This window comes from Actinomycetospora termitidis, assembly GCF_030286555.1.
Lineage (GTDB): Bacteria > Actinomycetota > Actinomycetes > Mycobacteriales > Pseudonocardiaceae > Actinomycetospora > Actinomycetospora termitidis.
The window spans coordinates 566507-623217 of sequence record NZ_JASVWF010000003.1; the positions used below are offsets into that span (position 1 = coordinate 566507).

Here is a 56711-nt window from a genome sequence, read left to right on the forward strand (position 1 = left end):
GCAGACCCGACCTGTCGTCGGGCAGGGGCGGGGGTGTGCGGTCGTCCGGGGTGAGGTGCCGTGCGGCCCACAGTTCTCCGGTCCGCGGGTCGACGGCCGACCCCGCCGCGTTCACGACGACGAGCGCGGTCACCTCGCCGGCCTCCGTCGCCACGCGCGCCGTCCCGACCCCGCCCTTGAGGCCCCCGACGACGGCGCCCGTGCCGGCTCCGACGACGCCCATCGGGGACGGCCCCTCGACCGCGGCCGCGTACGCCGCGGCCCCGAGCGCCGCGTCGGGCCGGCGCCGGAAGTCGCCGCCGCGTCCGAGGTCGAACACCACCGCGGCGGGCACGATCGGCACGACCTCCCCGGGGCCGCCCACCGGGAACCCGATCCCGGCCTCCCCCAGCGCGTCCATCACCCCGGTCGCGGCCGCCAGCCCGTACGCCGAGCCGCCGGACAGCACGACGGCGTGCACCCGGTCGACGAGCGTGCGCGGGTCGAGCGCGTCGGTCTCCCGGGTACCGGGCCCGCCGCCGCGCACGTCGACGCCGGCGACGGCACCGTCGGGACCCGGCAGCAGCACCGTCGTGCCGCTGAGCGCGCCGGGTCCGGAGAGGGCCGCGTGACCGATGCGCACCATCAGATCGTGCCCTGCGTCGCGAGCTCCGCGATCTCGTCCTCGGAGAGCCCCAGCTCGCCGTAGACCTCGTGGTTGTCCGCCCCGAGCCGCGGGCCGGCGCGGCGGACGCGGGCGGGCGTCCCGGCGAAGGTGGGGACGACGCCGGGTCCGAGGACGTCCTCGTCCAGCCGCTCGTCGTGGTGCGCGACGATCATGTCGCGGGCGAGGAACTGCTCGTCGGTGACGACCTCCGCGATCGTGTTCACCGGCCCGACGATCACCCCGGCCGCGTCGAGCAGCTCGCGCACCTCGTCGGCGGGCTTCGAGGCCACCCAGTCGGCGACGATGCCGTCGATCTCGTCCTGGTTCCGGCCGCGGGCACCGTGGTCGACGAACTTCTCGTCGGTCGCGAGCTCCGGGCGACCCATCGCCGCGCAGAGCCGCGTGAACACCGTGTCCTGGTTCGCGGCGACGACCATCCACAGCCCGTCGGCACTCCGGTAGATGTTCGACGGCGCGATCCCGTCCAGCCGGGTGCCGCCGGGCCGGCGGACGCGGCCGAGCTTGTCGTACTCCGGGATGCAGGACTCGAGCACCGACAGGCAGGCCTCGGTGATCGCGATGTCGACGACCTGCCCCTTCCCGGTGACCGAGCGGGAGTACAGCGCCGCCAGCACGCCCTGGACCGCGACCATCCCGGCCAGCGAGTCCCCGAGCGAGACCGCGGTGCGGGGCGGCGGCTGGTCGGGGTAGCCGTTGATCCCGCGCAGTCCGCTCATCGCCTCGGCGACGGAGGCGTAGCCGGGCTTGGACGCGTACGGCCCGGTCTGGCCGTAGCCGGAGACCCGCCCGAGGATGAGTCCGGGGTTGGCCTCGGCGAGCACGTCGAAGCCGAGCCCCCAGCGTTCCAGGGTGCCGGGGCGGAAGTTCTCGACGATGACGTCGGTGCGCTCCACGAGCTGCAGGAAGAGCTCCCGGCCGCGCCCGCTGCGGGGGTCGAGGGTGATGCAGCGCTTGTTCCGGCCGATCACCGTCCACATGAAGTGCTCGCCCCGGTACTCGCCCTGCCCCCAGTCGCGCAGCGGGTCGGGCCGGCCCGGCGGCTCGATCTTGACGACGTCGGCGCCGTAGTCGCCGAGGATCCGGGCCGCGAACGGTCCGGCGATGATCGTGCCCATCTCGAGCACGCGCAGCCCTGCGAGGGGTCCGGAGTCCATGGTCGACATCCTGCCCCTCCCGCGGGCCGACGGAACGAGCGAAGGGCCCCCTCGGTCGGTCTGCTCGACCGAAGGGGCCCTTCGCTCAGAACACGATCAGCGGCGGGCGAGCCGGATGATCAGCAGGATCAGCGCCAGGACGCCGACGCCGGCGGCGACCGGCACCAGGCGCTTGGTCAGCGCGTCCGACGAGGCGTCGAGCAGGTCGATCGCCTCGGCCTGCTGGCGCTTCGGCTTCGGGGCCGACTGCACCGGGCGCGGGCCGGCGCCCGACGCGGGCGACCCGCCGGGGACCGCCGCGGCCTCGTCGGCCTTGCGGGCCTCGGCGACCGTGGAGGCCATCGGGGCCGCCTCGGGCGCTCCGGAACCGGCGGCGACCGGCGCCGGCGACGCGGGCTGCGAGACCGGGGTGGCCGCGCCGGAGACCGGCTCGGTGCCGGACGAGACCGGGGCGGCGGACCCGTTGGACTGCGCCGACGCGGGCGCCGCCTCCGGGGCCGGGGCGTCCGCGAACTCGTCCGCGAGGCACGACGCGAACTGGCCGAGGATCTTGTCACCGACGTCCGACATCACGCCGCGGCCGAACTGGGCCGGCTTGCCGGTCACCTGCATCTCGGTGAGGACGGTGACCTTGGTGGACTCCGGGCCCTCCGAGGACATCGTCAGGGTGGCCTTCGCCGAGGCGGTGCCGTTGCCGCGGGAGTCGCGGCCCTGGGCGTCGACGACGATCTTGTGCGCGGACTTGTCGCGCTCGACGAACGTCCCCTTGCCCTTGTAGGTCATGGAGATCGGGCCGAGCTTGACCTTCACGGTGCCGGTGAAGTCGTCACCGTCGGCGGAGGTCAGCGTGGCGCCCGGGAAGCACGGCGTGATCTTCTCGGGGTCGTTCATGGCGTCGTACACGGTGTCGATCGCGACCGGCACGGTGAAGGTGTTCTCGAGCTGCATCTACGCCTCCTGGCGAGTGGGTGGACGCACGTGAGGCCCGCCCCGGACTGGGACGGGCCTCACGGTAGGGCGCTGGGCCGGGAGTGTCAGCCGGCCGCGGCGAGCACCGCGCGACCGGTGAGGACCTTCGCGAGGTGCTCGCGGTAGTCCGAGCCGGCGTCGGCGTCCGACGTGGGGCTGGTGCCCTCGGCGGCGGCCTGCGCGGCGGCGCGGACCGTCTCCTCGCTCATCGTCTGCCCCACCAGGGCCGACTCCACACCCCGCGCCCGGACGGGCGTGCCTGCCATGTTGGTCAGGCCGATGCGTGCGTCGGTGATGGTGCCGCCCTCGACCTTGACCGTCGCCGCGACCGCGACGATCGACCAGGCCTGCGCGACACGGTTGAACTTCTCGTACCGCGCGCCCCAGCCCGTGTACTTCGGGAAGCGGATCGCGGTGAGGATCTCCTGCGGGCCGATGGCCGTCGTGAAGTAGTCCTCGAAGAAGTCGGCGGAGGCGACGGTGCGCTCGCCGTCCGGGCCGGCGATGACGAACTCGGCGTCCAGCGCGAGCGTGGGCGCCGCGAGGTCACCGGCCGGGTCGGCGTGCGCCAGGGCGCCGCCGAGGGTCCCGCGGTGGCGGACCTGGAAGTCCGCCACCGTCTTCGTCGCCTCGCTGATCAGCTTCACGTGCTGGTTCAGCAGGTCGTCCCGGGTGACGTCGTGGTGGGTCGTCATGGCCCCGACGACGATCTTGTCGCCCTCCTCGCGGACGCCGCGGAGCTCGGCGATGCCGCCGAGGTCGACGACGAGCGAGGGGTCACCCATGCGCAGCCGCAGGACGGGGATGAAGCTCTGGCCGCCGGCCAGGATCTTCGCGTCGTCCCCGCCGTCGGCCAGCGCCTGCACGGCCTCCGCGACCGACGTCGGCCGGACGTAGTCGAACGATGCCGGGATCACAGCGCGCCTCCCTGGTTCTTCACCGAGTCACTCTTGGCCATGCTGCCCAGGCCGGCGCCGGGCGAGGCGACGTTCGCCTCGTCGGACTGCGCGCCGGTGCCCTTGGCGGAGTTGAGCGCCGTCCACACCCGGTACGGGGTCGTCGGCATCTCGATGTCCTTGACCCCGTACTGCCGCACGGCGTCCAGGACGGCGTTCACGACGGCGGGGGTGGAGGCGATCGTGCCCGCCTCGCCGACGCCCTTGACACCCAGCGGGTTGGTCGTCGACGGGGTCGACGTGTTCGCGGTGTCGAAGCTGATCAGGTCCGCCGCCGAGGGCAGCGTGTAGTCGACCAGCGTGCCCGAGAGCAGCGTCCCGGACTCGTCGTACGGCGCGTCCTCGTAGAGCGCCTGGGCGATGCCCTGGGCGAGCCCGCCGTGGACCTGGCCCTCGACGATCAGCGGGTTGATCACCGTGCCGATGTCGTCCACGCAGACGTACTTGTACAGCGAGACGAAGCCGGTCTCGGTGTCGACCTCGACCGCGCACAGGTGGGTGCCGTGCGGGTAGGAGAAGTTCTCCGGGTCGAACGTCGCGTGGGCGTCGATGTCGGGCTCGATGCCCTCCGGGTAGTCGTGGGCGGCGAACACGGCCAGCGCCACGTCCTGGATGCCCACGCCCTTGTCGGTGCCCTTGACCGAGAACTTGCCCGCGGTGAACTCGAGGTCGTCCTCGGAGGCCTCGAGCATGTACGCCGCGATCGGCTTGGCCTTCTCGACGACCTTCTCGGCCGCCTTGACCATCGCGATGCCGCCGACGGCGAGCGAGCGCGACCCGTAGGTGTCCAGCCCGCGGTAGGACGACTGGGTGTCGCCGTGGAGGATCTCGACGTCCTCGAACGGGATGCCCAGCTTGTCCGCGATGATCTGCGAGAACGCGGTCTCGTGACCCTGCCCGTGCGGGCTGACGCCGACGACGACCTCGGCCTTGCCGGTCGGGAGCATGCGGATGGCCGCGGTCTCCCAGCCGCCGGCGCCGTAGTCCAGCGAGCCGAGCACGCGGGACGGCGCGAGGCCGCACATCTCGGTGAAGGTCGAGATGCCGAGGCCGAGCTGCTTGACGTCACCGCGGTCGCGGCGCTCCTGCTGCTCACGCCGCAGGCCGTCGTAGTCGAACATGGACATGGCCTGCTCGGTGGCGGCCTCGTAGTTGCCCGTGTCGTAGGTCAGCGTGCTGACCGTGGTGAACGGGAACTCCTCGTGCTTGATCCAGTTCTTCTTGCGCAGCTCCATCGGCTCGATCCCGAGCTCGACGGCGACCTCGTCCATCATCCGCTCGATGCCGAAGGTGGCCTCCGGGCGCCCGGCGCCGCGATAGGCGTCGGTGAGCGTCTTGGTGGTGAAGACGTTGGTGCAGTCGAACCGGTAGGCCGGGATCTTGTAGATCGCGTTGAACATGAACGCGCCCAGGATCGGCACGCCCGGCCCGACCAGGCCGAGGTAGGCACCCATGTCCGCGATCAGCTTGACGTCCAGGCCCTTGATGACGCCGTCCTTGGTGACGGCGACCGTGAGGTCCTGGATCTGGTCGCGGCCGTGGTGGGCGGTGAGCAGGGACTCCGAGCGGGTCTCGGTCCACTTCACCGGCTTGCCCAGCTTCTGGGCCACCAGGAGGGTGACGACCTCCTCCGGCGCCACGGCGATCTTGCCGCCGAAGCCGCCGCCCACGTCCGGCGCGATGACGCGGATCTTGTGCTCGGGCAGCCCGAGGGTCAGCGCGAGCATCGTCTTGAGGATGTGCGGCACCTGGGTCGAGGACCACATGACCAGCTGCTCGCCGGTCGGGTCCACGACGGTGGAGCGCGGCTCCATGAAGACCGGTACGAGGCGCTGCTGGCGGAAGCGGCGCGTGATGACGACCTGGTCGTCCGCCTTCTCCGCCGCGGCGATCGCCTCGGACGCGGACCCGCCCGAGCCGGCCTCGCCCGAGTCGAACACCCACTGGGCGTTCTCGTTCGTGCCCAGCTCCGGGTGGACGAGGGTCGCGCCCTCCTTGAGGGCCTCCTCCATGTCGAGCACGGGCTCGAGCTCGGAGTAGTCGACCTCGACCAGCTCGGCGGCGTCCTTCGCGGCGGCCGCGGTGCGGGCCACGACGACGGCGACGCCCTCACCGGCGAAGTTCACCCGGCTCCCCGCCAGGGCGGGACGCTGCGGGGACTTCATGTCCTTGGTGATCGGCCACGCGCAGGGCAGCTGCACCGCGTCGGCCCCGATGTCGGCCGCGGTGTAGACCGCGACGACGCCCGGGACCTGCTTGGCGGCGCTCGTGTCGATGCTGCCGATCTCCGCGTGCGCGAAGGGGCTGCGCACGATGGAGAGGTGGAGCAGGCCGGTGATGGCCTGGTTGTCGGTCCACCGGGTGCGCCCGGTGATGAGCCGACGGTCCTCCTTGCGGCGGCGGTCGCGCCCGATCTCCTGCGCCGGGGCGCTGTTCTCGACCGTGGTCATCAGGCACCGCCCCCGGCGACGGAGGACGTCGCGGGCTGGGAGGCCGACGCGCCCGGCTTCATCTTCTGGGCCGCGTCCTGCACCGCGCGCACGATGTTCTGGTAGCCGGTGCAGCGGCAGAGGTTGCCCTCGATGCCCTCCCGGACCTCCTGCTCGGTCGGGTCCGGGTTGTCCCCGAGCAGGTCGATCGACTGCATGATCATGCCGGGCGTGCAGTAACCGCACTGCAGCGCGTGGTTGTCGTGGAACGCCTGCTGGACCGGGTGCAGCTGACCGTCGCGCTCGAGCCCCTCGACGGTGAGGACCTCGCTGCCGTTGGCCTGGACGGCCAGCACGGAGCAGGACTTCACCGACAGGCCGTCGAGGTGGACGGTGCAGGCACCGCAGTTGCTGGTGTCGCAGCCGATCACCGTGCCGGTCTTGCCCAGTCGTTCCCGCAGGTACTGCACGAGCAGCATGCGGGGCTCGACGTCGTCCTCGTAGACGAGGCCGTCGACGGTGGTCCGGATGCGTGCCATGGATTCACTCCTCACACACGCCCCCGTCCGCGTCCCGCGGGTCGAGGAGGCGAGCACGTCGTCGTGGTGGTGGGCCGTCGGGACGCGGCCGGTGTGGGCCGGTCGCGCGCGACGACGCCATCACGCCCGTCAGCGTGGTGGCGGCCACATCACACCCCCGTGATCGCCACGGCGCAACGCCCGGCCGGGGTGGGTCGGATGTGATCTCCGGTGCAGGTCAGGCACATGTCCGGTCCTTGATCCGAAGATGCGGGGGATCGACGGCTCTCGACTCCGCACCTGCGTTCCATACATGTTCTGAGACCACGGGACGGCACGGCGAGGATGGGGAAATCGGGCGGTCCGGACAGCAGGGCGACCTGTCCGATCGGAGAGGGTGGGGTTTCGCGCCGACCTCACACCCGCGCACGGGCCCAGCGGTGGTACATCGAGGCGAGCTGCGGCACGTCCAGCAGGGTCGCGGCCCGGGTCCGCTCGTGGTGGTAGATCGTGAACACCTCGCCGAGGGTGACGCCGTGGGCGGGCCGGTCGACCACCTCGATGCGGTCGTCCGCCGCCACGTGGCCCGTCGTCACGACCCGGAGGTAGGCGCCAGGACGCACCGCGGCGACGAAGCGACGCGGCATCGTCGGGTCGCCGGAGTGCAGGCCCAGCTTGAAGCACGGGATGCGCGGCTGGGCCACCTCGAACTCGGCCGACCCGACCCGCCAGCGCTCGCCGACCACGACGTCACGCAGGTCCAGACCCGCCGTCGTGAGGTTCTGCCCGAAGGTCTGCGGGTCGACGTCGCGCCCGAGCTCGGTGCTCCACCACGCGACGTCCTCGGAGGCGTACGCGTACACCGCCTTGTCCGGGCCGCCGTGGTTCTCGAGGTCGGCCTGCTCGTCGCCGTCGAGATGCTCGCGGTGCACCGCGACCGGCCCGTCGACGGGGTGCTTCGCGCTCGCCGTCAGCGTCCGGCGGTCCTGCGGGCCGTCGATCTCGACGGCCCGGCCGACGGCCACGGTCACGACGCGGGGTTCAGCCATCGGGTCCCTTCCCGGAGAGGTCCGGCAGCAGTGGCGCGACGGTGCGGTGTCGCCACGCGCCCCACCACAGTCCGGCGCCGTAGGCCAGGTCGTCCGCGCGGTGCGCGGCGACGTGCAGGACGGCGTCCACCGGTCCGGCGCCGGTGTCGCGGAACCGGACCCAGTCGGCCAGGCCCTCGGCGACGGCCGCGACCGCGACCGCCCGGCGCACCCGTCTGCTCACCAGCGCACCGAGCGCCGCCGCCGGCCACCAGTGCCGCGTCAGTGCGCCCGCCGCCTGCCACAGGGCGCCCCCGAGGCCCCACGGCGCCAGCACGAGGGCCAGGGGCACGGGTCCCCCGACGGTGTCAGCACTGCGGCCATGCTGACGCCGGACGTCAGATTCGTGGGGGGTATGACCACGGCGGAGCACGATCCACGGCTCTCCCGGCTTGCGGAGGCCCCGGGCCAGGCGGGCGGTCGCGACGAGCGTGACCACGCCCGCCGCGGCCGTCGACCACCGACGTTGGACCCCCAGCAGCGTCACGGCCGCCGCGGTCCATGGAGCCAGAGCGACCGGCGGGACGCGCCGCGGGTGCTGCCGGGCCAGCGGCGCCGCCCCGGTGCCGTAGAAGGCCTTGCGGGCGAGCCAGGCGCGGACGGCGGCGCGGTGCTCGTGGGCGACCCGCGCGGCCGGTTCGTAGCGCAGCCGCCACCCGGCCGCGGCGATCCGCCACACCAGGTCGACGTCCTCGGCGACCGGCATGTCCTCGCGGAACCCGTCGCCGAACGCCTCCCGCCGCACCACGAGCGCCGCACTGGGCACGTAGGCCACCCGCGAGCGCGCGGTCACGGGGGCCGGGCGCGCCCCGAGGTCCAGGGACGACCGCCGCCGCTCGTAGCGGGTCACCGGGTTCTCCGGCCCGCCGTCCGCCCAGGCGACGATCCGCGGGGCGACCGCGCCGACGGCCGGGTCGCCGAGGTGCGCGAGCAGGGTGTGCAGCCACCTCGGCTCCGGGACGACGTCGGAGTCGAGGAACGCGATCACGGGGGTCGTCGAGGCCCGGGCGCCGGTGTTGCGGCCCGCCGACGGGCCGCGCGACGACGGGTGCCGCACCACCCGTCCCCCGTGCCGCCCGGCGACCTCCTCGGTCCGCCCCGGATCGTCCGAGCCGTCGTCGACGACCACGATGCCGCCCAGTCCCGGCGCGGTCGCGACGACGGCGGCGAGCAGGCGCTCCAGCTCGCCGGGACGGTCGCGCACCGGCACGACGACCGTCACCTCGTCCGGCCCCGGACCGTCGCCGCCCACCGGGTGCGCGACCCCGGCGTCCGAGAGCAGCCGGGCGAGCGCCGCCGTCGTCGGGGTCCCGACGACGAGCTCCGGCGCGGCCAGGAGCCCGCGGGCGGCCGCGGACAGGCGCAGCACCCGCGGTGGCGACCCGCCGATCCAGGTGGCGCCGCCGTCGACGCGCCACGTGCGGGGATCGGGGCGGACGGTCCAGCCGTCCGGCAGGCGCGGGGTGCTCATGGCGGAGCGCGAGTCTAGGCGGGCCGGCGGCCGGGACCCCGGTGTCCGCCGTCACCGACCCGGCGTCTCCGAATCCGGCACGGGGGACGTTCCCCACTAGGGTGGGCGCATGGCCGACGAGCCGGACCACCGGGACATGCGGGCGGGCGACCGCGACCGCGAGGCCGTCGCCCAGCTCCTGCACGAGGCCCACGGCGAGGGCCGGCTGGACCTCGCCGAGGTCGACGAACGGCTCGCGACCGTCTACGCGTCGCGCACCTACGGCGAGCTGGAGACCGTGGTCGGCGACCTCCCGGGCGTCCACCTGCCGTGGACGGCCACCATGGCCGCACCCGTCCCCACGGCGCAGATCCCGGTGCTGACCCTGACCGCGAACATGGCCTCGGAGAAGCGGGTCGGGGTGTGGGAGGTGCCGCCGCACATCGTCGCGGTCCCGTCGGCCTCGGACGTGAAACTGGACTTCCGCGAGGCCGTCTGCCGCCACGACCGGGTGCACATCGAGGTCCACGGCAGCATGGGTTCGCTGGTGCTCATCGTTCCCGACGACTGGTCGGTCGACACCGACGGCGTCTCCTCCGGCTGGGGCAGCGTGAAGAACCGGCACCGCGGGCCGGCGGGCCCGGGCAAGCCGACGATCGTCGTGACCGGGAAGGCGGGCATGGGCACCGTCAAGACCCGCGGCCCGTACTTCTACGAGTAGAGCGCACCGACCACCGTCAGGCGCAGCTGTTCGCGGAGCTCGCCGTCGCGGGCCGTCGGGTCGACCACGTGCGCGGTGCACACCCGGCGCAGCGCGCGCTCCAGGTCGGCCGCGCGGTCGTCGGGGAGGTCCGGGCGCATCCGCCGCACCGAGCGGACCATCCCGACGAGCTCCGTCGTCATCGCGTCCTCCAGCGCGCCGTGCAGGACGTCGATCCCGAGCTGCCCGGCCGCATCCACCGAGGGCCGGACCCACCGGTCGACCGCCTCCGAGAACCCGTCCAGGGCGCGCGAGACGAGCTCGACCGGCTCCACGTGGCCCCACCGCGCCTGGAAGTCCGCACAGGCCCGCCCGAGGTTCTCCGGGGCCAGGCCGTAGAGCAGCAGGGAGCGCTTCGAGTCGAAGCGGTGGTACAGCCCGCCGACCGACAGGCCGGCGGCGCGGGCCGCGCGCGCCATCGTCAGCCGCCGCGCCCCGCCGTCGGGAATCAGCGGGACGACCGCGGAGAAGATCTCCCGCCGCCGCAGCACGACGTCGTCCGCCGGGCGCCCGCGGGCTTTCCCGAACGACGGCGCCCCTTCCTCTCCGGAAGTCGCCGTGGGCTCGCTCGCGAGCAGCGGGACGACCGACGCTGGGCGGGACACGCGACGAGCGTTCAGGACGGAGGGGACGGATGTCCAGCAGGGACGACGTGGAGGTCGCCCGGGAGCTCTACGCGGGCTTCGCGGCGCGGGACATGGCCGCGGTGGGGGCGCTGCTGCACCCCGAGGTGCGGGTGGAGCAGGCGGGCGGGCTGCCGTGGTCGGGCACGTACACGGGCCCGACCGGGGTGCAGGCCTTCCTCGGCGCGCTGCTCGCGCACGTCGACTCGCGGGTCGAGATCGGCGAGCTGTTCGCGGTGGGCGACGCGGTCGTGCAGGTCGGCCGGACCCGCGGCACGGCACGGGCGACCGGGCGGTCGTTCGACGCCGCCGAGGTGCACGTGCTGCGCGTGCGCGGCGGGTCGATCGCGTCCTTCGAGGCGTTCGTCGACGAGGCGGAGTTCGCACGGGCCCTCAGCTGAGGCGGCCGTGCTCGGAGACCCGCCAGTCGGCGATCGCGTCGCGCAGGGCGGCCGCCAGCACCGCGACCGTCTCGGCGCCCTCGGCGGCACTCGCGCCGGTCGGGTCGCCGAGCACCCCGTTCGGGCTGACGTCCCGGACCGACCCGGCACGCATCGCGGGCATCAGCTCGGCCAGCGGCGCGGTGTTGCCGGGTGCGGCGAGGTCGGCGCGCACGTGGTCGGGAGCGAGCGCCAGCATCAGCGACGTCTCGTAGCGCCCGGCGTGCGCGTCGGCTCCCGGGACGCCGCACGAGTGCCAGGCGACGTCGCGGCCCTCGTACCGCAGCAGCGTCGTCGCCGTGGCCAGCGCCGGGACGTTGCCGCCGTGCCCGTTGACGAAACACAGCCGCCGGGCCCACCGGCACGCGGAGCGGCCGGTCTCGACGAGGACCGCAGCCAGCGTCTCGGTGCCGATCGAGATCGTGCCGTCGAAGCCCTCGTGCTCCCCGGAGGCCCCGAAGGCGATCGGCGCGGTGACCGGCAGCCCGAGCCGCGCGGCCACCGTCGTCGCGACCGTCGTGTCGGTGCCGAGCGGCAGGTGCGGTCCGTGCTGCTCGGTTGCCCCGACGGGGACGAGCAGCAGGTCCGTCCCGGCGCACTCGGCGGACCGGGCGTTGCTGATCTCCACGCGCCCCAGGGTGTCAGGCCACGACGATGTCGCCGGTCTCGAGGAGCGACTTGAGGTTCGACAGGATGCCCGGCCACCCACCGGACACGCCGCGGAGCATCTCGCTGCCCGCGACGAACCCGTCGTGGACGACCGTGAGCTTCACGGCGTCGTCTCCGGCCGGCTCGATGTCGAAGGACACCCGGCTGACCGGTTCCTGCCGCATCCGGGCGAGGTCGTCGTCGGACCAGTCGAAGAACTCCTGCATCTCGGGCTGGTAGTTGTGCCAGGTGTAGGCCAGCCGCCGGGGCGGGTCGGCCTCGAGCACGTGCTGGTCCCAGTCGTGGGCGGGTTCGCCGGTCATCGACCAGCGCACCGGCGACCCCACCGCCCAGTCGGACTCCGGCCCGCCCCCGCCGTAGTAGCGACGGACGAACTCGGGGTTCGTCAGCGCCTCCCACAGGCGCTCCGGGGTGGTGCGGATGTAGGTCACGTAGACGAACTCGGTCGTCGTGTCGGTCGTCATCTGCGGTTCCTCCAGGGCTCGCTTGAGGTCGGTCAGCGCATCGACGCGCCCTCGGTCGAAGGTGCGGATCCACCGGTCGGCGAGGTCGCCGAGCGGGGCCGGGTTGAGGTGGTGGTGCTTCTCGCGGCCGACGCGGCGCACGACCACCAGCCCGGCCTCCTCCAGCACCGCGACGTGCTTGGCCACGGCCTGACGGGTCATGGCGAGTCCCGCCACCAGGTCGGAGAGCGTCCGTCCGTCGCGGGCGTTCAGGGCGTCGAGCACGTGACGGCGGCTCGGGTCGGCCAGGGCCCGGAACACCGCGTCGTCGTCACGCATGACAGGGAACCTATCGGTTCCCTGTTTTGATAGGCAACCCCTCGGTTACCTGATGGCGCGCGCGGCGTCGGTCCCCTCCCGGATCGCGGCCGCGGCGTCGCGGGGGGCGAGGACGTCGCCGACCCGGGTCCCGGCCAGGTCGATCTCCGCCGGCACGCGCGGGCCGGCGTGGACGACCGCGTCGGCGTCGAGGGGCTCGAGGGTGTCCGTGGGGTGGTGGAGGATGCCGTCGCCGAGCAGCACGCGGTCGGTGAGCAGCTCGATCCCGAGCGCCGCGGCCCGGCGTCGCCACCGCTCGCGTTCGAGCAACGGCCCGAGGCCCTCCGCGGCGACCATCCCGCTCGTCACCAGCCGCACCCGCGCCCCGCGCTGCGCGAGCAGTTCCGCGACGGACGGCGCGGCGGGGCCGCCCAGGTCGTCGACGACGAGCACCCGTCCCGACGGCGAGGCGGTGCCGGTGAGCACCTCGGAGACGTCGATCGTTCCCGACGGCGGGTCCGGGCGGGCTCCGGTGGCGACGATGATGTGCTCCGCACGTGAGCAGTTGTGGTCGCTATGGCGACAACAAGTGCTCACGTGGCGCAGCCACATCCGCACCCCGGCGTCGCGGCACCGGTGGGCCAGGTCGGCGACCGCGAACGCGAGTTCCCGGCGTTCCGGAGCCGCCGAGGCCACGGCGAGCTGCCCGCCCAGGCGGTCGGAGCGCTCGACCAGGTGCACGTCGTGGCCGCGTTCCGCCGCCTCGGCCGCGGCGGCGAGACCGGCTGGCCCGCCGCCGACCACGAGCACCCGCCGCCGGGTCCCGGGAGGTGGGACCGGCACGGACTCGCGGCCCGCATCCGGGTTCACGACGCACCCGAGCCGCCGGTTCAGCCCGACCGCGGCGATGCACTCCTGATTGCACCCGATGCAGCGCCGGACACGGCGCCCCGTGAGGACCCGGGAGGCGAACGCCGGGTCCGCGATCTGCCCGCGGACCACCCCGACGAGGTCGCACGCTCCGCTCGTCAACGCCCGTTCGGCCTGCTCGGAGGTGGTGTAGCGCCCGACCCCGATCACCGGCACGCCGGTGCCCGCCAGCGCTGCGCGGACGGCCGACGGCACCGGCTCGGCGTACCCCGCGGGCACGCCCATGGGCGGTTCGATCAGCGGCAGCGTCGCGGTGGCGACCCCGACCGCGGTGTTCACGACGTCCACCAGGTCCGCCACCCGACGCGCGACCCGTGCGGCGTCGGCCGCGGTCAACCCGCCGTCGAGACCCTCGTCGCCCTGCAGCCGCACGCCGAGGATGCGGTCGCCGATCTCCGCGCGGACCGCCGTCAGCACCTCACGCAGGACGAGCACGCCGTCGGCGTGGGCGTCGTCGCGCCGGTTCGTGAGCGGCGAGAGGAATTGCCTCAGGAGGGAGGCCTGCGAGGCCTGGATCTCCACCCCGTCGAACCCGCCGGCGATGCAGTGCCGCGCGACGGTCGCGAAGCCCTCGACGACGCGCGCGATCCCGGCGGCGTCCAGGGCCACCGGGACCTCGCGGAACATCGGGTCGGGGATCGCGCTCGGGGCCTCCACGACGGTCCGTGAGTACAGCGACGACGACTGCGCGCCGTTGTGCCCCACCTGCGCCAGCACCACCGCGCCGTGCGCTTGCACCGCGTCGGTGATCGCGCGGTAGCCGGGGACGACGGCGGGGTCGGTGCCGAGGACGGCCTTCTCGTAGGGCCGGTCGAGGGCCTGCTCCTCGACGATGACCAGCCCGGCCCCCCCGGCCGCCCGGGCCGCGTAGTACGCCGCGTGCTGCGCGCTCGGACGGTTGGCGACGGCGGCATTGGTGAGGTGCGCGGGGAAGACGATCCGGTTCCGGACGATCTGGTTCCCGATCCGGATCGGCTCACCCAGCACGGAGGATCTCCTCGGCCGCCCGACGCCCCTCGCGGACGGCCGCGGTGACGGTGCGCGGGGCGAGGGCGTCGCCGATCGCACTCGGGTGCGCGCCCGGCCGGCGGGGCCCGGCGTCGACGAGCATCCCCGCGATCGTGTGCCGGTGGCCCGTGACGACGTCCGCGACGACGACGTGGTCCGGGTGCCGCTCGACGACCCGGTGCTCGAGGACCCGGTCGACGCCGGCCCGCTGGAGGCGGACGTTCGCCGCCACCACGTCGGCGAGCTGCTTCCCGGCGACCTGGTCGGGCGTCACGAGCGCGACGGCGTGGCGCGGTGCGAGGTGTTCGGCGAGCGCGACCGCAGCGCCGTCACCGAGGGGGTCGTCGACGACGACGGGTCCCTCCACCGGCGTCCCGCGGAGGACGGCGAGGACCGACACCCCGGGGCGATCGGCGTCGAGCGCACCGGTCGCCACGACGTCCGCCCGGTCCGGGCCGACCGCTCCGAGCTGCATCGACACGCCGAGCCGGGCGAGTTCGTCGACGTACCAGTCGGCGAGGCGCGCGAACCGGTGCCGCCCGGGGAGCCCCGCGATCACGCGCAGCAGCCCGCCCGGCTCGTCGTCCCGCTCCACGAGCCGCACCGCCCGGCCCCCGAGCGCCAGCGTGCGCGCCGCCTCCAGTCCCGCCGGCCCCGCGCCGACGACGACCACCTCGTCGTCCCCTGCCGTCCGCAGTGCGGCCATGCTGACGTCGGACGGCACAATCGGGCCCGGTACGACGCCCGGCTCGACGGTGCACCCGATCCGCGGGTTCCGGACGTCCCTGACCCGGCACTCCTGGTTCGTCAGCACGCACGGCCGCGGGGTCCGACCGGCCCGCAGCGTCGACACCAACGACGGGTCCGCGAGCTGCGCGCGGGTCATCTCCACGAGGTCGGCGACGCCGTCGTCCAGCGCAGCCTGCGCGTCCGCCGGGTCGACGATGCTCCCCGCGAGCACCACGGCGCACCGCCCGGCGACCACGCCCCGCACCGCCCGGCACGCCTCCGTCATGAACCCCGACGGCGTGTGCGCGTCCGGCCGCGTCGCCCCGACCGACATCGCCGAGCCCCGGACCGGCACGACGTGATCGACGAGGTCGGCCACGCGGTCGACCGTTCCCAGGGACGGAGCGAGGGTGATCCCGGCCCACGGCGCGAGCTCGTCCACGCACAGCCGGACTCCCACCCACGCCTCCGGGACGGCCTCCCGCACGGCACGCAGCACGTCGACCAGCACCCGGTCGTCCGGCGTCGGAGTACTGAGCGCCGACCGGAACTGCCGCAGCAGGGAGTACTGACCGGCGGCGATCTCGACCCCGCCGCAGCCGGCCTCGACGGCCGCGCGGGCCGCCGTCGCGAAGGCCTGGACGACCAGATCGATCTCGGCGAGCGACAACGGCCGCGGCACCGCCCGGGTCGCCGGGTCCGCTACGGACGACGGCGCCCGCAGCACCCCCCGCGCCGCGGACTGCGATCCCGCGTGCCCCAGTCCGGCCAGCACCAGCGCGGATGCGCACGCGGTCGCCACCGCCGCCCACCCGTCGACGCAGGTCGCAGCCAGCGGCGCGTACTCGTAGGGGTGGTCGTCCGGAGTCACCGACGCGATCTCGGTGACGATCACGCCCGCTCCCCCGGCCGCCCGGGCGCGGTAGTGCTCGACGTCGCCCAGCCCGCGGTCGGCCGAGGAGTTCGTCGCGTGCGGGCCGAACAGCACGCGCGACGGCAGCGTCCGGGGCCCGATCCGGACGGGGTCGACGAGCCTCACCGGCACCGGACCGAGTACCCGTGGCCGGGAACCGAGTAGTGACTGCTCGGTCCGGACGGTCCTGACGTCGACCGGCTCCCGCACGCCACGATCCGACCATGACCACGACGACCCGTGACCGTCTCCTGCTCGCCGCCGCCCTCGCCCTGGAGGTCCTCGCCCTCCTCGGCCTCGTCACCGCCGTGCTGACCGGGCCCGAACCCCGCACCCTGCTGCCCGCGGTGCTCGGGGTCGTGATCGCGTCGGTCCTGACCGGCCTCGTCGTCATCGGGATGGTCCGACGACGGATCACCGCGGCGTTCTCGCACGTCATGAGCCGAGCCGTGGTGCCCGGCGGCTGGGCGTACGGCGGTGCGCCCGGCTACGGCGGACCGCCCGGTCACGTCCCCTCCGACGCCCACGCGCACCACGCCTCCCGGTCCCACCACCACGACTCCGGAGGGTGGCACGACGCCGGGTGGTGGTCCGACGGCGGCAGCTCCGGGTCGGACTGGTCGAGCTGCTCGAGCAGCGACTCCGGCAGCTCGGGCAGCGACTCGGGCAGCTCGAGCAGCTGCGACTGACCCGGCCGGCACCGGGTCGAGTAGTCGGCTACTCGGGTCCCCGGCCCCGCCCTCTCCCCAGACTTCCCGACGGCGGGTCCCACCGCCGTTCCACGACGATCACCAGGAGCACCCGATGACCACCGTCACGCACCACCCCACCGAGCGCCTCGTCCCGGCCGGTCCCGCCGGCCCGCCCCGGTCCGGCCCACCGGGACGGCGACGGCGCGCTGCCCGCACCCGCCTCGTCGCCCTGGTGGTCGCCGGGGGCGTGAGCCTCGGCGGCCTCGCCGGTGGCGTGGCCCTGCTCGCGGGTGCGGCGTCCGCCCCGACTCCCGCCGTCGTCGCCCCGGGCGCGCCGAGCGTGCCCGGCGCCCCGGTCGCGCCCGCCCCGGTCGACGCGGCCGGCGTCGCGGGGGTGCCGGGAGCCGTGCCACCGGTCGGTCCGCCGGCGGCGGTCGAGGCACCCGCCGACGCCCCCGCCCCGGCCGCACCCGCGCCGAGAGGTGGCGGTAGCGGCTCGTCGTCGGGAACGGATGGCGGGGGCTCGTCGTCCGGGTCCGGCGGACCGGGCAGCGGCTCGACGCCGCCGCCCATCAGCATCCCGAACAAGCCGAAGCCGCCGCTCACGATCCCGAACAAGCCGCCGAAGATCACGATTCCCGGCCGGAGCGACGACTGAGGGGTCACCCCGGCGCCGCGGTTCGGGGCCGCGGCACCGGGGGAGCTCAGTGGGCGCGGATGCCGGCCGGCAGCCGACGCCCCTCGCCGGCGAGCGGGTCGGTGTCGCACGCCTTGTCCGGGCGCCGCACGGACAACGTCAACGGCACCGGCCCGCCGTCCTTGCGCGGCCCGCGGGTCGTCTTGTGCGAGTGGTCCAGCGAGGGCTTGGGGATGACGGTGTCCATCTCCAGCTTCGCCAGCGCGATCTCGCCGTTGCCCAGGACGCACTCCGGGTCGGGCCCGTCGAGGGGCAGGCCGGTGAAGAACTTGGCCGCCATGCAGCCGCCCTGGCAGGCGTCGTAGTGCGAGCACTTCGTGCACGCGCCACCCGACTGCGGCCCGCGGAGCTCGGCGAACAGCTCCGAGTCCTGCCACACCCCCTGGAACCCGCCCTCGGACCGGACGTTGCCCGCGAGGAACTGGTCGTGGATCGCGAACGGGCAGGCGTAGACGTCGCCGACCGGGTCGATCAGGCACACCACGCGGCCGGCGCCGCAGAGGTTGAGCCCCGGCAGCTCCTCGCCGAACGCCGACAGGTGGAAGAACGAGTCGCCGGTGAGGACGTCCTCGCCGCGAGCGACGAGCCAGTCGTAGAGCTGGCGCTGCTGCTCGCGGGTCGGGTGCAGCTCGTCCCACGAGTCCGCACCGCGACCCGAGGGGCGGAAGCGGGTGATCCGCAGCTGGGCGCCGTAGCGGTCGGCGATCGCCTTGAAGTCGTCGAGCTGGTCGACGTTCTGCCGGGTGACGACGACCGAGATCTTGAACTCGCCGAAGCCCGCCTCGTACAGGTTCTCCATCGCGCGGATCGCGGTGTCGTACGAGCCGGGACCGCGGACGTGGTCGTTGACCTCGGCCGTCGCACCGTCGAGGGAGATCTGGACGTCGACGTAGTCGGTCCTCGCCAGCTGCGCGGCGCGCGCCTTGTCGAGCTTGACGCCGTTGGTCGAGAACTTGACGCCCACGTCGTGGGCGATCGCGTAGTCGAGCAGCTCCCAGAAGTCGCTGCGCACGGTCGGCTCGCCGCCGCCGATGTTGACGTAGAAGACCTGCATCCGCTGCAGCTCGTCGATGACCGCCTTGCACTCCTCGGTGGAGAGCTCGTTGGGATCACGACGGCCGGAGGACGACAGGCAGTGCACGCACGAGAGGTTGCAGGCGTAGGTGAGCTCCCAGGTCAGGCAGATCGGGGAGTTCAGGCCTTCGACGAAGTGCTCGACGAGCTTCATGTGGTGGTCTCCCGCGGCTGGATCGTGCCCGCCTTCGCGAGGCCGGCGAGCGCCTTGAGGTACTGCTCCCGCTGGTGTGCGGGAACCTCGGCCGCCTCGAGGGCGCCGTGGACGTCGGGGTGGTCGGCGAGCGCCTCCACGACCCGGACCAGCGCCCGGGTCTTGAGGAAGGACAGCCGTCGGGTGTGGAAGTCGTAGACGAGGGCACCGAACGACTCCGGCCGCACCGAGACCGAGCCGGAGATCCGGTACGGGCCGTCGGCGTCGAAGTCGTCGACGCCGGCGGGGGCTGCCTGCGGGCCGGCCCCCGCCGCCGTCGTCGGCATCAGTAGACGCCGCACATGCCGTCGATCGAGACCTCCTCGACGAGGGTCTCCTCGACGAGCGGGGTCTCCTCGTGCGTGGGCTCAGCCATACCGACCTCCTGCGTTCGACCTCCGGACAGCGACGGACGCTAACTGGCACTCGGTGCCATTCACACTGTCCGATCGGGCGGCCCGTGATCGCGGTCTCGTTTGCTACGCGCGAGGAGAGCGGCGTCACGAGTGGGGGACACTGTCGTCGTGACCTCTGCCACTCGGACCCTCCGGGCCCGCCGCCTCGAAGCGGCGGCGCTGGAGCTGTTCACCGTGCGTGGCTTCGACGCGGTCACCGTGGACGACCTCGCCGCGGCGGGCGGGGTCGGCCGCCGCACGTTCTTCCGGTACTTCCCGACGAAGCTCGACGTCGTCCTCGGCCAGCTCGACGACGCCCTCGCCGGCCTCGTCTCCGCGCTCGCCGCGGTGCCCGACACGGTCGACCCGACCTCGGCCGCCCGTCGGGCGTTCCTGCAGGTCAACGCCTACTCCCCCGACGACGAGCCGGTGCTGCGGCGCCGCCTGACGCTGATCGAGACCGTGCCGGAGGTGGGCGCCCGCGCCTCCGTGCGCTACGAGGGCTGGGAGCGGGCCCTGGCGGCGGACGCGGCCGCCCGGTGGGGCTGCGCGCCCGGCGAGCTGCGGCCCCAGGTGTTCGCGCGCGTCGTGGTCGCGGCGATGCGCGGGGCGTTCACGGTGTGGCTCGCCGCGCCCGACGCGGAGCTGGAGCCCCTGGTCGTGGCGGCCTTCGACGACCTGGCCCGGGGGTTCGGGTGAATCATGACCCCACTGCCCTGATCGACGTCGACCCGTCGTCGTCGGTGGCGCCGTACGAGCAGGTGCGGGCGTCGGTGACGGAGCTGGTGCGGACCGGTGTGCTGCCCGCCCACACGCGGCTGCCGGCGGTGCGCCGGCTCGCGGTGGACCTCGGGCTGGCCGCGAACACCGTCGCCCGGGCCTACCGGGAGCTCGAGGCGGCCGGCGTCGTGGAGACCCGCGGGCGCCTCGGGACGTTCGTCGTCGAAGCGTCGGAGGGTCCCGACGAGGCCCGGGAGGCCGCCCGGGCCTTCGCCGGCCGGATGCGTGAGCTCGGGGTCTCGCCGGAGCGCGCGCTCGACCTGGCGCGGGCGGCCCTCGCCGACGGCTGACGACCGCGCCGACCCTGCCCCACCCGCCGTCGGGAACGGCCTACCAGGGCACCTCGACGCGGTCCTCCCAGAGGCGGCCGGTGGGCGGCGGGTCGGAGAGCGTGGCGGCGCGCCCGGCGAGCCAGATCGCCGTGTCCGCCCCCTCCTCGACCGACCGCGGGGCGTCCGGGCCGCCCATGTCGGTGCGGCAGTGGCCCGGGCAGGTGGCGTCGACCAGCACCCCCTTGCGCCCGTTCCCGAGCTCGTGGGCGAGGTTGCGGGTGAGCGCGTTCAGCCCCGCCTTCGCGACGCGGTAGGGCGCGAGTCCGCCGGCGTTCCCCGGCCCGCTCATCCGTCCGAGGCAGGCCGTCACGTTGACGACCCGGCCCCACCTCCGCCGCGCCATCCCCGGCACGAGCGCGGAGACCAGTGCGAACGGGGCGTCGAGGTCGACGTCCCGCACCGACCGCCAGTCGTCGAGCGTGATCTCCAGCGTCTTCGACCGCCGCGCGCTCATCACCGCCGCCGCGTTGACCAGCACGTCCACGTCGCCCACGTCCGCGACACCCGCCGCGATCGTGTCCACGGACGCCAGGTCGAGCGGCTGCGCCTCGACCCCGTCCGGCACCGGCGAGCCGGGCCGGGCGATCCCCACGACCCGCGCACCCGCCGTCACCAACCCGAGGGCGATCTCCCGCCCGAGCCCCCGGCTGGCGCCGGTCACCACCGCCGTCCGTCCGGAGAGGTCCGCACCGTCCACATCGCCGAGTTCCCGCGGACCCCTGGACGAACCCTGCCCGTCTGTCGCAATATGCTGGCAACTGCATCGGCCGACGAGCGCCGCACGAAGGGCAGCACCCGAAACCCTCCGAAGGTGCAGGTGATCTCCCGCCTCCGTGAACGGGATCACGCTTCGGCTCTCGCCCGTGACCTGGCGCACGCCTAGCGTCCGCCCGGAACGAGAGACCGGTCCGCGAGGCAGGTCTTCCCGACGACGAGAGGATCGCGATGCAGGTCGACGAGCTGCTCAAGCCGTTCCCGATCAAGGAGTTCCACCCGTTCCCGCGGGCGCTCCTGGGGCCGGGTTCGCACGAGCTGATCGGCCCGGAGGCCCTCAAGCTCGGCTTCAAGAAGACCCTGATCATGACGTCGGGTCTTCGCGGCACGGACATCGTGCACAAGATCAGCGAGTCGATGAAGTGGCACGGGATCGAGACGGTCATCTACGACCAGGTCGAGTCCAACCCCAAGGACTACAACGTCATGGACGCCGTGAAGCTGTACCAGGAGAACTCCTGTGACAGCTTCGTGTCCATCGGCGGCGGCTCCTCGCACGACGCCTGCAAGGGCGCGCGCGTCTCGGTCGCGCACGACGGTCGCAACGTCAACGAGTTCGAGGGCTTCAACCAGTCCGAGAACCCGAAGAACCCGCCGCACATCGCGGTCTCCACCACGGCCGGCACCGGCTCGGAGACCTCGTGGGCCTACGTCATCACCGACACCACGACCGACCCGAACAACCCGCACAAGTACGTCGCGTTCGACGACGCCTCGGTGACCACCCTGGCGATCGACGACCCGGTGCTCTACTACGACTGCCCGATCGACTTCACCGCGCAGTGCGGCTTCGACGTGCTCGCGCACGCCTCCGAGCCCTACGTCTCGCGCCTGAACTTCGAGCCGAGCCTCGGCAACGCGATCCGCGCCATCGAGCTCACCTCCCAGAACCTCCGCGAGGCGGTCTGGAACGGGCAGGACCTCCCCGGCCGCCAGGGCATGATGTACGCGCAGTACATCGCCGCCCAGGCGTTCAACTCCGGTGGCCTCGGGATCATCCACTCGATCTCGCACGCGGTGTCGGCCTTCTACGACACCCACCACGGCCTGAACAACGCCGTCGCGCTCCCCCGCGTGTGGGCGTTCAACATGCCGGTCGCCTACAAGCGCTTCGCGCGCATCGCCGAGGCCATGGGCGTGGACACCACGCACATGACCGACGTGCAGGCCGCGGAGGCCGCGCTCGCCGCCTCCATCCGGCTGCTCCGCGACGTGGGCATCCCGGAGAAGTTCACCGACGTCACCCAGGACTCCTACTCGAAGAACCGTCTGGGCCAGGGCCCGACGAAGTTCTACGAGAACGAGAAGACCATCACGGGCAACGACGCCGACGTGGACCGCATCACCAACCACGTCCTCGGTGACGCCTGCACCCCGGGCAACCCGAAGGAGTGCACCTTCACGACGGTGCGCCCCGTGGTCGACCACTGCCTCAACGGCGACCTGGACGACCTGCTCAGCTGATGTCCCACCTCGGTGCCCGGTGGGTCGGCCTGCGGCTGGCCCACCGGGCACCGGCGTGTTTACCTTCGATCGACCCGTAGGAAGGACCCCGCGTGACCAGCACGTCCGAGCAGCCCGTCACCGACCCGAGCACCGTCTTCGAGTCGGTGGACGACGTCGTGGAGGCACTCTCCGCCCAGGGCTACATCGCCGACCGGCGGCTGGCCACGACCGTCTTCCTGCTCACGCGGCTGGAGAAGCCGCTGCTGCTCGAGGGACCGGCCGGCGTCGGGAAGACCGAGCTGGCGAAGATGCTCGCCGCCGCCACCGGCCGGCGCTTCCTGCGCCTGCAGTGCTACGAGGGCCAGGACGAGACCAAGGCCCTCTACGAGTGGGACTACGGCAAGCAGCTGCTCTACACCCAGATCCTGCGGGAGAAGATCGGGCAGGTCGTCGAGGACGCCCCCGACATCCCCACCGCCGTCGACCGCATCGGCGCGCAGGACTCCGTCTTCTTCTCCGAGCGCTTCCTCGCACCCCGCCCGCTGCTCGAGGCCATCCGGTCCGACGAGCCCGTCGTGCTGCTGATCGACGAGGTCGACCGCGCCGACGAGGCCCTCGAGGCGGTGCTGCTCGAGACGCTCGGCGAGTTCCAGATCTCCGTGCCCGAGGTGGGCACCTTCGCCGCGAAGAACGCGCCGTACGTGATCCTGACCAGCAACAACACGCGTGACCTGGCCGCCGCCCTGAAGCGCCGCTGCCTGCACCTGTTCCTGGACTACCCGACGGCGGAGCGCGAGCTGGAGATCGTGCGCTCCAAGGACACCGGGCTGCCCGAGGCCGCCGCCCGGGAGCTGGTCGAGGTCGTCCGCGGGCTGCGCGAGCTCGAACTGCGCAAGGCGCCGTCGATCTCGGAGACGATCGACTGGGCCCGCACGCTGGCCGTGCTCGGCGTCGACGAGCTGAACTCGCAGATCCTCTCCGACACCGTCTCCGTCGTCGTGAAGTACGACAAGGACGTGCAGAAGGCGCTCGGCGCGCTGCCGAACCTCGTCGACCCGAACGCGGTGGTCGAGGACGCGCACGGGCACGGCCACGGTCATGGCCACGGGCACGGCCACGACGACCACGGCACCAACGGGCACTCCCGCGGCCCGGCCGCCGTGCCCGACGACGAGAACGACGGTCCCGACGGTCGCGCGGTCCGGGCCGCCAAGGACGAGCCCGGGCGGCACGCCGGGGTGTACGGCGCGCCCGGTCGGGAGGCCCAGGAGGCCGCGCGGTCCGGGGACAACCCGACCAGGCCGCGCAGCGTGAGCTCCTCGCAGGGCAACCGGTCGTTCGGGCTCGGCAAGAAGCGGGCCCTGTAAGCCACGCCGAGCACGAGAGGAGGCCCCGGTCGTGGAGGCCACCATCCACCGCTTCGTCCGGCTCCTGCGCATCCGCAACGTCCGGATCTCCACGTCGGAGGTCCTGGACGCGATGCACTGCGCGAGCGAGCCCGGCGTCCTCGCCGACCGCCCCACCCTCAAGGCGGCGCTGCAGGTCTCGCTCGTCAAGGACATCCGCGACGAGGCCACCTTCGACGAGATCTTCGACGCCTTCTTCGCGCTGGTGCGGATCGGGACGGAGGACACCGGGCACGGCCACGGGCACGGCCACGAGGACCTCTCCGACGGCGGCGAGCTGGAGGACTTCACCCTCTCCGACGAGCCGGCGGAGACGCCCGAGCAGGGCCACGACCACGGCAAGCCGGTCGACATCAAGGAGTTCTTCGACCCCGAGGACATGGCCCAGCAGTTCAACCTGCACCAGGAGGCCAACAAGATCGACCTGGCGTCGATGACCGACGAGATCGTCTTCTCCAAGGACGGCGCCACCGACCAGACCAACACCACGGAGAAGGTCCAGATCGAGACCGACCGCCTGCACGGCGGCGGTCTGCCCGGCGACATCGCGACGTCGTCGGGGACGAAGGTCGACGCGGACCTCAACGTGGCGCAGCAGGAGGCCCTGCTGGGCTGGCTGCAGGGCGTCGAGGACGGGATCGACGACGAGGGTGACGAGACCGACGCGATGGCGCTGCGGCGTCGTCTCGCGGGGATGCTGGAGAACCTCCCCGAGGCGATCAAACGGCACCTCGAGCGGCTCATGGAGCTCGAGCAGCGCATCGTCGACGGCGGGCACGCCGACGAGGAGGCGCACAAGGCGGAGGTCGACCGCGCGCAGGAGCACGAGCGCCAGCAGCTCGAGGACTCGCTGCGCCGGCTGGCGAAGACGCTGCACGGCGCGCTGACGCACCGGCGACGTCAGTCCCCCCGGGGTCGCATCGACGCCGGCCGCACCATGCGGCGCAACATGCGCTTCGACGGCGTGCCGTTCACCCCGGTGACGGTCAGCCGGGCCGAGGACAAGCCGCGGCTGGTGATCCTGGCCGACGTGTCGCTGTCGGTGCGGGCGACCGCACGGTTCACCCTGCACCTGGTGCACGGCCTGCAGGACATGTTCGGCCAGGTCCGGTCCTTCGCCTTCGTCGGGGATCTCATCGAGGTCACCGACCTGTTCAGCGACCACACCGTGGAGGACGCCCTCGGCCTCATCTTCGGCGGCGACCTGCTGGACGTGGACGCCAACTCGAACTACGGCCAGGCGTTCGGCGACTTCCTCGAGGACCACGCGTCGGCGGTCAACCGGCGCTCGACCGTCATCGTGCTCGGGGACGGCCGGGGCAACGGCAACGACCCGAACATCGAGGCGTTCGCCGAGATCGCCCGGCGGGCCCGGGAGACCATCTGGCTCACGCCGGAACCGCGCTACTCGTGGGGCCTGGGGGCCTGCGACCTGCCGCAGTACGCCGAGTTCGTCGACCGGATCCGTGTCGTCCGCGACCTCACCGGGCTCTCCGAGGTCAGCCACGACATGGTCGCCGAGATGATCGGCCGGTGACCCTCACTCCCGCGGCGGGCTCGCTGCGGATCGATCCGCTGGCCCCGGCGCACCCGGGGCGCTGGGAGAACGGCCCGGTGGTGGTGTGCCACCTCGACCGCGCCGCGGTCCCGGTGCGCCTCGCGGAGGGTCGCGCGCCCGAGCTGGTCACCGACCGGTTCGAGCTCCACCGGCTCGGTGACCGCATCCTCGTGCTCCACCGCTTCCGGCCCGACGAGCTGGACGACGACGTCTCCACGGTCGTCGCCGACGAGCTCGGCGACGTCATCGACTCGGCGCCGCTGTTCGAGCGGGTGGTCACGGGAATCGTGCGCTCGACCGTGCTCGACCCGCTGACGGCGTGGTCGACGTTCTACGCGAACTCCCTCGCGGTGCTGCGCCATCCCGGCGCGGGACCGTGGTCCGGCGGCCTGCCCGAGGCGTCGCTCGCCGGCTTCGCCCCGGTCCACGCGCGGGCCCTCGACGAGGTGCTGGGCACGACGGTGGCCGACCTCGGCTCGTGCTTCGGGTTCCTGCCGCTGCTGATGGCCGAGCGCGGGCTCGACGTGGTCGCCACCGACCACACCGTCGGCACCATGACGCTGCTCTCCGCCGTCGCGCGGGCCGGGGTGGTCCCGGAGGCGGCCGACCGGGTGCGCACGCTGGCCTGCGACGCCCGGGCGGTCCCGCTGGCCGACTCCTCGGTCGACACGGTCACCGCGATCCACCTGCTCGAGCACCTGCCCGAGGACGCGGCGGCGGTCGTCGTCGACGAGATGGTGCGGGTCGCCCGGCGCCGGATCGTCGTGGCCGTGCCCTACGAGGAGTCCCCCGACCCGGTCTACGGCCACCTGCGCCGCTTCACCCCGGACGACCTGGTCGCCCTCGGCGAGCGCACCGGCCTGCGGTTCCGGGTGGACGAGCACCACGGGGGCTGGATGTGCGCGGAGCGCAGGTGAGCACTTGTTGTCGCCATGGCGACAACAAGTGCTCACCTGAGCGAAGCTCACATCGGACAGCCCTGGCCCCGCGCCGCCTGCTGCGGGTCCATGCGGAACATGGGACCGGTGTCGGTGGGCTCGTCGTAGTAGCGGTGGAAGACCGGGGTGAGTCCGCCGGAGATCGGCGGGACGATCCAGCTCCAGTCGACGGGGCACGTCCGACCGGCCTGCTCCTCGCGCTCGAGGTGGCGCAGGAAGCGCTGTGACTCGCCGTGGTGGTCGGCCATCGACACGCCGGCGGTGTCGAACGAGTGCTGCACCGCGAGGGTGGTCTCCACGGCCGCCCGGTCGCGCCACATCGTGCGGTCGGACGAGGTGTCGAGGCCCATCTTCTCGGCGACCTCGCGCAGCATGTCGTAGCGGTCGGCGTCGGCGAAGTTGCGCGCGCCGATCTCGGTGGCCATGTACCAGCCGTTGAACGGTGCCGCGGGGTAGGAGATCCCGCCGATGTCCAGGCGCATGTTGCTGATGACCGGCAGCGCGTGCCAGCGCAGGCCCAGGTCGGCGAACCACGCGTGGTCGGGATGGGTGATGTCGACCTCGAGGACCGAGGCCTCGGGGACGTCGACGAACTGCGGCCCCTTCTCGGCCCACTCCCCGCCGCCGGACACGACGAGCGGGAGCACGTCGAACCGACCCATCGGCGAGGGCGGCACCCAGCCGAGCGAGCGGGCATGGTCGGTGAACCCGACGTAGCGCGGGTCGCCGAGGACACGGCCCCCGGTGCGGTAGCCCGCGTAGCGGATGAGCTGCTCGTTCCAGATCCGCGGCCCGGGTGCGGTCGGCGTGTCCGGCGCGAAGATCGTGATCGTGGAGCGGATCCGCCCGCGCCGCGTCGCCTCGTCGAGGTGACCGACGCACTCCGCGGCGACCTCGTCGGGCGCGGTCACGTGCCGGCGGTCCCGCAGGTGCAGGCTGCGCCAGTACAACCGACCGATGCAGCGGGCGGAGCTCCGCCAGGCGACCCGGGCGCCGAACGCCAGCTCGGCGGCGGTGTGCACGTACGTGCCCGTCCGCTCGATCTCGTCGCGCACGGCCGCGATCCGCTCGGCCAGGGGAACGGCCGGCGCGTCACCGCCCTTGACCGTCGTGGCTCCCGGTTCCTCGGACTCGGCGTGGAAGAGCCGCAGGAACTCCTCGGCCTCGTCCGGGTCGACCGGCGCGACGCCGACGTCCCGGGAGGCGGGAGCGCCCCAGGCCGTCGCCGGGGGTGGCGTCGGGGCGTCCGCGGCCTGCGCCGGCCGGGGGCGCGGGCGGGGCCGGTCGTCGACGGTCGCCGGGGCGGGGACGGGAGCCGGGCCGGGGACCGGGGCCGACACCGTGGCGGCGGAGACCGTGGCCGGAGCAGCCACCGAGGCCGTGGCCGCGGACACCGTCTCCGGGTCGGGCGGGGTCGCCGGAGCCGGCGCGACGGCGGCCGCCAACGGTGCCGTGGCGGCCCCGGGGTCGGCGGTCCGCGCAGCCGGGACCGGGCCGGGCGGCTCGGTGGCCGGGGCCGCGGGTGGCACCACCGGCGATCCGCTCGAGGGTGTGCTCACCGGTCCGGCGTCGGTCGTGGTCCCGACGACGGCCATCGTGGCCATCCCGCGCGCCATGCCACCTCCGTGTGTGCTCCGAGGTCCTGCATCCCGCCGCCGTGTGCTCCAGCGACGTCGACACCTCTGGTTGCGCCGCCGCCTCCGACGGCGTCCGAGCCGGACCCCCGCGCGCCCGGACACCATCCTCACCGAGCTCCCCGCCGAGGGGATCTAGCCGTTCGGACTCACATGACCGGCGATCCGGGCCCGAACGATCGGCCGACCGGCGCAACGACCACCCGCACGTTGCATCACCCGTCCTGCTCGTCAGGAGAACGCCCTCCTGATGACGAACCACGACGGATCGGACGCGGGCGCGTCGAGACCCCACCGTGACCTGTCACACCGGCCCACTGTAGGGGGTCGCCCGTCGCTCCTCGGAGGGTGGGAGCACCTCACCGAGCGTCACTCGTTGGTGCGCTCCGTGTCGGCCCACCGCGACTGCGACCCCGATGCTCTGGCACCCTGACCGACGACCGGCAGTAATCGTCGCGAGAACCCAGCGTGACGAGACCGACGGTGGGAGGCACGAGTGAGCCGAGCCGGACGGGGCCGCACCGGTGGTGCGGGCCCCAGGGGAGGCATGCGTGGCGGTCGCGTGCGCGCGAGCGACCTGCGCGAGCGCGCGGACGAGATGGCCGCGCTGCTCGACGAGGCCGCCCCCCGCGCCCGTCGCCGTCGTCGCCGCAGCTCCACCGCCCTGCCCGCCGCGATCGCCGCCTTCGGCGCCCTGAGCGTCGGTGGCGTGGGCCTGGCGCTGGGCCTGACCCCCACGGGCACGGAGGGCCAGCTGCCCGCCGCGCCCTCGCCCGTGCTCGCCGACCCGGGAACCGACCTGCCCGCGACGACCGCCGACGGCGCGGCGCCCGCGACCGCGGACCTCGACCCCGCCGTCGCGGGCGCCGACCTGATCCGACCCGACGACGGCCGGGCCGACCGCCGCGACGGAGGCCGGCCGGCCCCGTCGCCCACCCCGCGGTCCACGGCCTCGACCACGACCTCCGCGCCGGCGACGACGACCACCCGCTCCCGCCCGACGACGACCCGGACGACGAAGCCCCGGCCCACCAAGCCGCGCCCGACGGTGACCCGGTCGGCCACCCCGCGGTCGACGACGACCCCGACCTCGGCGGCCTCCACCCGTCCGATCGCGGAGCGCTCGGCCCTGCTGACGAGCACGTCGGACGACGAGGAGCCGACCACGGCCACGTCCGCGACCCCGGTCCCGTCCGGGGACGACGACCTCGACGCCGACCGCTAGACCCCGTCCGAGGGGGAGAGCGGTCGGCTCTCCACGACCAGTGACGACCGCCCGGTGACGGATCGCACGACCGTGGCGGGCCCGTCGCCGTTCACCGGCCGTGGCCGTACGCTGACCGCACGGTAGGCCACCCTCCACGATCGGGGGCGGACGCGGAGTAGCGTCGCGGCCTAGTGCCCACCGCAGGGGTGGCCCGGGCGGGGGGCGAGCAAGTCATCGCGAGATGAGGAGTCGACCGGACGTGACCGCAGCGAGGAACAACGGTCCTGACGCAGGGCGTCACGGCCCTGCCGGGCCGGCGGGTCCTCCCCGCGACCGCGATTCCGGGGACTTCCCCGGCAACTGGGGCGCCTCGGCACTCGATCGCTCAGCGGTCTCCGGCCGGGAACCGTTCGGCGCCGGAGCGTCCGGTTTCGGATCGTCGGGGCGGACGCCTCCACCAGGTGGGGCGTACGACCCTGACGACGCCGTGTTCGACATCGCCGACGACCGGCGCGACGACGGGACGACGATGAGCCATCCCTCCAGCCGTGGGGCCGTTCCCCCGCCCCCGCCCCGGACCACCGCCTTCCCGCCGCCGTCGCTGCCGACGGCACGCTCGGAGTCGGGCCATCGCGCCGAGGACCGGCACTCCGGTGGGCAGCTCGGCGACGGCTACGAGACCGGCGGCTACGAGACCGGCGGGTACCAGAGCGGGGGTCACGGCTCCTCCGGCTACGAGACCGGCGGCTACGGCTCCGCCGGGTACGACACCGGCTACGGCTCGGCCGGGTACGGCACCGGGAGCCACTCCGGCGGCTACTCCTCCGGGGGCTACTCCTCCCCGGGCCACGACTCGCCCGGCTACGGCTCCTCCGGGTACGGCTCGGCCGGCTATGGCTCGGCCGGCTACGACTCGCCCGGGTACGGCTCGGCCGGCTACGGCTCCTCCGGCGGCTACGACTCGACCGGGTACGCGCCGTCGAACGGCTCCTACCTCGACGAGCCCGCCCGCACGTCGGCGATGCCGTCGAGCCCGTCGCACCACGTCCCCGAGGGCGTGGGGCTGCCGACGCCGCGCGACGCGTCGGCACGCTCGAACGACGCCTCGGACATGGTCGCGATCATCCGGGACAGCTTCGAGGCGGTCTCCTCGCGGACCGACGAGCTGACCCAGCTGTTCTACGGCTGGTTGTTCCGGATCGCGCCGGAGACCCGCGAGCTGTTCCCGGTCACGATGGAGCTGCAGCGCACGCGCCTGCTGCGCGCGCTCATCCACGTCGTGCAGATGGTCGACCGGCCCGACGAGCTCAACGTCTTCCTGCGCCAGCTCGGCCGGGACCACCGCAAGTTCGGGGTCATCGGCGAGCACTACGACAAGGTCGGCGAGGCCCTCCTCGGTGCCCTGGCGGAGATCGCCGGGCCCGCGTGGACCCGTGACGTGGAGCAGGCCTGGGTCGGCGCGTACGGCGTCGTCTCGAAGTCGATGCGCGACGCCGCGGACGCCGAGCGCGGTCCCGCCGTCTGGATGGCCCGGGTGATGGAGCACCGCCGGGTCGCCCCGGACCTCGCGATCGTGCGGGTGCAGACCAGCCAGCCCGTGCCCTACCTCGCCGGGCAGTACGTCTCGGTGGAGACCCCGCAGCGCCCACGGATGTGGCGCTCGCTCACGCCGGCGAACGCCCCGGGCCCGGACTGCGTGATGGAGTTCCACGTCCACACGGTCCCCGGCGGCTGGGTGAGCCGGGCGATCGTGTCGCACGCCCGCGTCGGCGACGTGTGGCGCATCGGTCCGCCGATGGGCCAGATGACCCTCGACCCGCGCTCGCAGGCCGACCTGCTCATGGTCGCCGGCGGCACCGGGCTCGCTCCCGCCCGTGCGCTGATCGAGCAGCTGATGGTGGACGGGTCGGACCGCAAGGTCGCGCTGTTCGTCGGCGGCCGCACGTGGAGCTCGCTCTACGACATCGACACGCTCCGCCGCATGGCGCAGGACAACCCGTGGCTGACGGTCGTGCCCGTCGTCGAGGAGGACGGGCGGCGCTACGGCGCGGAGACCGGCACCCTCGGCGAGGTCGTGGCCCGCTACGGCGCCTGGGCCGACCGCCAGATCGTCGTGGCCGGGTCGCCCCCGATGGTCCGCTCCACGGTGTCCGCGATGCTCGACGCCGGGACACCGTTCATGCAGATCCACTACGACCCGTACCACACCGACTAGGGGTCTCCCGCAACGAACGAACGGCACCCTCGCAGCGTCTATGTGCGCGAGAGTGCCGTTCGTTCCGGTCGGGTCGCGGCTCCTCAGGCCTGCGCGGCCGCGCGCTTGTCCAGGGTCAACGACACCTCGGGCGAGCGGACGAGGGTCTGGTAGACGACGCAGTAGCGCTCGGTCAGCTTGTGCAGCGTCGCGAGGGTGTCGTCGTCGGCGTCGGTGTCGAGGTCGAACGACAGCCGGATGTCCTTGAAGCCCACCGGCGCGTCCTTGGCGACGCCCAGCGTGCCGCGGAAGTCGAGGTCGCCCTCGGCGTGGATCGTGCCCCCACGCACCTCGACGCCCATCGAGGTGGCGACCGCCCGCAGGGTCACCCCGGAGCAGGCCACGAGCGCCTCGAGCAGCATGTCACCGGAGCACAGGAGCTCGCCGGTGCCGCCGGTCGCCGGGTGCAGGCCCGCCTCGACCATGGCCTGCGCGGTCTGCACGCGGCAGGCGATGCCGGAACCGTCGAGGTCGCCGTCCGCCTTCAGGACGACGACGGCCGACTCCGGGTCGTCACGGTACTGCTGCTTGAGAGGGCCCTGGGTCTCGGCGAGCGCTGCCTTGTCCATGATTCGAGTCTGCCTTCCCGGACGCGCCCCCGCGAGGGCGGCAGGCGAACACCGCGATCGCCCCGAGCACCGAGAACGCGCCCGCGACGAGCACCGCGTCGTCGAACCCACCGAGCAGGCCGGCGGGCCCGGGCGGGAGGCCGGGGCGGGTCGTGATCACGGCGACGACGGTCGTTCCGATCGCGGACCCGACGTAGCGGGCGGTGTTGTTCGCACCGCTGCCCATCGCCGCGCGGCCGGGCGGGACGCTGGCCACCGCCTCCCGCCCGAACGCCGCGTTCAGCACCCCGCTCGCGACACCGGCCACGAACAGCCCGGGCACGAACCGCCACACCGACGAGTCCGGACCGGCCCCCAGCAGGAGCGCCTGCCCGACCGCGACGACGAGCAGTGACACCGACATCTGCAGCCGCCCGCTCACCGAGGCGGGCAGCCGACGGGCGAGCAGCGAGGTGACCACGCTGGTCACCGACCAGGCCAGGAGCATCACGGCGGCCGTGAGCGCGGACGTCCGCAGTCCCCGTTCGGCCACGCTGAGCAGCACCGACGTCGTCGAGATGATGCCCATCCCGGTCGCCAGGGCCGCCAGCATCATCGCGAGGAAGCGCGGCGAGCCGAACAACGCCGGGTCGATCATCGGGGCGTCGCGACGCCGCTCGACGACCAGCCAGCCGACGAGCACGACCAGGCCCCCGACGACCAGGCCGATCGGCGCCGGGCGGAAGATCCCGGTCCGGGCCTCGACGAGGCCGGTCAGCAGCAGGGCGATCCCGACGGCGAGCAGGGCCACACCGGGGAGGTCGAGCGGGCGGGGCCGCTCCGCCCGCGACTCCTCGACCCCCAGCCGCGCGGCGACGCCGAGCAGCACCGCGAGGACGGCCTCGACCCAGTACTCCGCGGTCCAGCCGGCGAGCTGCTCGGTGGAGGTCGCGAGGAGCGGGCCGACCGCGATGCCGGCGCCGAGCGAGGCCCCCCAGATCCCGCTGGCGCGCGGCGCGTCCGGCGTCCCGGCCGGGAACGCGTGTCCGATCAGCCCCAGGCTCGCCGCGACGAGGGCGGCGGCCCCGATGCCGGCGAGGATGCGGCCCGCGACCAGCACGGCCGTCGTCGGCGCGACGGCGCACAGCACCGAGGCGACCGCCAGGACGACCGCGCCGAGGACGAGCGCGCGGCGCCGGCCGAGGTCGTCCGCGACCGCACCTGCGGGCAGGAGCGCCACCCCGAGCCCGATGCTCATCGAGCTGAGGATCCAGGCCTGCCCCTCGGGGCCGGCGCCGAGCGCCGCCGCCGTCGCCGGCATCGTCGAGAGGGTCGAGGTGAAGACGACGAGCGCCAGGAACGTCGCCGCGGAGGCGACGACGAGGGTTGTTGTGGACCGCACGGTCCGCGACGCTAGCACGACCGGTTCGGTCATTGAACTAGACTGTCGACCGTGCCTCTCGGACAGGGCTATCCCGCGCAGGACTGCGCGATCGCCCGCGCGCTCGAGGTCGTGGGCGACCGCTGGACCCTGCTGGTGCTGCGCGACTGCTTCTTCGGGGTGCACCGGTTCGCCGACCTCGTCGCCCGCCTCGACATCCCCCGCGCCGTGCTCGCCGACCGCCTCGACCGGCTCGTGACGGCCGGCCTGCTCGAGCCGGACGGCCGGTCCTATCGCGTCACCGAGGCCGCGTGGCCGCTGTGGCCGGCCCTGCGGGCGCTGGCCGCGTTCGGGGAGTCCGCGCAGGTTCGCGACGGCGGGTCGGTGCGGCGGTTCGCGCACGCCGGGTGCGGGACCGACACCACCCCGGACGGCTGGTGCCCGGAGTGCCGGACCGTCCCGGCCCCGCCGGACCTGGTGGTCCGGCCGGCCGGTCGGCCCGGGCGCCGGGAGGACCCGGTGAGCGTCGCGCTGCGCGAGCCGCACCGGATGCTGACGCCCCTGCCCTGAGTCACCACCCGGTGCCGGCGACCTGGCGGATCGGGGCGTTGCACCGGTTGAACAGGTTGACCACCGCGATCCAGAGCAGCAGGGCGGCGCGGGCCGGCTCGTCGAACTCGCGGACGACCGCGTCCCACAGCGCGTCCGGCACGGCGTCCGCGGCGTCCGCGAGCCGCGTCACCTGCTCGGCGAGCTCCAGCGCGACCCGCTCCTGCTCGGAGTACCAGGGCGCCTCGCGCCAGGCCCCGACGGTCGCGAGCCGCTCGTCGGTCTCCCCCGCCGCCCGCGCGGACTGCGTGCCGCCGTGCAGGCACGACGCGCAGCCGTTGATGAGGCTCACCCGCAGGTGGACGAGGGCGAGGAGCGGCTCGGGCAGGCCGGCCGAGCGGGTGGCGGAGATCAGCCCGCCGATCGCCTCCCCCACGCCAGGCAGCAGCGCGGCAGGATTGGCCATGCGGGCCTCGACGGTGGCGGTGGTGGTCATGACGGCTCCCTGCGGTCGGACCGCCGGTCACATCCGGGCGCGCCGGTCGGTCAGAGGGATGACCCCCGGGACACGAAGGATGTGACAGCCATGAGCCGGCCCACCGATCTGGCCGACCGTTTCTCCGCCCACCGACCCCACCTGCTGGCCGTGGCCGGCCGGCTCGTCGGGCCCGACGCGGCCCAGGACGCCGTGCAGGAGGCCTGGCTGCGGCTGGCCCGCCAGGAGGACCCGGACGCCATCGAGAACCTGGGCGGCTGGCTCACCACGGTGGTCGCGCGGATCGCGCTCAACCAGCTGCGGGCCCGCCGCCCGGAGGCCGAGGAGCCGGAGGACCTCCCGGACGAGGCCGACGACGCCGAGTCGCTCGCCGTCTCCGCCGACGCGGTCGGGCCGGCCCTGACCCTCGTCCTGAACCGCCTCGCGCCCGCCGAGCGGCTCGCATTCGTCCTGCACGACGTGTTCGGGCTGCCGTTCGAGGAGATCGCGCCGATCGTGGACCGGTCGGTGGCCGCGACGCGTCAGCTCGCCAGCCGCGGGCGACGACGGGTCCGTGGCGCCCCGGACGACGGGCCCTCCCGCGCGTCGGGCGAGGTCGTCGCCGCGTTCCTCGCGGCCGCCCGCGAGGGCGACTTCGGCGCGTTGCTCGAACTGCTCGACCCCGAGGTCGTACTGCGCGCGGACCCCGTGGCTGTGCGGATGGCGACGATCAACGCCGGCCGGGGCGCCCCGCCGCTGGAGCCCGAGGTGGCCGGCTCGGACGCGGTCGCCCGGGTGTTCGCCGGGCGCGCGCACGCCGCCGCCCCGGCCCTGCTCGACGGCGTCCCCGGCCTCGCCTTCGCGACGGCGAAGCGCACCGTGTCGCTGTTCCGTTTCACCGTCGTCGACGACCGGGTGGTCGCCGTCGAGCTGGTCGCGGACCCGGAGGTCATCGCGGCGACCGAGGTGGTGTTCACCTGAGCACCGCGCCCGGGGTGTGGCCGAGCTCGGCCTTCACCATCGCGCCGAAGGCGCTGGGGGTCGCGTAGCCGACGGCGGCCGCCACCCGCGACGGCGGTTCGCCGCGCGCGAGGGCCTCCAGTGCCGCGGCCAACCGGGCACGCCGCCGCCACCGCGCGACGCCCAACCCGGTCTCGGCGACGAACCGCCGCTCGACCGTGCGCCGGGCCGCGCCGGACCCGCGGCACAGGTCGTCGATCCCGTCGGACCCGCCGGGATCGGCGAGGATCCGGGCGGCGACCACCCGCGCGATCGGGTCGTCCGGCATCGGCAGCCGCAGCGGCTCCACCGCGGGGGCGGCGGCGAGCTCGAGCGCCAGCAGGTCGAGCAGCGCGACGGCGTGCGGGACATCCCGCGACAGCGGGGCCCGGGCGACCGCGGTGAGGAGCAGCTCGCGCAGGAGCCCGACCACCGCCACGACGCGCGTCGGACCGGGGTCGTCGGTGCGGAGGTAGAGGTTGCGCAGCCGCGTGCGCGCGGTGGTGCGGATGCGGTGCGTCTCCCCCGCGGCCACGACGACCGCGGCACCCGGTGGGACGAACCAGCCTCCGTCGCGCACCTCGACCGTCATGGCCCCGGACGCCGCGAGCAGCACCTGGTGCCAGCCCGGCGGCTGCGGCGGCACCACGGTCCCGGCCGGGTGCGTGACGGCGTAGCTGCGCACCTCCGGCTCCTGTCGCATCCGCGACATCATGCGGCGCGTTCTCGACGGAGCGCCACCGCCGACCCGGCCAGACTCGTCGTCATGACCGAGACCCCGCGGGCCGGGACCGTGGCCCACATCGCGATCAACGCCGACGACCTGGACGCGAGCCGCGCGTTCTACGAAGCCGTCCTCGACTGGCGCTTCACCCCGTGGGGCCCGCCGGAGTTCTTCCACGTCCAGGGGCCCGACGGCTCCTCGCCCGGCGTACTCGGCGCGCTCCAGCGCCGGCGCACGTTCGACGACGGGACCATGGCCCCGATCGAGGTCACGGTCGCCGTGGACGACGTCGCGGCGTGCTGCGCGGCGGCGCGGGCGTCCGGCGGGCGGGTGCTCATGGAGGCGACCGTGATCTCCGGCGTCGGCGAGCTCGCCTTCGTCGCCGACCCGGGCGGCACCCCGATCGGCCTGATGCGCTACGACGCAGCGGCGGACTAGATGAGGCCCATCTTGGAGGCGGCGTAGACGGCCTCGGCGCGGCGCGAGACGTCGAGCTTGCGCATGAGGTTGCCGACGTGGAACTTCACCGTCGTCTCGGAGATGAACAGCTCCCGCCCGATCGTGCGGTTGCTCATCCCGCGTGCGAGCAGGCGCAGCACGTCCAGCTCGCGGCCGGTGAGGGTCTCGCCGTGCGGCTGCTGCCCGTTCAGGGAGCGCACGACGGCGGCCGCGGAGCGGGAGTCGAACGCCGACTCCCCCCGCGAGACGGCCCGGATCGCGGCGATCAGCTCGGTGGTGTCGACGTCCTTCACGACGTAGCCGCGGGCGCCGGCGTGCACGGCCTCGACGACGAGGCGGTCGTCGAGGAACGTCGTCAGCACCAGGACCCCGACGCCGGGGTGGGCCTGGGTGAGCTGACGGCACAGCTGCAGGCCCTCGGAGTCCGAGCTGGTGGAGAGCTTGAGGTCGAGCAGCACGATCGACGGCCGCTCGTGCGCGACGACGGCGAGCGCCTCGGCGGCGCTGGACGCCTCGCCGACGATCGCGAGCTGCGGCTCGCGCTCGAGGACGGAGCGCAGGCCCTGGCGGACGATCGCGTGGTCGTCGACCAGCACGATGCGGACCTCGCCACGTCGGACCGCCGCGCGGGCGGGGATGCGGATGTCGGTCATGTCGTGCTCCCAGGGTCGTTCGGTTCCCCCGCATCCTCGCCTGCGGAGGGGGTCGGCGTCCCCGTCGTTCCTGACGGTTCTCGCCGCTGCGGTGCGCTGCCGATCGGCAGCGGGATGCCGACCTGCACCCGGATGCCGCCCTGCCGGGCGCGCTGCACCTGCAGGGTGCCGCCGAACTCGCGGGCGCGCTCGGCCATGTTCGCCAGCCCGCGGTGCGAGCCGTCGATGTCGTTGGCCGCGGACACCCGCAGCGAGCGGCGGACGCGTTCGGGGTCGCCGGTCCCGTCGTCGGCGACCGAGAGCACCAGCCGGTCCTTGCGGAACGAGAGCCGGACGACGGCGACCGACGCCTCGGCGTGCACGGCCGCGTTGAACAGGGCCTCGCCCGCGACCCGGAACAGCGAGCGCTCCGCCGCGGAGGGCAGCGACACCGGGCGCCCCTCGATGCGCACCTCGACCCGCAGGTCGGAGGGCATGTGCACCGTCGAGAGCTCCTCGAGCATCGCGGGCAGGGTGCGGTGGCCGTGCTCCCCGGAGTGGTTCAGCGCGTAGATCGCCGACCGGAGCTGCTCGACGGCGCGGCGGGTGAGCTGCTTGGCGGTCTCGAGCCGTTCACGCTGGCCCTCGTCCCGGATCTCCGAGCGCACGACCTCGATCTGCATGCCCGCCGACAGCGCGTACTGGGTGACCGAGTCGTGCAGCTCGCGGGCGATGCGGTGCCGCTCGGAGTCGAGCACCTCGCGCTGGCGGGCGACCGTCAGGGCGTCGCGGGTGCGCTGGAGCTGCTCGTTGCGGGCCGCGAGGTCCTCGGCGTGCCGGCTCGCCTCGTCGTAGAGCCGCAGCGTGCGCTGGTGCAGCGAGGAGTTCTGCAGGGCCGCCGCGGTCTGGCTCGCGAGGACCCGCAGCACGGAGGCGTCGGTGGCGTCGATCCGGCGCTCCACCCCGGTCCACGCGACGATCTCGCCGACCACGGCACCGTCGAGCCGGACCGGGACGTGCAGGTGGTGGGGGTCGTGCGGGTGGGAGCCCGCGCCGGGGCCCGGCTCCGGTCCGGCGTCCGGGTCCTCGTCGTGCTCACCGTGCCGGACCGCCTGCAGGTGGCGCAGGACGAACGGCGGCAGCTCCTCCGGCCCGTCGAGCGGGACCTCCGCCAGGTCGGGGCCCAGCACGAGGTGCCGCGGCGAGGCCTCGGGCAGCGCGCCGTCGGCCAGCGCGAACACCACCCAGTGCGCGGTCAGGTGCTCCGACGCGGCCTCGGCCACGGACCGGACGAGCGTCCCCGGGCCCTCGGTGGTGCGCACGAGCGCACGGCTGATCCGGTCGAGCGCGTGGATCACCCGGCGCAGGCGCTCGGCCGACGCGAGGTACTCGACGTAGAAGGACGGCTTGCCCGACCGGATGCCGGTGAGGAGGTCGAGGTCCGGCGCGTCGGTGATGCGGGGTTCGGTCACCGCTCTACAGCGCCTGCCGGAACAGCGCCTCGATGTCGTCGCGGGTCGCCTCGCGCGGGTTGGTCGACAGGCAGGCGTCGGCCATCGTCATCGTGGCGAGCTTCTCGACGTCGGCCTCGGTCACCCCGATCTCGGCCAGGCCCTTCGGGACGCCCAGCTCGTCGGCGAGCCGACGCACCTCGACGGCCGCCCACTCGGACGCGTCCTCGGCCAGCGCCTGCGACCAGTGGCCGCCGATCGCGTCGGGGAAGCCCAGGGCCTGGGCGATCGGGACGAAGCGCGCCGGGTCGGGTTCCGCGTTGAAGCGCACCACGTGCGGCAGCAGGATCCCGTTGATCACGCCGTGCGGCAGGTCGAGCAGCCCGCCGACCTGGTGGCTCATCGCGTGCGCGGCCCCGAGGATGGCGTTGGTGAAGGCGAGGCCGGCCTCGAGGGCGGCCTGCGCCATGAACACCCGCGACTCCTGCTCGAGCGGGTGGTCCATCGTCCGCTCGAGGTGCCCGCCGACCAGGGAGATCGCCTGCAGGGCGTGGTGGTCGGTCAGCGGGTTGTGCGCCCGGGAGACGTAGGCCTCGATGCCGTGCGTCAGCGCGTCGAGCCCGGTCGCGGCGTTGAGCCAGTCGGGCATCGTCGTGAGCAGCTGCGGGTCGACCACGGACACGTCGGGGACGAGCGCGCGCCCGAGGATCGTGATCTTGGTGTTCCGCAGCGTGTCGGTGACGATGCAGAACTGGCTGACGTCCGCCCCGGTGCCCGACGTCGCGGGCACCATGACCATCGGCGGGATGGGGTTGACCATCCGGTCGACGCCCTCGAAGTCGGTGATCACCCCGCCGTTGCCGGCGAGCAGCGCGATCCCCTTCGCGGCGTCGATCACCGAGCCGCCGCCGACCGCGACCAGCACGTCGCAGCGCTCGGCCCGGTAGTGCTCGTGGCCCGCGGCGATCTCGTGGTCCTTGGGGTTGGGCGTGACCCCGCTCCAGACCGACGGGCGCATCCCGGCGTCCTGCAGGTGCCGGCCCAGCTGCTGCGGCCACCCGGCCGCCAGCAACCCGTCGTCGGTGACGAGCAGCGGGCGCCGCGCGCCGAGCCGGGCCGCGGCGTGCGCGGCCTCGGACAGCGACCCGGACCCGAACACGATCTCGGGGACGTGGAACTTGGCCAGGCGCGGCGGCTCGTGCCCGGACTGGACGTGACCGCGGCCCGTCGCCGCGTCCCGCGGACGCAGCGGGCTCGCGTCGTCCTCCGTCGCCGGGCCGTCCTGTCTCCGGCACACCACCAGAGATTGACCCGCGCGAGTCACGGAGTCGACGAGGACCACGCTGCCCCCTCCCCACCGTCGGATGTATCCCAGGTTACAGACGCACACCGGCGATGGGCAGCCTCAGACGAGATCGGCGGCGCTACCCACGGGTAGTTCCCGATCAGCGTGAGTTGTGGGTCAGCTCCGCGGCCTGGATGCCCGGTTCGACGTTCGAGTCGCCGTGGATCGGCCCCTGCCGGTCCGACAGCGGGGTGCCGTCACCGCCCCACTGGTGGGCGATCATCTCCGCCGCGATCGACACCGCGGTCTCCTCCGGCGTGCGCGCGCCCAGGTCGAGCCCGATCGGGCTGGACATGCGCGCGAGCTCGCCGTCGGTCACCCCGGCCTCGCGCAGCCGCTCCAGCCGGTCGTGGTGCGTGCGCCGCGAGCCCATCGCCCCGATGTAGCCGATCTCGGGCAGGCGCAGCGCCACCTCGAGCAACGGCACGTCGAACTTCGGGTCGTGGGTCAGGACGGCGAGGGCGGTGCGACCGTCGATCCGGCCCGCCTCGGCCTCGGCGGCGAGGTAGCGGTGCGGCCACTCCAAGATCACCTCGTGGGCCTCGGGGAACCGGCTCGACGTCGCGAACACCGGCCGCGCGTCGCAGACCGTGACCCGCATGCCGAGGAACGTGCCCATGCGCGCCACGGCGGCGGCGAAGTCGATCGCCCCGAAGACGATGAGGCGGGGCGGCGGCGCGAACGACTCGACGAAGACCCCGAGCCCCTCACCGCGGCGCTCGCCGTCGGTGCCGTAGGTGACCAGGGTGGTGCGCCCGGCCGCGAGCAGCCCGCGCGTGTCGTCGCGCACGGCGTCGTCGAGCCGCTCGCTGCCCAGCGAGCCCTCGACCCGGTCCGGCCAGACCACCAGGCGTCGTCCCACGCCCGGACCGGACACGATCGTCGCGGTCGCGACGGGCCGGTGGTCACGGACCGCGGCGGCGATCTCGCCGAGCTGCGGGTAGCTCTCCCGGTCGACCTGCTCGACGAACACGTCCAGGATGCCGCCGCAGGTCAGGCCGACGGCGAACGCGTCGTCGTCCGAGACGCCGTAGCGCTGCAGGGTCGGGTCCTCGCCGCGCAGGACGTCCGAGCCGAGCTCGTAGACCGCGCCCTCCACGCAGCCGCCGGACACGCTGCCGACCGCCTGGCCGTCCGGCCCGACGAGCATCGAGGCCCCGGGCTGGCGGGGCGCGGAGCGGAAGGTGCCGACGACGGTGGCGAGCGCCGCCGAGCGACCCTCGTCCCACCATCCCTCGAGGGTTCCCAGCACGTCACGCATCGGCGAGTACCTCCGTCAGCTCCTGCAGGGTGGCCAGCGAGTGTCCGGCCAGCAATCGGTCAACGTGCGGCAGGGCCGCGGCGATTCCCCCCTGCACCGGCTCGTACCCGCGCTTGCCGGCGTGCGGGTTGACCCACACGACCGTGTGCGCGAGGCGCGCCAGCCGTGCCATCTGCTCGCCGAGCAGGTCCGTGCCGCCCCGCTCCCAGCCGTCGGAGAACACGACGACCACCGCACGACGGGCCACGCCGCGCTGCCCCCACCGGTCGAGGAACGCGGCCAGCACCTCGCCGAGCCGGGTGCCGCCCGACCAGTCGGGGATGGCGCTCCCGGCGTCGCGCAGCGCGCGCTCGGGGTCGCGCTGGCGCAGCTCGCGGGTCACCCGGGTCAGCCGCGTGCCGAGGGTGAACGTCTCCACCGCCTGGGGCGTCCGCCGGGTGAGCACGTGGGCGAAGCGCAGCAGCGCGTCCGCGTAGGGCGCCATCGACCCGGACACGTCGAGCAGGATCACCACCCGGCGGGGCCGTTCCCGACGCTGCCGCCGGGCCAGCCCGGGTATCTCCCCGGCGTGGCGCAGCGTCGCGCGCAGGGTGCGCCGCGCGTCGGGCTCGCCGCGTGGTCCGGGACGCCGCCGCCGGGCCCGCCGTCGTGGGGGGTTCGGCGTGAGCAGCGCGAGCATCCGCCGCAGGTGCTCCCGTTCGCCGATCGTCAGCTCGGCGATGTCCCGGTCGCGCAGGACCTCCTCGCCGGAGGCCGCGACCTTGAGCTCGGGGACGTCGTCGTCCTGCTCCCCCTCCCCGGAGCGGCTCGGCGGGTTCAGCGCGGCGATCGTCGCGGTCCGCGGCTTCGGCGGGGCCGGGCGGCCCATCCGCTGGTCCCGCGGATCGGAGGAGAACCACGCGTGGAACGCCTGGTCGTAGCGCGCCACGTCGTCCGGGTCGGAGCACAGCGTGAGCCGCCCCGCCCAGTACGTGGCCACCTCGCTCGCGACGTCGATCTCCCGCAGGGCCCGTAGGTAGGTGGCGGTGCGGTCGGGGGTGACGGGCACCCCGGCGTTGCGCAGCAGCCGGGTGAAGGCGACGAGGTCGCGCAGCACCGCGTCCTCGTCGGGTGCCGCCGTCAGCGAGTCGACGACCCCCGAGGCCAGCACCGCGCCGGCGTGCGGGCGGGGAGCAGGCGCGTCGCTGCTGCCGCCCCGGTCCATCGACGTCATGACGCGAGCAGGGCGTCCAGCGCGTCGCGGGCCCGGTCGGCGTCCTCGCGGTACTTCAGGACCGCCCCGAGCGTCGTCGTCGCCGACTCCAGGTCCAGGTGGCGCGCCCCGATCAGCTCCAGGGCCGCCGCCCAGTCCAGCGTCTCGGCGACGCCGGGCGGCTTGAGCAGGTCGAGGCCGCGCAGCCGGTGGACGGCCTGCGCCACCTGCTGGGCGAGCTCGTCGGAGAGCTGCGGCATCCGCGACTTGAGGATCGCGACCTCGCGGGCCAGGTCGGGGTGCTCGAGCCAGAGGTAGAGACAGCGCCGCTTCAGCGCGTCGTGCACCTCGCGGGTGCGGTTGGAGGTCAGCACCACCAGTGGAGGGGTCTCCGCCCGCACCACCCCGATCTCGGGGATCGTCACCGAGTTCTCGGCCAGCACCTCGAGCAGGAAGGCCTCGAACTCGTCGTCGGCGCGGTCGACCTCGTCGACGAGGAGCACGCTCGGCGTGGTCTGCAGGGCCTGCAGCACGGGGCGGGCGAGCAGGAAGCGACGGTCGTAGAGGGAGGCCTCGACCGCGTCGGCGTCCAGCGAGTTCCCGGACGCCGAGGCGGCCGCCTCCGCGGTGCGCAGGTGCAGCAGCTGGCGGGGGAAGTCCCAGTCGTAGAGGGCCTGCGCGGCGTCGATCCCCTCGTGGCACTGCAGCCGCACCAGCGGGGCGCCGAGCACCTCGGCGAGCGCCTGGGCGAGGGCCGTCTTGCCGGTGCCGGGCTCGCCCTCGCAGAACAGCGGCCGCCCCATGCGCAGGGCGAGGAAGGCGGCGGAGGCGAGGCCGGAGTCGGCCAGGTACCCGGTACGTCCGAGGGCGGCGGCGACGGCGTCGGGCCCGTCGAATTCGGTGGCGGCTGTCACCGCTCCATCGTCCCCCACGCGCGTCGGTGCTGCTCAGGTTGCTGTGGCACACGACGCAGGCGGACCGGCGACGGCCGTGACGAGGGCGACACATCCACCCTGAGTCACAACCGTGTGACATCTGTTCGAACACGGTGTCACGCCCCGTTGACCTGCGTTAACGGCGAGCAGGAGCCGTTACAAGTCGCCGATGGGGTGAATACGGGGATTCTGAGAGAGGCTTGAAACCGGGCGTGTGCTCCGTACCGTTCGCTGTCGGCCACCAGTGAGGTGGCCACGGACCAGCCCCGGGGCCGCCGCGCCCGACGCCTGTCCAGCGTCCCCGGGTGACCCGACACGAGAGGTGCGGACCGGACAGGCCGAGCGAGCAGGGGCCTGGTGCGCCACCCATGGCGTACCCACGGTGAGACCGCGTGGAACCGGTCGACGATCCGTCGGGGAGATCACTCCCGACCCGCTGCGGCGTGGGGCGCGGTGCGACGAGAGAGGTCATGCTTCGTAGTACCGATGAGTCGCTGGCGCGCGCCCTTACCCGCAAGGCGGCCCAGCTGACGCTGGTCGGCGCGCTCGCGGCCACCCCGCTCGCGCTCGCGGCCGGCACCGCATCCGCCGACACCGACTGGGACGCCCTCGCCAAGTGCGAGAGCAGCGGCAAGTGGTCCACCAACACCGGCAACGGGTTCTCCGGCGGCCTGCAGTTCACCCCGTCCACGTGGAAGGCCTTCGGCGGATCGGGCAGCGCCCACAACGCCAGCCGCGAGGAGCAGATCCAGGTCGCCGAGCGGGTCAAGGCCTCGCAGGGCATGAAGGCCTGGCCGACCTGCTCCAAGAAGACCGGCCAGACCTCGAACAAGGCGAACAGCGAGGGCAGCTCGTCGAAGTCCGGGTCGTCCGGGTCCACGTCCTCGAAGAAGAGCGGCGAGACCGAGTCGATCAAGGCCCCGGCTCCCTCCGCGGTGGCCCCGGCCGGGGGCTACACCGTGGCCTCGGGCGACACCCTGAGCTCTATCGCGTCCGCGCACGGCGTCAGCTGGCAGCAGATCGCCCAGCGCAACGCCATCACGAACCCCGACACCCTCAGTGTCGGGCAGCAGCTCGCCCTGAGCTGATCCACCACGCCTCGACCCCCGCCGGTGCCCCGAGCTCCGACGGGGGTCGTCGTGTGTGGTCCCCCCGCCGGGCGGCCGACTGTCAGGCCGGCCGTGTCGGGGATTCTCCGGCGGGTGCGCCCGCCGCCGGCCGTGGCCGCGACTTCTCCCGACCCGCGCGCTGCCTTGTCGCGGTGAATCACCACGACGAGCGTGTGCGGGTCCTGCCGAATCGCCGCGACAAGGCTGACCGGGTGGCGACGCCGCCCGGCGACACGTCCCCTGTCGGCCACCCGGACCGCTCCGCCGGCGAGAGCATGTGCGGTTCCTGACGTCCGCTTCCCCGAGCCGGGCCACCGATGACGTCGAGCTACGCGCCGCCGGGACCGGCCCACCACCTTGTCGCGGGGTTTCTGCGGCCGACCGCCGCCTTGTCGTTGTGAACCACAACGACAAGGTGCACCAGGTGCGCCGGTTCCCCGCGACAAGGTGCATCCGCCCGGTCGGCAGCTCCCCGGCCGTACCGCCGGCCCGCCCCGGTCGCCACCTTGTCGCGGGTTCTCCGCACCCGACCGCCGCCTTGTCGTTGTGAACCACAACGACAAGGTGCACCAGGTGCGCCGGTTCCCCGCGACAAGGTGCAGCGAGTCCGCCGGTTCCCCGCGACAAGGTGGGCCAGGTGCACCTGGTTCCCCGCGAGGAGGTGCACCCCGCCGGGCCGCCGTCCGGGGCCTACGGGCAGTTGACCCATTCCTCGGAGCCGTCGGCGAACTCCTGGCGCTTCCACACCGGCAGCCGACGCTTCACCTCGTCCACGAGCTCGCTGCACGCGTCGAACGCCTCGCGGCGGTGCTCCCCCGCGACCGCGCAGGCCAGCGCCACGTCGCCGATCGCGAGCGGGCCGATCCGGTGCGACACCGCGATCGCCGTGACCCCGGGGAAGCGGCCGGCCACGTCCGCGGCGACCTCCTCCACGACGGAGCCCGCCGACGGGTGGCCCTCGTAGTCCAGCGCGCGCACCGAGCGGCCGTGGTCGTGGTCGCGCACCACCCCGGAGAACGTGACGACCGCACCGCTGCGCGGGCCGTCCACCAGGGCGGCGTGCTCGGCCACGTCGAGCGGCTCCTCGCCGACGGCCGCCCGGAGCACCGTGGCGGGTTCGGTCGGTGCACTCACTGGTGGTCCCCTCCCTGGATCTGGTCGACGGCGTGCTCGAGCACCGGCTCCAGCACGGTCAACCCGTCGCGCACCCCGCCCGGGGAGCCGGGCAGGTTCACCACCAGTGTGCGCCCGGCGACGCCGGCCACGCCCCGGGAGAGCATGCTCGTGGGCACCGTCCCGGCCCCCGCCGCCCGCACGGCGTCGGCGATCCCGGGCACCTCGTAGTCCAGCACCGAGCGCGTGGCCTCCGGCGTCCCGTCGGTCGGCGAGATGCCGGTGCCGCCCGTCGTCAGGACCACCTGGACCCGATCGGCGACCGCCGCCCGCAGCGCCTCCGCCACCGGCTCGCCGTCGGGGACCACCTGCGGGTCGTCCGCGGTCCAACCGTGCTCGCGCAGCCAGTCGACGATCACCGGACCGCCGCGATCTGAGTACACCCCCGCGGACGCCCGGTTCGACGCCGTGATCACTCGCGCCCGCCGCAACGGCTCACTCACCTATCGGCCCTCCGGTCGCGTCCAGACGCCCGACCGGCCGCCCTCCTTGCGCTCCAACCGCACACCGTCCATCGTCGCGGCCGGGTCGAGGGCCTTGACCATGTCGTGCAGGGCGAGCCCGGCCACCGACACCGCGGTCAGCGCCTCCATCTCCACCCCGGTGCGGTCGGCACTGCGGGCCGTCGCGGTGACGCGGACCTCGGACTCCCCCACCTCGAGGTCCACGGTGACCCCGGCCAGCGGGATCGGATGGCACAGCGGGACGAGGTCGGGGGTCCGCTTCGCGCCCATGATCCCCGCGATGCGCGCGGTGGCGAGCGCGTCGCCCTTGGGGACCGTGCCGTCGCGCAGCGCCGCGCAGACCTCCGCGGTGGTGCGCAGCACGCCGGAGGCCGTCGCGACGCGCCGGGTGACCTCCTTGTCGCCGACGTCGACCATGCGCGCGGCACCGGTCTCGTCGAGGTGCGTCAGTCCCTGCGGCGCCGTCATGCGTCCTCCTTCTCGGCGGCACCCTCCGCGGACGCCGCCCCCGCGTCCAGGGCCTCCTGCACGGAGCCGTGCGCGTCCTCGCCCGCCTCGGCCACCTTGCGCACGGCCGAGGCCACCGCGGGCGACACCGTCGAGTCGAACACGCTCGGCACGATGAACAGCGGGTTCGGTTCGGCGACGACGTCGGCGATCGCGGCCGAGGCGGCGAGCAGCATCGCGTCCGTGATGCCGCGGGCCTGGGCGTCGAGCAGCCCGCGGAAGATGCCCGGGAAGGCGAGCACGTTGTTGATCTGGTTCGGGTAGTCCGACCGCCCCGTGGCAACCACCGCCGCGTGGTGCTGCGCGATGCCCGGATCGATCTCCGGGTCGGGGTTGGCCAGCGCGAACACGATCGCGTCGTCGGCCATCCCCCGCACGTCGTCGGCGTGCAGCAGGTTCGGCGCCGAGACCCCGATGAACACGTCCGCCCCGGGCAGCGCGTCGTGCACGTCACCGGTGCGGCCCTCGGCGTTGGTCTGCTCGGCCACCCAGCGCAGCGACTCGTGAAGACCCGACCGGTCGCGGTGGATGATGCCGTCGACGTCGACCGCGATCAGGTCGGCCGGCGCCAACGGCAGGAGCAGCCGGATGATCGCCGAGCCGGCCGCCCCGACGCCGCACACCACGATGCGGCAGTCCTCCGCGCGCTTGCCCACCACCCGCAGCGCGTTGCGCAGCGCCCCGAGCACGACGACGGCGGTGCCGTGCTGATCGTCGTGGAAGACGGGGATGTCGAGACTCGCGCGCAGGCGCTCCTCGATCTCGAAGCAGCGGGGCGCCGCGATGTCCTCGAGGTTGATCCCGCCGTAGACCGGCGCCAGGACCTCGACGGTGCGGATGATCTCCTCGGTGTCCTGCGTGTCCAGGCACACCGGCCACGCGTCGACGCCCGCGAAGCGCTTGAACAGCGCCGCCTTGCCCTCCATCACCGGCATCGCGGCCGCGGCCCCGAGGTTGCCCAGCCCGAGCACCGCCGAGCCGTCGGTGACCACCGCGACGGTGTTCCGCTTGATCGTCAGCCGACGCGCGTCGTCCGGCCGGCGCGCGATCGCCTGGCAGACCCGCGCGACGCCGGGGGTGTAGGCCCGGGAGAGGTCCTCACGGGTGCGGAGGCCGACCTTGGCGGTGACCTCGATCTTGCCGCCGAGGTGCACGAGGAAGGTCCGGTCCGACACGTTGCGGACCCGCACCCCGTCGAGCGCGCCCAGGGCCTCGGTGATCTCCTCGGCGTGCCGCTCGGACAGCGCGTTGCAGCTGATGTCGACGATGATCGAGTCGGGCCGGGACTCGACGACGTCGAACGCCGTCATCACGCCGCCGACGCGACCCACGGCCACCGCGAGATCGCCCGCCGCGGTGGCGCTCGGCGGCGCCTCCACGCGGGCGGTGATGGCGTAGCCGGGTCCGGGGACCGCCACGGTTCAGCCCTCCTGCGCTCTCGTCGGTGACAGCCGGGCCAGGTCGGCCGGGGTGTCGACGTCGTCCCGGGTGGCGACGTCGCCGACCTCCACGGCCGCCACGTCGTCCCGCCCGGCAAGGTAGCCCCGCGCCCCGACATCGTCGTGCGCGGCGGCGGCCACCGCCGCCAGGTGGTCGCGTCCGAATACGACTGGATGGCCGGGCCGCCCCTCGTAGGCGCCCCGGACGATGCCCTCGGGCGTCGCCGCGGCCGCGACCCGGGCCAGGGCCTCCGCTCCGATCCCCGGGGTGTCGACCAGCAGGACGAGCGCCGCGTCGACACCGTCGGGCAGTGCGCCGAGGCCCGCCCGCAGCGACTCGCCCATCCCGCGCTCCCACGCGGAGGCCCGGACCACGACGGCGTCCGGGTCGGCGGCGCGGACCACCGCGGACACCTGGTCGGCCGCCGCCCCCACCACGACGACGCGCGGGGACGACCCGCCGTCACGAAGGGCCCGCAGCGCCCGCACCACGAGAGGTTCGCCGTCCAGCACGACCAGCGCCTTCGGGGTGCCCATCCGGCGCCCGGCCCCCGCCGCGAGGAGGAGGCCGGCGACGGTCATCAGCGATTGATCTCCGTGTGCGGGTGCTCGTAGCCGAGCTGCTCCGCCGACAGGGGGAACTCGACCTCGCCGAACGGCGAGGCCGCGCCCTGGGTGGGCGCCATGAGCTCGGTGATCGGGTGGCCACCGTCGACCTGGGGCCACCACGGGTCCTGACGGGGCTCGACGGCCTTCTCGGTCCGCTCACCGTCGCTCTGCGCTGCCACCGGTTCCTCCCTGGTCGCGTGATCGGCCTCCAGTCTGCCGCACCGGACGCCCGTCCGGCGACCGCACCGCCCCCACGATCAGCAGCGATTAACCTGGTAGGGATGGCCAGGACGCTCCTCGAACACCTGCGCGCCCAGGACGACGCGACCCTCGGCGCGCTGCTGCGCGCCCGCCCGGACCTGGCCCTGCCCGCGCCCGCCGACACCGGCGTCGTCGCCACGCGCGCCGGGGTGCGGACCTCCGTCGGCCGGGCCTGCGAGGACCTCGACGCGCTGCACCTCGCAGTGGTCGACGCGCTGCTCGTGGCCGAGGCCGACCAGGCACCGGTCGACCCGGCCGACGTCCTCGACCTCCTGGGCGCCGACGTGGCCCGCGAGGTCGGTCGCGCGGCCCTCGGGCGGCTGCGGACGCTCGCGCTGGTGTGGGACGCCGATCGCGACGACGGGTCGGCCGGGCTCCGGGCCGTCCCCGCCCTGCGCGACACCGCCCGCCGCCACCCGGCCGGGCTCGGCCGGCCGGCCCCGGACGGCTCGGTGCTGCGCGAGAAGGACCCGGCCGCCGTCATGGCCGGCCTGCCCGACGACGAGCGGGCGGTGGTCGACGCCCTCGACCGCGAGGGTCCGGTGGGACGCAGCCGCGCCCGCGACGGCGACGCGGGCAACCCGGTGTCCCGGCTGCTCGAGGCCGGTGTCCTGCGCCGCGTCGACGACGAGACCGTCGAGCTGACGCGGGAGGCCGGGCTGGGGCTGCGCGGCGAGCGGCCGCTCGGCCCGGTCGTCGCCACCGACCCGATGCCGGCCCCTGCGGCCCACGACCCCGCGACGGTCGACGCCACCGCCGCCGGTGAGGCCCTGGAGACCGTGCGGCGCGCCGAGGGCGTGATCGCGGCGTGGTCCGCCGCGCCGCCCGCCGTGCTGCGCTCCGGCGGCCTCGGGGTACGCGACCTGCGCAAGCTGGCCAAGGTGCTCGACGTCGACGAGACCGCAGCCGGGCTGCTCGTCGAGACCCTCGCCGCCGCGTCGCTGGTCGCCGTCAGCGAGGACGCCGACGCGGTCTGGTGCCCGACGACGACCGCCGACCGCTGGCTCGCCGCACCGCCCGAGACGCAGTGGGTCGCCCTCGCCCGGGCGTGGCTGGAGATGCCCCGCCAGGCGTCGTCGATCGGCCAGCGGGACTCGATGGACAAGCTCGTGGGCCCGCTGTCCGACGAGGTCCGCCGTCCCTGGGCCGCCCAGGTCCGACGGCGGGTGCTCGCGCGGCTCGCCGAGTTCGACGACGGCGACGGGCCGGCCTCGGTGGACGACCTGGTCACCTCGCTGGCGTGGCGGGCGCCGCGGCGCGGCGGGCGGATGCGCGACGAGCTGGTCCGCGCGACCGTGCGCGAGGCGACCGCGCTCGGCGTCGTCGCCCTCGACGCGATCACGACGGCGGGGCGCGAGCTGCTGCGGGTGCCGCGGCGGCCGGACGACGACCCGGACGCGTCCGCGGCGGCCGCGCTGCGCCCGGCCATGCCCGAGCCGGTGGGCCACGTGCTGCTGCAGGCCGACCTCACCGCCGTGGCCCCGGGGCGGCTGGAGCCGGAGCTCGCGGCGGCGATGGACCGGGTCGCCGACGTGGAGTCCGCGGGCGGCGCGACGGTGTACCGCATCAGCGAGGGCTCGCTGCGCCGCGCCCTCGACCTCGGATGGACCGCCGCCGAGGTGCACGCGCTGTTCGCCGAGCGTTCGGCGACCCCGGTGCCGCAGGGGCTGACCTACCTGGTCGACGACGTCGCCCGGCGCCACGGGCGGCTGCGCGGCGGATCGGCCGCGTCGTTCCTGCGCTCCGAGGACGAGGCGCTCCTGGCCGAGGTGATGGCCCTGCCCGCGGCCGGCGCGATGGAGCTGCGCCGGCTCGCGCCCACGGTGGTGGTGTCGTCGGCGCCGCTGGCCGAGCTGATGGACGCGCTGCGCGCCGCCGGGCTCTCGCCCGTGGCCGAGGACGCCGACGGCGGCGTGCTCGACCTCCGGCCCCGCGGTCGCCGGACCGCGCCACGGCGTCCGGACCGCGCCGGGGCGAACGGCTCCCCGTCGCTGTCCGAGGACCAGGTGTCCGCGCTGGTCGCGCAACTGCGTGCCGGGGACCGGGCGGCGACCGCCTCCCGCGGCGCGGCCACGGTCCCCGGGTCGACCCGGCAGACCGCCTCGGCGACCGTGGCCGTGCTCGCCGACGCCGCGCGGACCGGCCGGACGGTCTGGATCGGCTACGTCGACGCCGCCGGGACCGCCTCGCAGCGCGTCGTGCGCCCCCTGCGCGTGGGCGGCGGGCTGCTCGAGGGCACCGACGCCGCCGTCGGGTCCGAGGACACGGGGCCCGGCTCCGCGGTGTCGTTCGCCCTGCACCGCATCACCTCGGTCAGCGTGCTCACCGAGACCTGAGCGCCCCTGGAGTGAGCGAACGGCACTCTCGCTGCATCTACGTGCGCGAGAGTGCCGTTCGCTCCTTCCGGTCCGCTCAGGCGCGGGCGCCCACCGCCCAGACCTGCATCGCGTGCTCCACCAGCGCGATCAGCGTCTCCTTGGTCGACTCGCGGTCGCGGGCGTCGACGGTGACCACCGGGACGGACGGGTCGATGGCCAGGGCCTCGACCACGTCCTGCAGCGAGTGCGTCAGCACGCCGTCGAAGCAGTTCACGCCGAGCACGTAGGGCAGGTTGCGGTCCTCGAAGAAGTCGACCGCGGCGAAGCAGTCGGCGAGACGGCGGGTGTCGACCAGCACGACCGCCCCGATGGCGCCGCGGACCAGGTCGTCCCACATGAACCAGAAGCGGTCCTGACCCGGCGTCCCGAAGAGGTAGAGGATCAGGTCCTCGTCGAGCGTGACGCGGCCGAAGTCCATCGCCACCGTGGTCGTGCGCTTGTTCGGGACCGCGGTGAGGTCGTCGACGCCGGAGCTGGCGTCGGTCATGACCGCCTCGGTGGTCAGCGGGTCGATCTCGGAGACCGAGCCGACGAAGGTCGTCTTGCCGACCCCGAAACCCCCGGCGACGACGATCTTGGCCGACGTGGTCGTCGGGACCGCCCGCTCAGAGCCGTCGTAGTCCACTCAGCACCCTTTCCATCAACGCCATGTCCGGGGAGTCACCCGTCGACGAGGCGGTCTCGTGCACCACGATCGACCCGTGCGCGGCCATGTCGCCCAGCAGCACGCGCGCCACCCCGAGCGGCAGCGAGAGCAGCGCGGCGACCTCCGCGACCGACCGGGGCTCGATGCACAGGTCGGCGATCATGCGGTGCTCGTACTGGGCGACCTGGGCCGGGTCGCGGCCCTGGGCCGTCGTCGACAGCAGCGTCTCGACGGCGAGGTCGTAGGCCGGCCGGGTCCGGCCGCGGGTCCACGCGTAGGGCCGGACGAAGGAGGCCTCCGGCGGCTCGTCCCGACGGCGCGGGCCGTCCGGGTAGTCCGGGGCGACGAACTCGTGGCGGCCGGGCGCCTGGATCCCCCCGGGGGTGGTCGGCGGCAGGGCCGGGTCCCCGTACGGGAAGAGCGGGCCGGTCGGTCGGGACGCGCCGGCCCACGCCGTCGGGGTCCCGCCGGGCGGGGTGCGGTGCGCCCCACCGCCGTCCTCGGCGTCGAGCCGGCGGGCGGCCTCGGCATCGGCATCGACCGCGGCGTCGTCGTCCTTCCTGCGGCGCCGGAACAACCCGCGCCGTTCCCCCGATCGGCGCGACCCTCCGCCGGTGATCCCGTTGAGGACCTCCGCGAAGGCGTCGTCCTCCGGTCCCTGGCTCACCGCAGGTCACCTCCCCCCGCCCACCTCACCGGAACCCCGATCCCTGGAGCTCCGCGCGCAGTTCGGGCGTGAGCAGCTGACCGACCCGGTCGACCAGCAACGTCATCTCGTAGCCCACGAGGCCGATGTCGCAGTTCGGGGCGGCGAGGGTCGCCAGGCAGGAGCCGTCGCTGATCGACATCAGCAGGACGATCCCGCGCTCCATCTCGACCACCGTCTGCACCACCTCACCGGCCTCGAAGCACCGGGCGGCGCCCTGGGTGAGGCTGATCAGGCCGGACGCGACGGCCGCGAGCTGGTCCGCTCGGTCCCGAGGGAGCCGGCTCGACGCGGTCAGCAGGAGCCCGTCGGCGGAGACGACCACGGCGTGGGCCACGCCCGGGACCCGCTCCGCGAAGTTGGAGACCAGCCAGCCGAACCTGCTGGGCTGCGACTGGGGTGCCGTCACTGCTCCTCCTCGGTGCCGTTCGTGGTGTCGGCCCCGGCGGCGGGCCCGCCGTCGGTCGGCCGGGTCGCGCGGGTGCGCCCGTCGGCGACCCCGCGTTGGTAGCTGGCGAGCCGCCCGCGGATCGCGTCCGCGGAGCGGCGGGTGGCCTCACCCGCGCCGGTCGGTGCCGGGGCAGGGGCGGGCGCGGGCTGGGCGCTCCCCGGGACGAGGTGCGCCCGGGGACGACGACGGGGCAGCCCGGCCTCGGTGGTGCCGGCGTCCACCGCGGAGAGCGACGGTGCCCCGGCGTCGAAGCCGCCGCGACCGGTCTCGGCCCACTCCGGGTCGACCTCGTCCGGGGCGCTCGGTTCGGCCTCGCGGAACCACACCGACGCGACCTCGTCGAAGATCGGCGTGCGCTCGCGGTTGGGGAGCACCGCCGCGGGCCGGCGCGGGAGGGCACCCGGTGTGCGGACGGGCAGCCCGCCGGTGCCGTTCGTGCCCGGGCCGTGGGCACCGTTCGTCGCGGGGGCCGGGACCCCGTTCGTCTCCGCGCCGAGGCCGTCGTCGACGAACCCCCGTCCGCCGTTCTGGGTGGGTGCGGCGGCCGGAGCCGTCGGGGTCTCCGGGACGGCGGGAGCAGCTGTGTCGTCGCCGGGGGCGAACAGCTCCTCGGCCTCGGCGGCGGCCTCGTCGCCCTCGGTCTCGGAGGCCGGTCGGGGCCGCAGCCGCGGCGCCGAGCCGGGTCGGAGCAGGGGACCACCGCCCTCGGGCCGGCGACGCTGCGCGAGGGGGCGCAGCGAGCGTCGCGTCGGGCGTGCCGGGAACTCGTCGGACCCGTCCGTCCCGTCGACCGGGGCGAGCCCGTCGGGCGGGGCGTCGACCGGGGCGGGACTCGCCTCCGCGACGGGCTCGGGAGCCGGTTCGACGTCGTCCTCGGACCGCTCGACCACGGGAGCCTCGTGGACGTCGCCCGCGGGCGTCGCCGGGGCGACGTCCTCGGCCGACACCTCCTGGTCCACCGCGTCGGGCTCGGCGGTGTCGGAGCCGGGTGGTGGCACGACCTCGGCGCCGTTCCACATCGTCGGCTGCGGCACCGGCGGCGAACCCGGCGGGCGGGGGCCGTGGTCGCGGGGCGGACCCCACGGGGCCGGCCGCGGACCCGCCGGTGCACCCGGGAACGGTCCGGCCTGGCGCATCGGCATCGGTCGGGGCGCCTGCGGGCGCGCCGCGGGCGGCTCCTCACCCCAGCCCTGCTGCGGAGCCGGCGCGTCGTTCCCCCAGCTCTGCGCGGCCGGGACGTTCTCTCCCCGGCCGGGCAGGCCGGGACGGGGACGCGGCGCCGGGCGACCCGGGGGCGGGCCCGGCACGGGCCCGCCGTCGGGCACACCACGGAAACCGTGCCGTCCGGGAGGACCGGCGTCCTCGGTCGGCCCGGGGTCGGCGGACGGCTCGTCCTCGTCGGGCGCACCGTCGGGTCCACGCCAGGCGTGGGCGGCCACGGGCCGCTCCGGGACCGACGACGCCTGCTCGTCGGTGCCGGGCGTGCCCTGGCTCCAGACGGTCACCCCGTCGTCCTCGGACCCGACCGTGGTGGCGACGCGGTCGTCGTCCTCGTCGTCCTCGTCGTGGTCGGCCGCGTCGTCGTGCGGGCCCGGGACCCCGGCGGGTGCGGGCTCCTCCGGTGGCGGCGGAGGAGGCGTGGCGCCGGGCCGGACGGGGCGGCGGGGCAGCGCGGCGGCGAGCGCACCGCCGACGCCGTTGAGCCGGGTCGGTGTCTCGCCGTCGACGGGCGCCGGGGCGGCGTCCGTGCCGGGTTCCCCGCCCGCCTCGGACGCGCCGTCCGGCGTGATGGACGGGGCGAAGAACGTGGCGGCCCCCGCGACGCCGGCCGCTCCGGCCGCTCCGGCCGCAGCCACTCCGCGCGCGGCGGTGCGCCGCGGCAGCTCCGGGTTCCCCTCGCGGGGCTCCTGACGGGGAATCCCGGGACCGTCCGCACGCTCCGGCCACTCCGGTCGCGGCGGCGCGCCCGGCGCCGCGCCGACGCCGCTCGACCCCGGGGACCGGACGGGCAGCCCGGTCCCGCCGAGCGCACGCGTGGACGGACCACCGCCCGACCGCCCCCCGGGCGCCCCGGAGAGCACCGCGGAGGAGGGGATGCGCACCGCGGCGACCACCCCGCCCTGCTCACCGGCGCGGAGGGTCACGCCGATGCCGTGCCGGATCGCCAGACGGCCGACCACGAACAGGCCCATCCGCCGGGACGCGGAGACGTCGACGGTGGGGGGCGAGCCGAGCCGCTGGTTCGCGTCGGCGAGGTCCTCGTCGGTCATCCCGACGCCCCGGTCGGCGATCTCGAGGACGACCGCGCCGTCGGCCTCCGGGCGCGCCGACACGTCGACCCGGGTCTCGGGCGCGGAGAAGGCCGTGGCGTTCTCGAGCAGCTCCGCGACGAGGTGCACGACGTCGGCGGCCGTGCGGCCGAGCAGCTGGACGGTGGGTGGTGGGGCGAGTTCGACGCGCTGGTACTGCTCGACCTCGGACGCCGCCGCGCGCAGCACGTCGACCAGGGGCACCGGGCGGCCGCCACGCCGGGCGAGGTCGGTCCCCGAGAGGACCAGCAGGTTCTCGGAGTTCCGCCGCATGCGGGTCGCGAGGTGGTCGAGCTGGAACAGGTCGGCGAGGGCCTCCGGGTCCTCCTCCTTGTTCTCCAGCTGCTCGATCAGCCGCAGCTGCCGCTCGACCAGAGCCTGCGAGCGGCGCGAGAGGTTCACGAAGATGCTGTTGAACGCCGACCGCAGGCCGGCCTGCTCGGCCGCGAGGCGCACCGCCTGCTCGTGCACCTGGTCGAAGGCGCGGGCGACCTGACCGATCTCCTCGCGGGTCTCGATCGGCGTGCGGGTCACCTCGGTGTCCGGGGCCTCGCCCTCGCGCAGGCTGCGGACCGCGTCGGGCAGGCGGCGTTCGGCGACGTCGAGAGCGGTGCGGCGCAGCAACCGCAGCGGGCGCAGCAGCGAGCGCGTCACGAAGAAGACGACCGCGGCGCCCGCCATCAGCGCGAGCAGGAGCACGACCGACGCGACGCCCGCCGCGTTGCGGGCGCTGTTCTGCAGCGCGGCCGCGTTGGCCTGGAGGCGTTCGCGGAGCTGGTTCGAGACGTCGGTGACCTTGAGCTGGACGGCCGACGACGCCGCGTCCCAGTCCTGCGCGGAGACCTGCAGCGGCAGGCCGGCGCTGCCCCGGCCGAGCACGACCTGGGCCAGCCGGTCGCGCTGGTCGACGTCGGGCCCGACGACGGCGTCGGCGAGGGCGGCGTTGTCCGTCCCGACCGCGCTGCGGAACTCGTCGACGGCGATGCTGCGGCGCAGGGTCGCGTTGCGCGCCTGGTCGATCGACGGGGCGTCGATGCGACCGCCGGCGATCGCCGCGGCCACGACCGCCTGCACGTAGGCGTCCTGCTCCCGCACCACCGACAGCGCGTAGAGGCCACCCGACAGGCCGGCGATCGACGGGTCCGCCGCCTCGCGGGTCAGCGACTCGTCGAAGGTCAGGACCGAGGTCGTGGCGTCGGTGTAGCGCGAGATCGCGCCGGCCGGGTCGACGGCGCCGCCCCGGACGTCGTCCCGGACCCGGTCG

Annotated in this window: 53 protein-coding genes and 1 pseudogene (2 of these 54 running past the window's edge); 17 read left to right on the forward strand and 37 right to left on the reverse strand. The window is 74.5% G+C overall.

Annotation, left to right across the window (positions count from 1 at the left end; all coding sequences use genetic code 11):
• The 8 genes from QRT03_RS16150 to mftF form a co-directional block, all read right to left on the reverse strand.
• Positions 1–625 carry the 5' portion of a P1 family peptidase gene (locus tag QRT03_RS16150; RefSeq protein WP_286053928.1) on the reverse strand. The gene continues 335 nt to the left of window position 1, outside the view, so 625 of the gene's 960 nt are visible here — the first part of the coding sequence; the start codon lies at positions 623–625; its stop codon lies beyond the left edge, outside the window.
• Positions 625–1821: a CaiB/BaiF CoA transferase family protein gene (locus QRT03_RS16155; protein ID WP_286053929.1), complete on the reverse strand. Its 1197-nt coding sequence runs from the start codon at positions 1819–1821 to the stop codon at positions 625–627. The genes QRT03_RS16150 and QRT03_RS16155 overlap by 1 nt, the downstream gene beginning before the upstream one ends.
• 96 nt (positions 1822–1917) lie before the next feature.
• Positions 1918–2769: an SRPBCC domain-containing protein gene (locus QRT03_RS16160; RefSeq protein WP_286053930.1), complete on the reverse strand. Its 852-nt coding sequence runs from the start codon at positions 2767–2769 to the stop codon at positions 1918–1920.
• Positions 2770–2855: 86 nt separating this feature from the next.
• Positions 2856–3707, reverse strand: coding sequence for an FAD binding domain-containing protein (locus QRT03_RS16165; RefSeq protein ID WP_286053931.1), 852 nt, complete (start codon positions 3705–3707; stop codon positions 2856–2858).
• On the reverse strand, positions 3704–6196 hold the full coding sequence (locus tag QRT03_RS16170) for a xanthine dehydrogenase family protein molybdopterin-binding subunit (protein ID WP_286053932.1): 2493 nt from the start codon (positions 6194–6196) through the stop codon (positions 3704–3706). Before QRT03_RS16170 ends, QRT03_RS16165 begins: the two co-directional genes overlap by 4 nt.
• Entirely contained in the window at positions 6196–6714 is a 519-nt protein-coding gene (locus tag QRT03_RS16175) for a (2Fe-2S)-binding protein (protein ID WP_286053933.1), read from the reverse strand. Before QRT03_RS16175 ends, QRT03_RS16170 begins: the two co-directional genes overlap by 1 nt.
• A gap of 395 nt (positions 6715–7109) precedes the next feature.
• Positions 7110–7742, reverse strand: coding sequence for an MOSC domain-containing protein (locus QRT03_RS16180; RefSeq protein ID WP_286053934.1), 633 nt, complete (start codon positions 7740–7742; stop codon positions 7110–7112).
• Positions 7735–9252, reverse strand: a complete 1518-nt coding sequence (gene mftF, locus QRT03_RS16185; RefSeq protein WP_286053935.1) for a mycofactocin biosynthesis glycosyltransferase MftF — start codon at positions 9250–9252, stop codon at positions 7735–7737. The genes QRT03_RS16180 and mftF overlap by 8 nt, the downstream gene beginning before the upstream one ends.
• 109 nt (positions 9253–9361) lie before the next feature.
• Between mftF and QRT03_RS16190 the strand changes: the two genes are divergently transcribed.
• Positions 9362–9952 carry a DUF1707 SHOCT-like domain-containing protein gene (locus QRT03_RS16190; protein WP_286053936.1) on the forward strand — a complete coding sequence of 197 codons (591 nt, stop codon included), beginning with the start codon at positions 9362–9364 and terminating at the stop codon, positions 9950–9952.
• On the opposite strand, the gene QRT03_RS16195 is transcribed toward QRT03_RS16190, so the two are convergent.
• Positions 9943–10596 carry a TetR/AcrR family transcriptional regulator gene (locus QRT03_RS16195; RefSeq protein WP_286053937.1) on the reverse strand — a complete coding sequence of 218 codons (654 nt, stop codon included), beginning with the start codon at positions 10594–10596 and terminating at the stop codon, positions 9943–9945. The two genes, QRT03_RS16190 and QRT03_RS16195, sit on opposite strands and share 10 nt — an antisense overlap.
• A gap of 29 nt (positions 10597–10625) precedes the next feature.
• On the opposite strand from QRT03_RS16195, the gene QRT03_RS16200 reads away from it, so the two are divergent.
• Positions 10626–11015, forward strand: a complete 390-nt coding sequence (locus tag QRT03_RS16200) for a nuclear transport factor 2 family protein (protein WP_286053938.1) — start codon at positions 10626–10628, stop codon at positions 11013–11015.
• On the opposite strand, the gene mftE is transcribed toward QRT03_RS16200, so the two are convergent.
• The 4 genes from mftE to QRT03_RS16220 are packed head-to-tail and all read right to left on the reverse strand — an operon-like array spanning position 11008 to position 16190.
• On the reverse strand, positions 11008–11682 hold the full coding sequence (gene mftE, locus QRT03_RS16205; protein WP_286053939.1) for a mycofactocin biosynthesis peptidyl-dipeptidase MftE: 675 nt from the start codon (positions 11680–11682) through the stop codon (positions 11008–11010). The two genes, QRT03_RS16200 and mftE, sit on opposite strands and share 8 nt — an antisense overlap.
• Before the next feature lie 13 nt (positions 11683–11695).
• Entirely contained in the window at positions 11696–12505 is an 810-nt protein-coding gene (locus tag QRT03_RS16210; protein ID WP_286053940.1) for an ArsR/SmtB family transcription factor, read from the reverse strand.
• Between the two features lie 45 nt (positions 12506–12550).
• Positions 12551–14401 carry an FAD-dependent oxidoreductase gene (locus tag QRT03_RS16215; protein WP_286053941.1) on the reverse strand — a complete coding sequence of 617 codons (1851 nt, stop codon included), beginning with the start codon at positions 14399–14401 and terminating at the stop codon, positions 12551–12553.
• The gene (locus tag QRT03_RS16220) at positions 14391–16190 is read right to left on the reverse strand and encodes an oxidoreductase (protein ID WP_286053942.1); all 1800 of its coding nucleotides are present in this window, start codon (positions 16188–16190) and stop codon (positions 14391–14393) included. Before QRT03_RS16220 ends, QRT03_RS16215 begins: the two co-directional genes overlap by 11 nt.
• 98 nt (positions 16191–16288) lie before the next feature.
• On the opposite strand from QRT03_RS16220, the gene QRT03_RS16225 reads away from it, so the two are divergent.
• Both QRT03_RS16225 and QRT03_RS16230 read left to right on the forward strand, forming a co-directional pair.
• A complete protein-coding gene (locus tag QRT03_RS16225; protein ID WP_286053943.1) occupies positions 16289–16753 on the forward strand; it encodes a hypothetical protein in 465 nt (154 codons plus the stop codon).
• 115 nt (positions 16754–16868) lie between these two features.
• Positions 16869–17414, forward strand: coding sequence for a hypothetical protein (locus tag QRT03_RS16230; protein WP_286053945.1), 546 nt, complete (start codon positions 16869–16871; stop codon positions 17412–17414).
• Positions 17415–17460: 46 nt separating this feature from the next.
• On the opposite strand, the gene mftC is transcribed toward QRT03_RS16230, so the two are convergent.
• Genes mftC through mftA form a run of 3 tightly spaced genes read right to left on the reverse strand, consistent with a single transcriptional unit; the run spans position 17461 to position 19096 of the window.
• Positions 17461–18681 (reverse strand): mycofactocin radical SAM maturase, encoded by a 1221-nt coding sequence (mftC, locus tag QRT03_RS16235; protein ID WP_286053946.1) that lies wholly within the window; start codon positions 18679–18681, stop codon positions 17461–17463.
• Entirely contained in the window at positions 18678–19007 is a 330-nt protein-coding gene (gene mftB, locus QRT03_RS16240; protein ID WP_133825767.1) for a mycofactocin biosynthesis chaperone MftB, read from the reverse strand. Before mftB ends, mftC begins: the two co-directional genes overlap by 4 nt.
• A complete protein-coding gene (mftA, locus tag QRT03_RS16245) occupies positions 19007–19096 on the reverse strand; it encodes a mycofactocin precursor MftA (RefSeq protein ID WP_018332344.1) in 90 nt (29 codons plus the stop codon). The genes mftB and mftA overlap by 1 nt, the downstream gene beginning before the upstream one ends.
• Before the next feature lie 148 nt (positions 19097–19244).
• Here mftA and QRT03_RS16250 point away from each other — a divergent pair, with 148 nt between their 5' ends.
• A complete protein-coding gene (locus tag QRT03_RS16250) occupies positions 19245–19814 on the forward strand; it encodes an acyl-CoA-like ligand-binding transcription factor (protein WP_286053949.1) in 570 nt (189 codons plus the stop codon).
• Positions 19811–20185 (forward strand): GntR family transcriptional regulator, encoded by a 375-nt coding sequence (locus QRT03_RS16255; protein WP_286053951.1) that lies wholly within the window; start codon positions 19811–19813, stop codon positions 20183–20185. Before QRT03_RS16250 ends, QRT03_RS16255 begins: the two co-directional genes overlap by 4 nt.
• Positions 20186–20225: 40 nt before the next feature.
• On the opposite strand, the gene QRT03_RS16260 is transcribed toward QRT03_RS16255, so the two are convergent.
• Positions 20226–20888 (reverse strand): SDR family NAD(P)-dependent oxidoreductase, encoded by a 663-nt coding sequence (locus tag QRT03_RS16260; protein WP_286053952.1) that lies wholly within the window; start codon positions 20886–20888, stop codon positions 20226–20228.
• A 284-nt stretch (positions 20889–21172) separates the two neighbouring features.
• Between QRT03_RS16260 and mdo the strand changes: the two genes are divergently transcribed.
• From mdo to mftM, 4 genes are all read left to right on the forward strand, one after another.
• Complete coding sequence (gene mdo / locus QRT03_RS16265; protein ID WP_286053953.1) at positions 21173–22465, forward strand: NDMA-dependent methanol dehydrogenase; 1293 nt, start codon at positions 21173–21175, stop codon at positions 22463–22465.
• 92 nt (positions 22466–22557) lie between these two features.
• A complete protein-coding gene (locus QRT03_RS16270) occupies positions 22558–23814 on the forward strand; it encodes an AAA family ATPase (RefSeq protein ID WP_286053954.1) in 1257 nt (418 codons plus the stop codon).
• Between the two features lie 31 nt (positions 23815–23845).
• The gene (locus QRT03_RS16275) at positions 23846–25390 is read left to right on the forward strand and encodes a VWA domain-containing protein (protein WP_286053955.1); all 1545 of its coding nucleotides are present in this window, start codon (positions 23846–23848) and stop codon (positions 25388–25390) included.
• Positions 25387–26328 (forward strand): mycofactocin oligosaccharide methyltransferase MftM, encoded by a 942-nt coding sequence (gene mftM / locus QRT03_RS16280; protein ID WP_286053956.1) that lies wholly within the window; start codon positions 25387–25389, stop codon positions 26326–26328. Before QRT03_RS16275 ends, mftM begins: the two co-directional genes overlap by 4 nt.
• A gap of 47 nt (positions 26329–26375) precedes the next feature.
• Here the strand turns inward: mftM and QRT03_RS16285 are convergent, their stop codons facing one another.
• On the reverse strand, positions 26376–27965 hold the full coding sequence (locus tag QRT03_RS16285) for a nitric oxide synthase oxygenase (protein ID WP_425604847.1): 1590 nt from the start codon (positions 27963–27965) through the stop codon (positions 26376–26378).
• A gap of 565 nt (positions 27966–28530) precedes the next feature.
• Here QRT03_RS16285 and QRT03_RS16290 point away from each other — a divergent pair.
• Entirely contained in the window at positions 28531–29208 is a 678-nt protein-coding gene (locus QRT03_RS16290; RefSeq protein WP_286053957.1) for a hypothetical protein, read from the forward strand.
• A gap of 1093 nt (positions 29209–30301) precedes the next feature.
• Positions 30302–31405, forward strand: coding sequence for a globin domain-containing protein (locus QRT03_RS32200; protein ID WP_425604859.1), 1104 nt, complete (start codon positions 30302–30304; stop codon positions 31403–31405).
• Positions 31406–31488: 83 nt separating this feature from the next.
• Here QRT03_RS32200 and QRT03_RS16300 read toward each other — a convergent pair whose 3' ends face one another.
• Both QRT03_RS16300 and QRT03_RS16305 read right to left on the reverse strand, forming a co-directional pair.
• Complete coding sequence (locus QRT03_RS16300) at positions 31489–32013, reverse strand: OsmC family protein (RefSeq protein ID WP_286053959.1); 525 nt, start codon at positions 32011–32013, stop codon at positions 31489–31491.
• Positions 31958–33427 (reverse strand): MFS transporter, encoded by a 1470-nt coding sequence (locus QRT03_RS16305; RefSeq protein ID WP_286053960.1) that lies wholly within the window; start codon positions 33425–33427, stop codon positions 31958–31960. Before QRT03_RS16305 ends, QRT03_RS16300 begins: the two co-directional genes overlap by 56 nt.
• Positions 33428–33445: 18 nt before the next feature.
• On the opposite strand from QRT03_RS16305, the gene QRT03_RS16310 reads away from it, so the two are divergent.
• Positions 33446–33943 carry a winged helix-turn-helix transcriptional regulator gene (locus QRT03_RS16310; RefSeq protein WP_286053961.1) on the forward strand — a complete coding sequence of 166 codons (498 nt, stop codon included), beginning with the start codon at positions 33446–33448 and terminating at the stop codon, positions 33941–33943.
• Between the two features lies 1 nt (position 33944).
• Here QRT03_RS16310 and QRT03_RS16315 read toward each other — a convergent pair whose 3' ends face one another.
• Complete coding sequence (locus QRT03_RS16315) at positions 33945–34418, reverse strand: carboxymuconolactone decarboxylase family protein (RefSeq protein ID WP_286053962.1); 474 nt, start codon at positions 34416–34418, stop codon at positions 33945–33947.
• Positions 34419–34508: 90 nt separating this feature from the next.
• Between QRT03_RS16315 and QRT03_RS16320 the strand changes: the two genes are divergently transcribed.
• Positions 34509–35378 (forward strand): sigma-70 family RNA polymerase sigma factor, encoded by an 870-nt coding sequence (locus QRT03_RS16320; protein WP_286053963.1) that lies wholly within the window; start codon positions 34509–34511, stop codon positions 35376–35378.
• Here the strand turns inward: QRT03_RS16320 and QRT03_RS16325 are convergent.
• On the reverse strand, positions 35371–36099 hold the full coding sequence (locus QRT03_RS16325) for an AraC family transcriptional regulator (protein WP_286053964.1): 729 nt from the start codon (positions 36097–36099) through the stop codon (positions 35371–35373). The two genes, QRT03_RS16320 and QRT03_RS16325, sit on opposite strands and share 8 nt — an antisense overlap.
• A gap of 63 nt (positions 36100–36162) precedes the next feature.
• Between QRT03_RS16325 and QRT03_RS16330 the strand changes: the two genes are divergently transcribed.
• Entirely contained in the window at positions 36163–36558 is a 396-nt protein-coding gene (locus QRT03_RS16330; protein WP_286053965.1) for a VOC family protein, read from the forward strand.
• Here the strand turns inward: QRT03_RS16330 and QRT03_RS16335 are convergent.
• From QRT03_RS16335 to QRT03_RS16360, 6 genes are all read right to left on the reverse strand, one after another.
• The gene (locus QRT03_RS16335) at positions 36555–37232 is read right to left on the reverse strand and encodes a MadR family response regulator transcription factor (protein ID WP_018332359.1); all 678 of its coding nucleotides are present in this window, start codon (positions 37230–37232) and stop codon (positions 36555–36557) included. The two genes, QRT03_RS16330 and QRT03_RS16335, sit on opposite strands and share 4 nt — an antisense overlap.
• Positions 37229–38683: a MadS family sensor histidine kinase gene (locus QRT03_RS16340; RefSeq protein ID WP_286053966.1), complete on the reverse strand. Its 1455-nt coding sequence runs from the start codon at positions 38681–38683 to the stop codon at positions 37229–37231. The genes QRT03_RS16335 and QRT03_RS16340 overlap by 4 nt, the downstream gene beginning before the upstream one ends.
• A 4-nt stretch (positions 38684–38687) precedes the next feature.
• Positions 38688–39959, reverse strand: a complete 1272-nt coding sequence (locus QRT03_RS16345) for an iron-containing alcohol dehydrogenase (protein WP_286053967.1) — start codon at positions 39957–39959, stop codon at positions 38688–38690.
• Positions 39960–40107: 148 nt separating this feature from the next.
• On the reverse strand, positions 40108–41268 hold the full coding sequence (locus tag QRT03_RS16350) for an XdhC family protein (RefSeq protein ID WP_286053968.1): 1161 nt from the start codon (positions 41266–41268) through the stop codon (positions 40108–40110).
• Positions 41261–42391: a vWA domain-containing protein gene (locus tag QRT03_RS16355; protein WP_425604860.1), complete on the reverse strand. Its 1131-nt coding sequence runs from the start codon at positions 42389–42391 to the stop codon at positions 41261–41263. The genes QRT03_RS16350 and QRT03_RS16355 overlap by 8 nt, the downstream gene beginning before the upstream one ends.
• Before the next feature lie 86 nt (positions 42392–42477).
• Positions 42478–43374 carry an AAA family ATPase gene (locus QRT03_RS16360; protein WP_286053970.1) on the reverse strand — a complete coding sequence of 299 codons (897 nt, stop codon included), beginning with the start codon at positions 43372–43374 and terminating at the stop codon, positions 42478–42480.
• Between the two features lie 491 nt (positions 43375–43865).
• Here QRT03_RS16360 and QRT03_RS16365 point away from each other — a divergent pair, with 491 nt between their 5' ends.
• Complete coding sequence (locus QRT03_RS16365) at positions 43866–44483, forward strand: LysM peptidoglycan-binding domain-containing protein (RefSeq protein WP_286053971.1); 618 nt, start codon at positions 43866–43868, stop codon at positions 44481–44483.
• A 711-nt stretch (positions 44484–45194) separates the two neighbouring features.
• Here QRT03_RS16365 and QRT03_RS32205 read toward each other — a convergent pair.
• The 5 genes and pseudogenes from QRT03_RS32205 to QRT03_RS16390 all read right to left on the reverse strand — a co-directional run bounded on the left by QRT03_RS32205 (position 45195) and on the right by QRT03_RS16390 (position 48875).
• Positions 45195–46120, reverse strand: a pseudogene (locus QRT03_RS32205) (molybdenum cofactor biosynthesis protein MoaE).
• Entirely contained in the window at positions 46121–46609 is a 489-nt protein-coding gene (moaC, locus tag QRT03_RS16375; RefSeq protein WP_286053972.1) for a cyclic pyranopterin monophosphate synthase MoaC, read from the reverse strand.
• Positions 46606–48066, reverse strand: coding sequence for an NAD-dependent malic enzyme (locus QRT03_RS16380; protein ID WP_286053974.1), 1461 nt, complete (start codon positions 48064–48066; stop codon positions 46606–46608). The genes moaC and QRT03_RS16380 overlap by 4 nt, the downstream gene beginning before the upstream one ends.
• Before the next feature lie 3 nt (positions 48067–48069).
• Complete coding sequence (locus tag QRT03_RS16385; RefSeq protein ID WP_286053975.1) at positions 48070–48669, reverse strand: nucleotidyltransferase family protein; 600 nt, start codon at positions 48667–48669, stop codon at positions 48070–48072.
• Positions 48669–48875 (reverse strand): hypothetical protein, encoded by a 207-nt coding sequence (locus tag QRT03_RS16390; RefSeq protein WP_286053976.1) that lies wholly within the window; start codon positions 48873–48875, stop codon positions 48669–48671. The genes QRT03_RS16385 and QRT03_RS16390 overlap by 1 nt, the downstream gene beginning before the upstream one ends.
• Before the next feature lie 102 nt (positions 48876–48977).
• Between QRT03_RS16390 and QRT03_RS16395 the strand changes: the two genes are divergently transcribed.
• Entirely contained in the window at positions 48978–51293 is a 2316-nt protein-coding gene (locus QRT03_RS16395) for a helicase-associated domain-containing protein (RefSeq protein WP_286053977.1), read from the forward strand.
• 76 nt (positions 51294–51369) lie between these two features.
• Here QRT03_RS16395 and QRT03_RS16400 read toward each other — a convergent pair whose 3' ends face one another.
• The 4 genes in view from QRT03_RS16400 to QRT03_RS16415 are tightly spaced (at most 25 nt apart) and all read right to left on the reverse strand, a layout consistent with a single transcriptional unit that may run on beyond the window.
• Positions 51370–51960 (reverse strand): GTP-binding protein, encoded by a 591-nt coding sequence (locus QRT03_RS16400; protein ID WP_286053978.1) that lies wholly within the window; start codon positions 51958–51960, stop codon positions 51370–51372.
• Positions 51941–52648 (reverse strand): DUF742 domain-containing protein, encoded by a 708-nt coding sequence (locus QRT03_RS16405; RefSeq protein ID WP_286053979.1) that lies wholly within the window; start codon positions 52646–52648, stop codon positions 51941–51943. Before QRT03_RS16405 ends, QRT03_RS16400 begins: the two co-directional genes overlap by 20 nt.
• Positions 52649–52673: 25 nt before the next feature.
• Positions 52674–53096, reverse strand: coding sequence for a roadblock/LC7 domain-containing protein (locus QRT03_RS16410; protein ID WP_286053981.1), 423 nt, complete (start codon positions 53094–53096; stop codon positions 52674–52676).
• Positions 53093–56711 carry the 3' portion of a nitrate- and nitrite sensing domain-containing protein gene (locus QRT03_RS16415; RefSeq protein WP_286053983.1) on the reverse strand. It continues 464 nt past the right edge of the window, so the window shows 3619 of its 4083 coding nt (coding positions 465–4083); its start codon lies off the right edge, out of view; it ends in the stop codon at positions 53093–53095. Before QRT03_RS16415 ends, QRT03_RS16410 begins: the two co-directional genes overlap by 4 nt.

Bases quoted from the DNA above. Each gene is read 5' to 3' on its own strand.
- QRT03_RS16320 (WP_286053963.1), top strand. From the start codon at position 34,509: ATGAGCCGGCCCACCGATCTGGCCGACCGTTTCTCCGCCCACCGACCC.
- QRT03_RS16180 (WP_286053934.1), bottom strand. From the start codon at position 7,742: ATGGCTGAACCCCGCGTCGTGACCGTGGCCGTCGGCCGGGCCGTCGAG.
- mftC (WP_286053946.1), bottom strand. From the start codon at position 18,681: ATGAAGCTCGTCGAGCACTTCGTCGAAGGCCTGAACTCCCCGATCTGC.
- QRT03_RS16350 (WP_286053968.1), bottom strand. From the start codon at position 41,268: ATGCGTGACGTGCTGGGAACCCTCGAGGGATGGTGGGACGAGGGTCGC.
- mftF (WP_286053935.1), bottom strand. From the start codon at position 9,252: ATGAGCACCCCGCGCCTGCCGGACGGCTGGACCGTCCGCCCCGATCCC.
- QRT03_RS16225 (WP_286053943.1), top strand. From the start codon at position 16,289: ATGACCACGACGACCCGTGACCGTCTCCTGCTCGCCGCCGCCCTCGCC.
- mftB (WP_133825767.1), bottom strand. From the start codon at position 19,007: ATGCCGACGACGGCGGCGGGGGCCGGCCCGCAGGCAGCCCCCGCCGGC.
- mftA (WP_018332344.1), bottom strand. From the start codon at position 19,096: ATGGCTGAGCCCACGCACGAGGAGACCCCGCTCGTCGAGGAGACCCTC.
- QRT03_RS16155 (WP_286053929.1), bottom strand. From the start codon at position 1,821: ATGGACTCCGGACCCCTCGCAGGGCTGCGCGTGCTCGAGATGGGCACG.
- QRT03_RS16395 (WP_286053977.1), top strand. From the start codon at position 48,978: ATGGCCAGGACGCTCCTCGAACACCTGCGCGCCCAGGACGACGCGACC.
- mdo (WP_286053953.1), top strand. From the start codon at position 21,173: ATGCAGGTCGACGAGCTGCTCAAGCCGTTCCCGATCAAGGAGTTCCAC.
- QRT03_RS16210 (WP_286053940.1), bottom strand. From the start codon at position 12,505: ATGCGTGACGACGACGCGGTGTTCCGGGCCCTGGCCGACCCGAGCCGC.
- QRT03_RS16290 (WP_286053957.1), top strand. From the start codon at position 28,531: ATGCGTGGCGGTCGCGTGCGCGCGAGCGACCTGCGCGAGCGCGCGGAC.
- QRT03_RS16230 (WP_286053945.1), top strand. From the start codon at position 16,869: ATGACCACCGTCACGCACCACCCCACCGAGCGCCTCGTCCCGGCCGGT.
- QRT03_RS16175 (WP_286053933.1), bottom strand. From the start codon at position 6,714: ATGGCACGCATCCGGACCACCGTCGACGGCCTCGTCTACGAGGACGAC.
- QRT03_RS16285 (WP_425604847.1), bottom strand. From the start codon at position 27,965: ATGGCGCGCGGGATGGCCACGATGGCCGTCGTCGGGACCACGACCGAC.
- QRT03_RS16200 (WP_286053938.1), top strand. From the start codon at position 10,626: ATGTCCAGCAGGGACGACGTGGAGGTCGCCCGGGAGCTCTACGCGGGC.
- moaC (WP_286053972.1), bottom strand. From the start codon at position 46,609: ATGACGGCGCCGCAGGGACTGACGCACCTCGACGAGACCGGTGCCGCG.
- QRT03_RS16325 (WP_286053964.1), bottom strand. From the start codon at position 36,099: ATGCGACAGGAGCCGGAGGTGCGCAGCTACGCCGTCACGCACCCGGCC.
- QRT03_RS16190 (WP_286053936.1), top strand. From the start codon at position 9,362: ATGGCCGACGAGCCGGACCACCGGGACATGCGGGCGGGCGACCGCGAC.
- QRT03_RS16170 (WP_286053932.1), bottom strand. From the start codon at position 6,196: ATGACCACGGTCGAGAACAGCGCCCCGGCGCAGGAGATCGGGCGCGAC.
- QRT03_RS16365 (WP_286053971.1), top strand. From the start codon at position 43,866: ATGCTTCGTAGTACCGATGAGTCGCTGGCGCGCGCCCTTACCCGCAAG.
- QRT03_RS16335 (WP_018332359.1), bottom strand. From the start codon at position 37,232: ATGACCGACATCCGCATCCCCGCCCGCGCGGCGGTCCGACGTGGCGAG.
- QRT03_RS16330 (WP_286053965.1), top strand. From the start codon at position 36,163: ATGACCGAGACCCCGCGGGCCGGGACCGTGGCCCACATCGCGATCAAC.
- QRT03_RS16160 (WP_286053930.1), bottom strand. From the start codon at position 2,769: ATGCAGCTCGAGAACACCTTCACCGTGCCGGTCGCGATCGACACCGTG.
- QRT03_RS16305 (WP_286053960.1), bottom strand. From the start codon at position 33,427: ATGACCGAACCGGTCGTGCTAGCGTCGCGGACCGTGCGGTCCACAACA.
- QRT03_RS32200 (WP_425604859.1), top strand. From the start codon at position 30,302: ATGGTCGCGATCATCCGGGACAGCTTCGAGGCGGTCTCCTCGCGGACC.
- QRT03_RS16315 (WP_286053962.1), bottom strand. From the start codon at position 34,418: ATGACCACCACCGCCACCGTCGAGGCCCGCATGGCCAATCCTGCCGCG.
- QRT03_RS16385 (WP_286053975.1), bottom strand. From the start codon at position 48,669: ATGACCGTCGCCGGCCTCCTCCTCGCGGCGGGGGCCGGGCGCCGGATG.
- QRT03_RS16300 (WP_286053959.1), bottom strand. From the start codon at position 32,013: ATGGACAAGGCAGCGCTCGCCGAGACCCAGGGCCCTCTCAAGCAGCAG.